This window comes from Desulfonatronum sp. SC1, from assembly GCF_003046795.1.
Lineage (GTDB): Bacteria > Desulfobacterota > Desulfovibrionia > Desulfovibrionales > Desulfonatronaceae > Desulfonatronum.
Window position 1 is genome coordinate 57672 of sequence record NZ_PZKN01000008.1, and the last position, 57671, is coordinate 115342.

Annotated in this window: 50 protein-coding genes and 1 riboswitch (2 of these 51 cut by a window edge); of the genes, 32 read left to right on the forward strand and 18 right to left on the reverse strand. The window is 57.9% G+C overall.

Going from position 1 to position 57671, the window contains the following annotated elements:
- The 4 genes from C6366_RS06120 to C6366_RS06135 all read left to right on the forward strand — a co-directional run.
- Positions 1-362, forward strand: partial view of a type II secretion system protein gene (locus C6366_RS06120; RefSeq protein ID WP_107736460.1) — the 3' portion only. Its footprint begins 190 nt before the window's first position; 362 of the gene's 552 nt are visible here — the last part of the coding sequence; the start codon falls outside the window, past its left edge; its stop codon occupies positions 360-362.
- Between the two features lie 26 nt (positions 363-388).
- Complete coding sequence (locus tag C6366_RS06125) at positions 389-2899, forward strand: hypothetical protein (protein ID WP_107736461.1); 2511 nt, start codon at positions 389-391, stop codon at positions 2897-2899.
- 41 nt (positions 2900-2940) lie between these two features.
- Positions 2941-3210, forward strand: a complete 270-nt coding sequence (locus tag C6366_RS06130) for a hypothetical protein (RefSeq protein WP_146164788.1) — start codon at positions 2941-2943, stop codon at positions 3208-3210.
- 120 nt (positions 3211-3330) lie between these two features.
- A complete protein-coding gene (locus C6366_RS06135; protein WP_107736463.1) occupies positions 3331-4485 on the forward strand; it encodes an AAA family ATPase in 1155 nt (384 codons plus the stop codon).
- Positions 4486-4746: 261 nt separating this feature from the next.
- On the opposite strand, the gene C6366_RS06140 is transcribed toward C6366_RS06135, so the two are convergent.
- The 3 genes from C6366_RS06140 to xerD form a co-directional block, all read right to left on the reverse strand.
- Entirely contained in the window at positions 4747-6042 is a 1296-nt protein-coding gene (locus C6366_RS06140; protein ID WP_107736464.1) for a type IV pilus twitching motility protein PilT, read from the reverse strand.
- A gap of 454 nt (positions 6043-6496) precedes the next feature.
- The gene (locus C6366_RS06145) at positions 6497-9142 is read right to left on the reverse strand and encodes a CBS domain-containing protein (protein WP_107736465.1); all 2646 of its coding nucleotides are present in this window, start codon (positions 9140-9142) and stop codon (positions 6497-6499) included.
- A 14-nt stretch (positions 9143-9156) separates the two neighbouring features.
- Positions 9157-10143 carry a site-specific tyrosine recombinase XerD gene (xerD, locus tag C6366_RS06150; RefSeq protein WP_233248409.1) on the reverse strand — a complete coding sequence of 329 codons (987 nt, stop codon included), beginning with the start codon at positions 10141-10143 and terminating at the stop codon, positions 9157-9159.
- Positions 10144-10309: 166 nt separating this feature from the next.
- Here xerD and C6366_RS06155 point away from each other — a divergent pair, with 166 nt between their 5' ends.
- Positions 10310-11527: an L-serine ammonia-lyase, iron-sulfur-dependent, subunit alpha gene (locus C6366_RS06155; RefSeq protein ID WP_107736467.1), complete on the forward strand. Its 1218-nt coding sequence runs from the start codon at positions 10310-10312 to the stop codon at positions 11525-11527.
- Between the two features lie 241 nt (positions 11528-11768).
- Here C6366_RS06155 and C6366_RS06160 read toward each other — a convergent pair whose 3' ends face one another.
- Positions 11769-13562, reverse strand: coding sequence for a GspE/PulE family protein (locus C6366_RS06160; protein WP_233248410.1), 1794 nt, complete (start codon positions 13560-13562; stop codon positions 11769-11771).
- Positions 13563-13853: 291 nt separating this feature from the next.
- On the opposite strand from C6366_RS06160, the gene C6366_RS06170 reads away from it, so the two are divergent.
- The 3 genes from C6366_RS06170 (at position 13854) to C6366_RS06180 (ending at position 16913) form a co-directional block, all read left to right on the forward strand.
- Positions 13854-14222 carry a hypothetical protein gene (locus C6366_RS06170; RefSeq protein WP_107736469.1) on the forward strand — a complete coding sequence of 123 codons (369 nt, stop codon included), beginning with the start codon at positions 13854-13856 and terminating at the stop codon, positions 14220-14222.
- A 284-nt stretch (positions 14223-14506) separates the two neighbouring features.
- Positions 14507-15649 carry an ATP-binding protein gene (locus C6366_RS06175; RefSeq protein WP_107736470.1) on the forward strand — a complete coding sequence of 381 codons (1143 nt, stop codon included), beginning with the start codon at positions 14507-14509 and terminating at the stop codon, positions 15647-15649.
- A 421-nt stretch (positions 15650-16070) separates the two neighbouring features.
- Positions 16071-16913, forward strand: a complete 843-nt coding sequence (locus tag C6366_RS06180; RefSeq protein WP_107736471.1) for an AraC family transcriptional regulator — start codon at positions 16071-16073, stop codon at positions 16911-16913.
- A 14-nt stretch (positions 16914-16927) separates the two neighbouring features.
- Here the strand turns inward: C6366_RS06180 and C6366_RS06185 are convergent, their stop codons facing one another.
- A complete protein-coding gene (locus C6366_RS06185; RefSeq protein WP_107736472.1) occupies positions 16928-17866 on the reverse strand; it encodes a DMT family transporter in 939 nt (312 codons plus the stop codon).
- A 490-nt stretch (positions 17867-18356) separates the two neighbouring features.
- Here C6366_RS06185 and C6366_RS06195 point away from each other — a divergent pair, with 490 nt between their 5' ends.
- From C6366_RS06195 to C6366_RS06205, 3 genes are all read left to right on the forward strand, one after another.
- A complete protein-coding gene (locus C6366_RS06195) occupies positions 18357-19490 on the forward strand; it encodes a restriction endonuclease subunit S (protein ID WP_107736473.1) in 1134 nt (377 codons plus the stop codon).
- Positions 19491-19644: 154 nt separating this feature from the next.
- Positions 19645-19929, forward strand: a complete 285-nt coding sequence (locus C6366_RS06200; protein WP_107736474.1) for a DUF1778 domain-containing protein — start codon at positions 19645-19647, stop codon at positions 19927-19929.
- Entirely contained in the window at positions 19926-20441 is a 516-nt protein-coding gene (locus tag C6366_RS06205) for a GNAT family N-acetyltransferase (protein ID WP_107736475.1), read from the forward strand. The genes C6366_RS06200 and C6366_RS06205 overlap by 4 nt, the downstream gene beginning before the upstream one ends.
- 239 nt (positions 20442-20680) lie before the next feature.
- Here C6366_RS06205 and C6366_RS06215 read toward each other — a convergent pair whose 3' ends face one another.
- Positions 20681-22441: a uracil-xanthine permease family protein gene (locus tag C6366_RS06215; protein WP_107736477.1), complete on the reverse strand. Its 1761-nt coding sequence runs from the start codon at positions 22439-22441 to the stop codon at positions 20681-20683.
- A gap of 184 nt (positions 22442-22625) precedes the next feature.
- Here C6366_RS06215 and C6366_RS06220 point away from each other — a divergent pair, with 184 nt between their 5' ends.
- From C6366_RS06220 to C6366_RS06260, 9 genes are all read left to right on the forward strand, one after another.
- Positions 22626-22913, forward strand: a complete 288-nt coding sequence (locus C6366_RS06220; RefSeq protein ID WP_107736478.1) for a DUF1778 domain-containing protein — start codon at positions 22626-22628, stop codon at positions 22911-22913.
- A 118-nt stretch (positions 22914-23031) separates the two neighbouring features.
- Positions 23032-23505, forward strand: a complete 474-nt coding sequence (locus C6366_RS06225; RefSeq protein ID WP_199221442.1) for a type I restriction-modification system subunit M N-terminal domain-containing protein — start codon at positions 23032-23034, stop codon at positions 23503-23505.
- Positions 23506-23600: 95 nt separating this feature from the next.
- Positions 23601-24020 carry a pentapeptide repeat-containing protein gene (locus tag C6366_RS06230; protein ID WP_107736518.1) on the forward strand — a complete coding sequence of 140 codons (420 nt, stop codon included), beginning with the start codon at positions 23601-23603 and terminating at the stop codon, positions 24018-24020.
- 57 nt (positions 24021-24077) lie between these two features.
- A complete protein-coding gene (locus C6366_RS06235) occupies positions 24078-25313 on the forward strand; it encodes a sorbosone dehydrogenase family protein (RefSeq protein WP_107736479.1) in 1236 nt (411 codons plus the stop codon).
- A 173-nt stretch (positions 25314-25486) separates the two neighbouring features.
- Entirely contained in the window at positions 25487-25705 is a 219-nt protein-coding gene (locus C6366_RS06240; RefSeq protein WP_107736480.1) for a hypothetical protein, read from the forward strand.
- A 168-nt stretch (positions 25706-25873) separates the two neighbouring features.
- Positions 25874-26626 carry a DUF4412 domain-containing protein gene (locus tag C6366_RS06245; protein WP_107736481.1) on the forward strand — a complete coding sequence of 251 codons (753 nt, stop codon included), beginning with the start codon at positions 25874-25876 and terminating at the stop codon, positions 26624-26626.
- 113 nt (positions 26627-26739) lie between these two features.
- Positions 26740-27072: an STAS domain-containing protein gene (locus C6366_RS06250; protein WP_107736482.1), complete on the forward strand. Its 333-nt coding sequence runs from the start codon at positions 26740-26742 to the stop codon at positions 27070-27072.
- Positions 27059-27493, forward strand: a complete 435-nt coding sequence (locus C6366_RS06255) for an ATP-binding protein (RefSeq protein ID WP_107736483.1) — start codon at positions 27059-27061, stop codon at positions 27491-27493. The genes C6366_RS06250 and C6366_RS06255 overlap by 14 nt, the downstream gene beginning before the upstream one ends.
- A gap of 71 nt (positions 27494-27564) precedes the next feature.
- Positions 27565-28755 (forward strand): DNA polymerase IV, encoded by a 1191-nt coding sequence (locus C6366_RS06260; RefSeq protein ID WP_199221443.1) that lies wholly within the window; start codon positions 27565-27567, stop codon positions 28753-28755.
- A gap of 77 nt (positions 28756-28832) precedes the next feature.
- On the opposite strand, the gene C6366_RS06265 is transcribed toward C6366_RS06260, so the two are convergent.
- The 8 genes from C6366_RS06265 to C6366_RS06300 all read right to left on the reverse strand — a co-directional run bounded on the left by C6366_RS06265 (position 28833) and on the right by C6366_RS06300 (position 37989).
- Positions 28833-30908 (reverse strand): ribonucleoside triphosphate reductase, encoded by a 2076-nt coding sequence (locus C6366_RS06265; RefSeq protein ID WP_107736484.1) that lies wholly within the window; start codon positions 30906-30908, stop codon positions 28833-28835.
- Positions 30902-31564, reverse strand: a complete 663-nt coding sequence (locus C6366_RS06270) for an anaerobic ribonucleoside-triphosphate reductase activating protein (RefSeq protein WP_107736520.1) — start codon at positions 31562-31564, stop codon at positions 30902-30904. The genes C6366_RS06265 and C6366_RS06270 overlap by 7 nt, the downstream gene beginning before the upstream one ends.
- Before the next feature lie 57 nt (positions 31565-31621).
- A riboswitch (cobalamin riboswitch) is annotated at positions 31622-31810 on the reverse strand.
- A gap of 237 nt (positions 31811-32047) precedes the next feature.
- Positions 32048-32575: a hypothetical protein gene (locus C6366_RS06275; protein ID WP_107736485.1), complete on the reverse strand. Its 528-nt coding sequence runs from the start codon at positions 32573-32575 to the stop codon at positions 32048-32050.
- Between the two features lie 189 nt (positions 32576-32764).
- Positions 32765-33118, reverse strand: coding sequence for a cupin domain-containing protein (locus C6366_RS06280; RefSeq protein ID WP_107736486.1), 354 nt, complete (start codon positions 33116-33118; stop codon positions 32765-32767).
- A gap of 14 nt (positions 33119-33132) precedes the next feature.
- A complete protein-coding gene (locus C6366_RS06285) occupies positions 33133-34476 on the reverse strand; it encodes a divergent polysaccharide deacetylase family protein (protein ID WP_233248413.1) in 1344 nt (447 codons plus the stop codon).
- Between the two features lie 181 nt (positions 34477-34657).
- Positions 34658-35932 (reverse strand): S41 family peptidase, encoded by a 1275-nt coding sequence (locus C6366_RS06290; RefSeq protein WP_107736521.1) that lies wholly within the window; start codon positions 35930-35932, stop codon positions 34658-34660.
- Between the two features lie 179 nt (positions 35933-36111).
- Positions 36112-37197 (reverse strand): murein hydrolase activator EnvC, encoded by a 1086-nt coding sequence (locus tag C6366_RS06295; RefSeq protein WP_158269672.1) that lies wholly within the window; start codon positions 37195-37197, stop codon positions 36112-36114.
- 108 nt (positions 37198-37305) lie between these two features.
- Positions 37306-37989, reverse strand: a complete 684-nt coding sequence (locus tag C6366_RS06300; RefSeq protein WP_107736489.1) for an endonuclease III domain-containing protein — start codon at positions 37987-37989, stop codon at positions 37306-37308.
- Between the two features lie 208 nt (positions 37990-38197).
- On the opposite strand from C6366_RS06300, the gene tpx reads away from it, so the two are divergent.
- On the forward strand, positions 38198-38713 hold the full coding sequence (gene tpx, locus C6366_RS06305) for a thiol peroxidase (protein WP_107736490.1): 516 nt from the start codon (positions 38198-38200) through the stop codon (positions 38711-38713).
- A 150-nt stretch (positions 38714-38863) separates the two neighbouring features.
- Here the strand turns inward: tpx and C6366_RS06310 are convergent, their stop codons facing one another.
- From C6366_RS06310 to C6366_RS06325, 4 genes are read right to left on the reverse strand one after another with little or no spacing between them, the layout of a single operon-like run.
- The gene (locus C6366_RS06310; protein WP_233248411.1) at positions 38864-39706 is read right to left on the reverse strand and encodes a glycosyltransferase family 2 protein; all 843 of its coding nucleotides are present in this window, start codon (positions 39704-39706) and stop codon (positions 38864-38866) included.
- A gap of 3 nt (positions 39707-39709) precedes the next feature.
- Positions 39710-41068 (reverse strand): glycosyltransferase family 1 protein, encoded by a 1359-nt coding sequence (locus tag C6366_RS06315; RefSeq protein WP_233248414.1) that lies wholly within the window; start codon positions 41066-41068, stop codon positions 39710-39712.
- Between the two features lie 45 nt (positions 41069-41113).
- Entirely contained in the window at positions 41114-42232 is a 1119-nt protein-coding gene (locus C6366_RS06320; RefSeq protein WP_158269673.1) for a glycosyltransferase family 1 protein, read from the reverse strand.
- Complete coding sequence (locus tag C6366_RS06325) at positions 42229-43566, reverse strand: glycosyltransferase family 1 protein (protein WP_107736493.1); 1338 nt, start codon at positions 43564-43566, stop codon at positions 42229-42231. The genes C6366_RS06320 and C6366_RS06325 overlap by 4 nt, the downstream gene beginning before the upstream one ends.
- 44 nt (positions 43567-43610) lie before the next feature.
- On the opposite strand from C6366_RS06325, the gene C6366_RS06330 reads away from it, so the two are divergent.
- From C6366_RS06330 to C6366_RS06380, 11 genes are all read left to right on the forward strand, one after another.
- Positions 43611-44579: a GDP-mannose 4,6-dehydratase gene (locus C6366_RS06330; RefSeq protein ID WP_107736494.1), complete on the forward strand. Its 969-nt coding sequence runs from the start codon at positions 43611-43613 to the stop codon at positions 44577-44579.
- Positions 44580-44705: 126 nt separating this feature from the next.
- Complete coding sequence (locus tag C6366_RS06335) at positions 44706-45194, forward strand: hypothetical protein (protein WP_107736495.1); 489 nt, start codon at positions 44706-44708, stop codon at positions 45192-45194.
- A gap of 107 nt (positions 45195-45301) precedes the next feature.
- Positions 45302-47665 (forward strand): glycosyltransferase, encoded by a 2364-nt coding sequence (locus C6366_RS06340; RefSeq protein ID WP_199221444.1) that lies wholly within the window; start codon positions 45302-45304, stop codon positions 47663-47665.
- 36 nt (positions 47666-47701) lie between these two features.
- Positions 47702-48631: a glycosyltransferase family 2 protein gene (locus C6366_RS06345; protein WP_107736496.1), complete on the forward strand. Its 930-nt coding sequence runs from the start codon at positions 47702-47704 to the stop codon at positions 48629-48631.
- A 21-nt stretch (positions 48632-48652) separates the two neighbouring features.
- The gene (locus tag C6366_RS06350) at positions 48653-49648 is read left to right on the forward strand and encodes a hypothetical protein (RefSeq protein WP_107736497.1); all 996 of its coding nucleotides are present in this window, start codon (positions 48653-48655) and stop codon (positions 49646-49648) included.
- Between the two features lie 122 nt (positions 49649-49770).
- Entirely contained in the window at positions 49771-50583 is an 813-nt protein-coding gene (locus tag C6366_RS06355; protein WP_107736498.1) for a thioredoxin domain-containing protein, read from the forward strand.
- 112 nt (positions 50584-50695) lie between these two features.
- Positions 50696-52402: a glutamine--tRNA ligase/YqeY domain fusion protein gene (locus C6366_RS06360; RefSeq protein ID WP_199221445.1), complete on the forward strand. Its 1707-nt coding sequence runs from the start codon at positions 50696-50698 to the stop codon at positions 52400-52402.
- A gap of 236 nt (positions 52403-52638) precedes the next feature.
- Complete coding sequence (locus tag C6366_RS06365; RefSeq protein ID WP_107736500.1) at positions 52639-53907, forward strand: branched-chain amino acid ABC transporter substrate-binding protein; 1269 nt, start codon at positions 52639-52641, stop codon at positions 53905-53907.
- A gap of 43 nt (positions 53908-53950) precedes the next feature.
- Entirely contained in the window at positions 53951-56704 is a 2754-nt protein-coding gene (locus C6366_RS06370) for a response regulator (protein WP_158269674.1), read from the forward strand.
- 3 nt (positions 56705-56707) lie between these two features.
- Positions 56708-57022, forward strand: coding sequence for a quaternary ammonium compound efflux SMR transporter SugE (gene sugE / locus C6366_RS06375; RefSeq protein WP_107736502.1), 315 nt, complete (start codon positions 56708-56710; stop codon positions 57020-57022).
- A gap of 30 nt (positions 57023-57052) precedes the next feature.
- Positions 57053-57671: the 5' portion of an ABC transporter permease gene (locus tag C6366_RS06380; protein WP_107736524.1), read on the forward strand. It continues 518 nt past the right edge of the window; 619 of the gene's 1137 nt are visible here — the first part of the coding sequence; its start codon is at positions 57053-57055; the stop codon falls past the right edge of the window.

Sequence of the window (57671 nt, forward strand, 5' to 3'; positions counted from 1 at the left end):
ACATGGACAGCATCGTTTCCGTTGCCCCTAATTCAATTGAGTACACGAACATAACCAGGGCGCCTGGAGTGCAGTACAGAATTGAAAGAAACGCGAACCAGCTTTTTATCTCCGTTGGTGGTAATAATTTTCTTCTTTTGGACAATCTTGGGACATATACATCCGATCCATTATTTAGATATAGAGACAACCAAGATGACCCTTGGTCTGCTGTTGACCCATTTTTTGAGCTAAATCACATTGAGGTTTTGATTATCTTGTCCAGAGTGGATCAAGAGCAAGATTTTGAATTCAGGACGTCAATCAATCCGAGAAACAATGGTGCGCGTAACGCTCCTAAACCAATCAGGCATGACCAATAATATTTTTTAGCCATGCATGGAGAGCCATGATGAAAAAAAACTTGGGAATAATGACTCTTTTTACGAAAAAAATATCGCGAATGTTTTTTTTAAGAAAAAAGAACGAATCGGACGGCGGAGTTATATTAGGGTTGATTTTTGGTTTTGTCGTTTTCGGTGGACTTATCGCCGCAGTTTACACGATGACATCGTCAAGCATGATGCAGACGGTCTCCACGAACAACAGTCTGAATGCATATTATATGGCCGAGTCAGGTTTCAGAATCGCCTCCGGCTATTATCTGAATACCGGCGATGTGTCGAACTCCGGAATGATTGACGACGATAAGGCCGAGATTCTCGAATCTTACCTCAATGGGATGACGTTTACCATCGGAGATAAAGGAAGTGTCACTCTAGATGTTTATCCGTACTGGCTCATGTCGACAGGTGGGAACAGTGCCAAGTTCCCGGGGAAGGTGCCTCCTGGCTTTACATTGCCTGCTGCTGGCAAGTTATTGTGTGTTGGAGGCGAGTTTGATGATCGCGTTTATATTGATTACACAGGTGGTAGTTTTTCCGGTGGAGTTTTTACGTACACATCCTCCGTTTCATGTGACGATAGATTTAGCATGTATGTAACACTAAATCCTTTAAGCTCACAGTCTTTTTCCCATGGCGAGAGTCTTACCATGGCATTGAACACTTTTCCTCCTGAAGCTGTAATGCGACACAATGGGATGATACAAGTTGGTGAAGACGAGAGTAATCTGTTTACATACGAACGAGCAGTCGAAGGGAACAGTATAACGCTTGAGGGAATTAGAAGGATCAGTGACCCTAAGAATGAGGACGGCTGGACTGAAACCGTTGATACCTCTCATAATATTATCTTCAAGAGGGCATTGATTCTTGAATCGCGAGGCCAATCAGGCGCGGAAGAGCGGATGTTGCGTTTTTTTACTCCAATTCAGGACAGCAAGCCAATACCAGGTTCTATTGAGTTTGTGCCGGAAACCACGGAACAGCTTGAAGAAATGTTTGAAGGAGACGGGATGTCGTTGTATAGTGTGAGAAGTCTGTTGTCTGCCGGTGGCGGCTCGGATTTATATGCTATTATTGAAAGAATCAGTGATGTAACTTCAGGGTCGTCATCCGGGCAGAATGATTTCAAGCATGCCACGTTCTGGTTCAAGGACCGGCATCTTGTTGATCATTACTGGAGGCTTGGAGGCGGCAGGCTTTCATATGACGTGCAGGCCAAACCGTCCACGGGAAACAGACTTCTGAATGGCGCGCTTGGCTTATCATTTAGAGCATATCATACAAATCCGGAAAGCAACTTTCCTGATCACTACTATGGTGTTTCCTTTATGCGTTATTCAATGGATACTCTTTACTTTCAACATGGAAATCTTGATATCGAACCTGGAGATACTATAGAGGCTTGGACATGCGCTAACCCAAGTTCCGGGGCTAATAACACTACATGTAACATATGGGGAGTGAAAAGAGGGAGTGCAATTGTCCAGGGGATGCCTTATTTGACATCCGGCTCGTTCAGTTCTGGAAATGCTCGCGGTTCGATTCGATTGACAAACATTACGCACCATACAGGTAGTTCAGCTTTTTGGGGTCATAGCTCAACACCCGCCTGGCTGCGCACGCCGGATGGCGACTTTATTGCACGAGCACTTAACAGGAGTGACGCGTTTGTTCCGGCTGTAGATAATGACTGGATTCCTGACAAGATTAAGCCGAAACCAACGGACTTTGCTTCTGGTCATCCATTTCACGATGATCGGTATAGTATTGGGGATCTTTTGATCGTCCTGTGGGAGAGAAGGGGCAACATCTGGCAGTGGCTGGCATTCAAGGACATCAGTTACGATGTATACACTCGTGGTATGCAGGACTGGAACCAGAGTGGTGCCCCTCCATATGGGAGCTGTACCAGTAATTGTCAAGGCTATGATGGCCCAATCGTCAACGACAAAGCCAGTTTGTTGTTGAAGGTTAGGGAAAAGAGAACGGTGATTGGTGGTACTCCGGAGAAGTATAATGAGGTGAATGTGTTTTATGGCGATGCGTCCTCTCGGTGGGTAACACGTACGCCAAACAACATACCTTACGATGTAATGGGAAATAGGCAGAGATATCTTCCTAAGTCGTATTCCGGTTCTCCTTACCCGTTTTGGCCACCTGAAAGAATGGCATTCTGGACAATGGCAACTGATTATCTGTCGCATATCCAGAGAGTACCTGGAGCGCCAAATGACGGCCCTCATCCTTATCAATGGGACTCGGAAAAGCCTGGCGTTTCCCAACTCGTATTTGATATATTAAATGATGGATCCGTCCAGACCTCTTCGATTTCATCCTTTGATCCTGCCTTAAGCCCTACATATCGTCAACACGAGGTTGGAATGCATGGTTTTGGGGATATCTGGAATACGTCTGGAGATTATCGTGTTGTAGGATTTGCGGATTTCGCGCTCAAGTTTGTTTTTGAAGACGCAAAACTGTATGGTGGATTTCTGGAGGCGTTTGTTCAGTAATTTTTTTTTGAATGTTAACTCAATCATACTGAAGGTGGTTTATGTTTTTTTCAAAAACTGTATTGCTTGTCGTATTCCTTTCTGTTTTTACATTTTCACGGCTTGAAGCCTTCGCACCTCCAGGTGACTATAATGAAGACCCTTTGTCTCATGAAGAAAAATCTTCTTCTCAATCCAGTGATGTTTACGATGTCGAACAAAATGGAGAGTCCAGGAGGCAGTCTCAGGGGAATCCTGTTTCGATCACAATTTATCAAGAAGGCGACAGTGAAGGCAAGCCAAGCAAGGGGCTCCAGCTTTTACTTGATTGACATTTGAGATGTTATTTTATTATCCGGAGAATTATTCTCTTCGCGTTTAGCAAGGAGCTTGGAGCAGAAAGACTTTTTGCACCAAGCTCCCAACCAGTAACTCGTTATCGGTGACAATTCATGCTTGCCAACAAAGATTTTTCTCGCTCTCCTGCCTCTCAAGCCAACGAAGGTGCCGTTGCCCCCAAGCCCAAAACCCGGACCATCGCCATTGCCAGCGGCAAGGGTGGGGCCGGTAAGACTTCCGTGGCGGCTTGTCTGGCTTGGATTCTCGCGGAGCGAGGGAAAAGGGTTTGTCTGGTGGACGTGGATCTCGGGCTTTCCAACGTGGATGTGCTCTTGGGGATTTCGCCCAGCCATAGCCTGGAAGACGTCATTGTCAACGACCTTCCCATTCAACAGGCCATAACCACTGTGCGGCCCGGTCTGGACGTCATTTCCGGAGGATCCGGCATCACCGCCCTTACAGCGTTGACCAAGGCAAAGAGGATAGAATTTTTAAAGAAAATTAGATCATTGGACAGTTATGACTTTCTACTTCTGGACAATGCGCCGGGTGTTCACAGACAGGTTGTCGCCTTTTGTCTGGCCGCCCGGGAACAGATTATCGTTCTCAATCCAGAGCCGACTTCCGTAACCGACGGTTACGCACTGCTTAAGGTTCTTCGGCAGAACGGACTTCGCCGACCGCCGTATATCCTGCTCAACAGGGTCAAGCAGGACTTTGATCAGGCAACGCTGGTCAAACGTTTCGCCGCTGTTTGCAAAAAGCACTTGGGAGCGCTGATTCTCCCGCTGGGCGGCATTCCCGAAGATCCCGTCTTTCATGCTGCCTCGACCCGCTCCGTTCTCCCCGTCGCCTTCCGGCCCCAGGCTCCGAGTTCGCTGGCCCTGGCGCGGGTCGCCAACCTGATCGTCAAGCGCATGGCCCCGGATACCTTGCATTCCCATGTTCACGGCTTCTGGGCCGAATCGCTGTTCACGATGTTTCAAGGCCTGCATCTGCCCGTGGAAAGCCCCGCGGCCAAGCCGATGCCTGCCACGCCCTCGGAACCTTCCGAGACGCAAACGCGACCTGCCGCACGGGAAGTGCTCCAGCGCCTGGAACAGGTGGTGACGGAACTGGCCGACACGATGGACAAGGGCACGGGCCAAGGACAAGCCGTTCCATCCGAGGATTTCTCCGAAATAGCCAAACGCCTGGCCTTTGTGGCCAACCGCTTGCAACACATCGCGGAAACCTGGAGCAGGGCAGGCGCCTCAACACCTAACTGAAACCCTTATCAGGCCCCACATCTCGGATCGTTCACAATCTGTTGGCGCGTCGGGGGCTCTCCGTAACAATTTGATATCCCTGCCTCGTAACTATTCAGCACATATGGTGCCTGATCATTCTCCAGTTCTGGATTCCGGCTTTCGCCGGAATAACGAATTGGAGCAAGCCTTTTCCACGTTAGTCATGTCGGCGAAGGCCGACGCGTTTACGCTATCCAGATATTTTTTCTGCCTCTTCTGAGTAGTTGCCCTGCCTCTTTTTTAAGTCCTTGAGCAGATTTTTTCTCCCAAGTTGCTCAGGGTCTCCAGGTACTCCTCTATTTCATCCAAGTTTTCAGGCATGACCAGGCCATTGGGGTTGGTTTGTTTCGCTTTCTGACGGGCCACGAAATCCGTTGCTGTGGATTTTTTCATCGCTCGAGGCTCGCCGGAGGGAGGCGGACTTCCTGTTATTTCGTCGTCCTTGGCTGCATATATGTTCACCAGTGGTGAAATGTGCTCATTTTGGGCGTTCTTAATCACTGAAGGTTTGAATGAGGCCGCGGGCGAGACGAGTTGGCGGTTATTGGCCAGAAACTCAGATCGGTAGCGATTGGACGTGAACATCATATCCTCGCTGCCCATTTCAATGGCCGACTCCAACTGCGTGGTGCGACCTTCGCGGATCAACCCACGAATTGCCGGGGTGGAACGCATGATGGAAAGTACTGGAACCTGGAATCCTTCGGACGGGAAGAATTCCAGGTGTTGGATGACGATTCCGACCAGGGATGTGGAAATCTGGTGGCGGACAAGATTCTGGGCGTCGGGAGGGAAGGCGTTGAATAAACGGAAAAGAGCTTCTTCAGCGTTACCGGCGTGCAAGGTGGCAATGACCAAATGGCCGGATTCCGAGGCGTTCAGGGTCAGGCGGATGGTCGGGGCCTCGCGAAGTTCTCCGACCATGATTACATCCGGAGCTTCACGCAGAACGTCCGTCAAGCCTTGTTCAAAGGTTTGAAAATGGACGCCCAACTCTCGCTGTTCCACAAAAGCCTGACAAGTGGAGAAGCGGTACTCCACGGGGTCTTCCAGAGTGACCACGTGAGCCGGACGTTCGTTATTGATGGCTTCCAGCATGGCAGCGATGGTCGTGGACTTGCCGCTGCCGGTTGAACCGCAAATCAGGACGAGACCGGACTTTGCCCGGCTGAAGTCCCTCAGGGATGGGTGCAGGTTTAGGCTTTCGAAATCCGGAATGCATCCGGGCAGAAAACGTATCGCCATGGACAGACCACGGGTGGTGGCGAAAATATTAATGCGCAGCCGAGCCCCGGCTAGGGATAACCCCATGTCTACGGACCAACGGTCACGGAGCATGGCCAAGTGTCCCCTGGTGGCAATGGCCTTGACCAGCTCGTCGACTTCGGTACCGGTGAATCCCGCCCCCTTCTGAATATGAATCTTTCCATCCTTGCGAAGCACCAGGGGATGTCCGCTCGCTATGTGCAGGTCCGAAATCCCGTTGCGCATGCACTGCTCAACGATTTGGGTGAACCGAGATTTTATCGACGACATCCTTGCTCCTTTCGATTTGTTTAGTGTTGACAAGATAGTTCACACCGGGACAAGTGCCAATAGTCGACAATATTCAGCTTGGCGTGGGGTAAAGAGCCTGGATACAGCCAAGCGCGAAACATGCTGGGTCGTTACAGAAGGAGTTCGTTTTCGAGTCGATGCCATTTGGTGGCAGTATCCAGTGGCCTCAAAGACTCCGGATTAAATTTTGTGATCAGTATTTCAAAATAGATACGGCCGCAACCCCTAGGGCAGGGGATCAATGCCACATCCCGCGTACTTGGAGTAAATAGCCGCTGAATATCCAGGCCGCCGAGCATCTTCGATACACAACTCCGCCCTGATGCATATCAGAGTCGGGAAAGCCTTGCCGCTAAAGGCCCAAACCGAGGCATCACGAGAGAGCCGTTCGCGGTTCCTCATATTTTCGGATTGAGACCAGTCATCGTGGTTCTCATTGTTTGAACCCATCCACCAGCTTCCCGGCCAGAACCAGTTGGCTGTTCCGGTCCGGAGCCTTGTCGTCGATCATGGCCGCCTGGACGGCCCGGAGGATTTCGGAATAGTGCGGCCCGGGTGGCAGGCCCATGGCTTTGAGGTCCTTGCCGGTCACCGCGACTTTCTGGGTCCTGAGCTGGGTCAGGAAGAGGGAGATGTTCCGGCGGATGGCCTCCTTTTGACCGCGAGCCATCAGGAACAGAATCGACTCCAGGGGCAGTTGGTTGAGGATGAAGAACAGCTCGCTGATGGCCCCGTTGCGGCTTTGCCACTGGCTCAGCAGGTGAATGGTTTCATCCAGGGAACGGCGCATGCCCCACAGGGATGTTTCGTCTTTGTCCGAAAAGTTCAGGCGACGCATCAGGATTTGAAACTGGGCGTCGTCCAGGGCCGAGGCCAGGCCGAGGAAATAGAGTTTCCAGGACTGGGCCTTGGGTTCCAGGTAGAGCAGGCGGTACCAGTTCAGAACCCGTTCCACCTCGCCCAGGGTGGTTTCCAGTTGGTCGGTGAGCCGGAGCAGGGGATGGAGCACCTGGAGCAGGGTGAAGCCGTCCATCCGCCGGAAGCAGGCCAGGACTTCGCGTTCCTCCATGATCAGACGCAGTTCCTGGAACAGCCGACGCCCGGAGAGCTTCTGAAACAGGTTCAGGTTCATGGCGTTCTTGATCAGTCGTTCAGTCTGACGGTCCATCCGGAAGTGAAAGCGCTGCTCGAAGCGGATGGCCCGCAGGATGCGGGTCGGGTCCTCCACGAAGCTCAGGGAGTGCAGCACGCGGATGGTCCGCTCCTTGATGTCCTTTTGAGCCGAGAAAAAGTCTACCAGATTGCCGAAATGGTCTGGCGTGAGGCGCACCGCCAGGGCGTTAATGGTGAAGTCCCGGCGGTAGAGGTCCATCTTGATGGAGGAGAGCTCCACCGTGGGCAGGGCCGTGGGGTACTGGTAATATTCCAGGCGGGCCGTGGCCACGTCCACCTTCTGGCCGTCCGGGAGGATGACCACGGCGGTCTGGAATTTCTTGTGCATCCGGATCCGTCCGTCCAGTTCGCGGCTGAAAAGCTGGGCAAAGCCGATCCCGTCGCCCTCCACCACCAGGTCGATGTCCAGGTTCGGCCGGTTCAGCAGGATGTCCCGGATGAAGCCGCCCACGGCGTAGACGTCCACGCCCATGTCACGGCCAAGGGCTCCGGCGTGCTCCAACAAGCCAAGGATGGGCTCCGGCAGCCGGGAGCGGAGCATGCTCTTGATGTTGCGCTCGGTTTTGCGCTCGGGCAACAAAAACTCCGGAATCCGCGCGGATTCCTGGATGAAGATGGTGATCAGGTCCGTACGGGTGATCACCGCGCTGACGTGGCCGTCCTCCATCACCGGTACGAGGCGCTGCCTCTGGCCCAGGATGATCTCCATCACCGCGTAGAGATCGTTCTCGGGCGTGAGCACGGCCACGTCCCGCTGCATGTACTCGTCCACGGTCAGTTCGCCCAGACCGTGGCCCACGGCCCGGTCCGAAAGCTGGTGCTCCAGGATGCCGACGCAGGCCCCATCCTTTTGGACCACGGGAATGGCCTTCAGGCCGTAGCGGGTCATGATTTCCGTGGCTTGGATCAGGGTCGTGCCCTCGGGCACGGTGACCGCGGGCTTGGACATGAAGTCTCGGACCAGGATCTGTGGGTTGATATGCGAGTAGAGCAGGGCGAACAGCTCGTCCTTGATTTCGGACAGAGTGCGGTCCTTGATGGTCGCGGAGGCGGCGTAGACGTGCCCCCCGCCGCCGAAAAAGCCGCAGATCCGCCCCACGTCCACCTCCGGGCGCCGACTGCGGGCAATGAGATGCACTCGGTCGTTCATCCGGGCCAGGGCGAAGAGCACCCGGATATTCTCCATGTCCACCAGCTTGTGCACCAGCACGGCGAAATCCCCCACGTACTCGTCCACGCTGACCTCGGTGATCACCACCTCGATCCCATTGATTTCGTGCACCGCGGCCGTGCCGAGCATGGCGTGCAGCAGATGGATCTGCTGCGCGCTCAGGTCCCGGGTGATCAGGTCCGAGATGGTGTCCAGGTCCATGCCCCGGGCCAGGAGCCAGGAAGCGGCGTCAAAGTCGTGGGTGGTGGTGGAGGAAAAGGTGAAAGCCCCAGTGTCCTCGTAAATGCCCAGTCCCATGATCGTGGCCTCGTCCGGGCTCACGGCCAGTCCTCGCTTGCGGATCTCCCGGACCAGAATGGCCGTGGTCGATCCCCAAGGCTGAACCACGCTTTTCTGGGCCGGCAGGTCCTCCTCCGAATCCGGATGGTGGTCGTAGACGTGGATGGTCAGGCCGGGCTGCTCCAACACGGAGCGGACATGCTCCACCCTGGAGCGCTGTCGGGTGTCCACCACCACCAGTTGTTCCACTGCCGATGCGTCGATCTCCTTCATGGACTGGAAATTGAAGAGATAGGTTGCGCTCTGAATGAAAAAATTACGCAGGTTTTTTTCCTGACTGCCCGGAAAAATCAGCGCCGCGTCCGGATACAGCTTGCCCGCGGCGACCATGGCCGCCAGGGCGTCGAAATCGGCGTTGTTGTGGGCGGTGATCAGGGTTTTGGGAGATGTGGGCATTTGGGGTTCACGGTTCAGGTTTTGGGGGTTGGGGGGGGCGTGGTTCGCGGAGGATGCTTGGGCTGGGGCTGAGAGGTTGTGGAGCGACTGCGCGGATGGTGTTTTTGGTGTTGGCTTTTCAGGCGCGAAGTCTGGACATGGGTGTAGATTTCCGTGGCCAGGATGTCGGCGTGGCCCAGGAGGATCTGCACGGTGCGCAGGTCGGCCCCGCCTTCCAGCAGGTGCGTGGCAAAGGAGTGGCGCAGGGTATGCGGGGAGATGGGTTGGCGGATGCCGGCCTTTTGGGCGTAGGCCTTGATCAGCTTCCAGACTCCCTGGCGGGTCAGCCCCTTGCCGGAGCGGTTTAGAAACAGGACATCCGTTTTCGGCCTGAAAGCCGGACGCCAGTTCTGGATGTAGATGTCCAGGTATTTCCCGGCCGAGGCGTGCATCGGCACGACCCGTTCCTTGCGGCCCTTGCCAAAGACCCGTAGCAATCCGGCCTGCAGGTCCACGTCCCCGGGACGCAGGCCGATCAGTTCCGAGACCCGCAGCCCCGCGGCGTAGAGCAGATCGAGCATGGTCCGGTCCCGAAACCCCAGCTTGTCGTTAAGATTCGGCTGGGCCAGCAGGGCCGTGACCTCCTCCCGCCCGAGTACGTCCGGAAGGTGGCGGGGCAGTTTGGGGTTTTCCAGTTTCTCCAACGGACTCTCGGCGATCAGCCGCTCTCGAACCAGAAACGCGAACAGGCCGCGCAACGTGGCCAGGTGCCGGGCCAGGGAGCGGTTTTGCAGTCCGGCTTGGCGCAGGTGCAGCAAGTACAGTAAAGCGTGTTGGCTGGAAAAGCGCTCCAACTCCAGCCCCTCTGGGCTTAGAAAGCGTTGCAGAGACTCCAGGTCCGTGGTGTAGGCGGCCACGCTGTTTTCCGCAAGCCCCTTTTCCACCAGGATGTATTCCAGAAAACGATCCATCCAGGGATGCAGGGCTGGGGAAGAGGGTGGAGGCGAGGGGAGGGAAGGCATGGGGTAACCGGATGGAGCACGAGGCGGCTGGGCAAGCGTTGCTGGATCGCAATTCTTTTTGACCGTTATATGAAATGCGGGGTCATATTTCTTGTGGAGGGCATGTTCTTGCTTTATCCTCCCACAAAAAGCGACAATCAATATTGACGAGAAAGGGGGAACGGATATGCAGTCATTGCGGGAATTGTACCGCTATGGGATGGGGCCGTCCAGCAGTCATACCATGGGGCCGCGCCGGGCCGCGGAGATGTTTCGGGCGCGTCATCCGCAAACCGCCAGGGTCCGGGTCACGCTGTACGGCAGCTTGAGCCTGACAGGGCGCGGCCACCTGACGGACCAGGCGGTTGCCCAGGGCTTGCTGCCTCTGCCCTGCGACGTGATCTGGAGCGAGGAGGCGTTGGCTGAGCATCCCAATGGCATGCAGTTCGAGGCCCTGGCCGCGGACGGCGGCTCCCTGGAATCATGGACCGTCTTCAGCATCGGCGGCGGGGAGTTGCGGGAGGCCGGGCAAAGCGGGGCCGAAACCCCGAAGCTCTATGCCCAGACGACCATGAAGGAAATCCTGGATTGGGCCGAGTCACGGGGCAAGCCTCTCTGGGCTCTGGCCGAGGCGGTGGAAGGGTCGGATCTCTGGGATCATCTGGGCTTTGTCTGGCTGAAAATGCAGGAGGCTATCGCCGCCGGGCTGGATGAGGAAGGGTCGCTTCCCGGAGGGTTGAACCTGCAACGCAAGGCCAGGGGGTTTTTAACCCGGGTCAAACAACTGCGCCGCTCCGCCGGACGGACCGGGCTTCTCTCGGCCCATGCCCTGGCCGTGTCCGAGCACAATGCCGCCGGGGGCTTCGTGGTCACCGCGCCCACCTGCGGTTCATGCGGCGTCCTGCCCGCTGTGCTGTCGTATCTGCAACGGGATTTGGGCCTGGAGGACGAATACCTGCTGCGGGCACTGGCCACGGCTGGGCTGGTGGGCAACGTGGTCAAGCACAATGCCTCCATTTCCGGGGCAGAGGTGGGGTGCCAGGGGGAAGTGGGCGTGGCCTGCGCCATGGCCGCGGCCGCGGCGGCGCAGCTCCTGGGCGGGTCGCCGCATCAGATCGAATACGCGGCGGAAATCGGCCTGGAGCACCACCTGGGGTTGACCTGCGATCCGATCCTGGGGCTGGTCCAGGTGCCCTGCATCGAGCGCAACGCCTTTGCGGCCATTCGCGCCCTGGCAGCGGCGGAATACGCCCTTCTCTCCGACGGTCGCCACCTGATCAGCTTCGACCAGGTGGTGGAAGCCATGCAGCAAACCGGCCACGACCTGCCCAGCCTGTACCGGGAAACGGCCCTGGGCGGATTGGCCAAGGTCTACCAGGGTGCGCGGGACCGGGAGCAGGCCTGATAAGCAGTCATTTTGCGAACCACCCGCTCCCGTGGTCGCTCAAGGCTCCAAGGACGCCAAGTAAAAACATTTTTTGAAAGCAGAGGGGAAAGCTGCTTTCAAAAAAGGATTTGGCTCCCAAATAGTGAGCCGATAGGCGTGAAGTCTTTTGTCTCCTGCATGCATTCCAGCATAAGACACCAATTTTTCTTCTTGGCGCTCTCCGTGTCCTGAGCGAAGCGGGCGGTTTTCTTATAGCGGATCACCCGTTCACCCCGCCTGTCACGCGCACGACCTCGTCCATGGTGGTCGTCCCGGCCAGCACCTTGACGATCCCGCTTTGAAACAGGCTGGCCACGCCCTTGGCGCGAACCAGGCGACGCAGGGCGGTGAGGTTCGTGTCTTGGCGCACGGCGTCCTGGACTTCCTCGTCAAAAGGCAAAATTTCGTGGATCCCGGTGCGGCCGAGGTAGCCGGTGTTGCGGCAGAACTCGCAGCCCGGTCCGGACCAGACCGTTTCCGGCGCGTCCAGGCCACTGCTTCGCCACAGTATGGCCTGATCCTCCGGGGTTTGAATCGGCACCTTGCAGTGCGGGCAGAGGGTGCGCACCAGACGTTGGGCCACGATTCCGGCCAAGGCCGCGTTTATCAGAAAGGCGTCCAGCCCTAGATCCAGCAGCCGGGTGATGGAAGAGGCCGCGTCGTTGGTGTGCAGGGTGGAGAGGACCAAGTGGCCGGTCAGGGCGGCCTGGACCGCTTCCTGGGCCGTGTTCAGGTCGCGCATTTCCCCTATCATCACGATGTCCGGGTCCTGGCGCAGGATGTGCCGGAGCACTTGGCCGAAATCCACTCCTATTTTGGGCTGAACCCCGATCTGGTTGAAATCGTCCACCACCATCTCGATGGGGTCCTCCAGGGTGAGCACGTTCACGCCCGAGTGGGCCAGGGTTTTCATGGCCGAATACAAGGTGGTGGACTTGCCGCTGCCCGTGGGGCCGGTGACTAACACCAGGCTGTTGGAGCGGGCCAGGAAGGAGCGGAACAGGGCGAGTTTGTCCGGCTCCATGCCCAACTCGTCCAGTTTTTTGAGCGTGGTGTCGCTGGAGAGCAGGCGCAGGACCATTTTTTCTCCGAAGGCCACGGGAATGGTGGAGATCCGGACATCAGTCCGGATGTCGTCCAGCACGAGCTGGACCCGTCCGTCCTGGGGCCGTCGCTTTTCAGAGATGTCCAGTCGGCTCAGGCCCTTGAGCCTGCTGATCATGGCCTGGTGCACGGTCAGCGGGAGGCGGTAAAGGGGATGGAGCACCCCGTCGATGCGAAACCGAACCAGGGAAGCGTCGCGCTTGGGTTCCAGATGGATATCACTGGCCCGTTCCCGTAGAGCCGTGTGCAGAAGATAATCCACGGCCTTGCTGACATGCTTCTGTGAACGGGGATCCGATCGATCCCCGACCCGAACCCGCTGTTCCTGGTTGGCCAGGGACTCCGAAGCGCTGAGAAACTCCTGTTCCGCGGCCTTCACGGCTTGGCGGAACTGGTAGAAATCGTCGATCAGCCGGGTGATTTCAGCCCGGGTGCCCAGAAACAAACGCAGCGGCAAGGTCGTGACCCGACACATGTCTTCCAAAAGTTCCGGGCGGAACGGGTTGTGGACCAGGATTTCCAGATGGCCGTCCACGATGCGCAGCGGAACCAGAAGATTGGTCCGGGCAAAGCCCTCGGAAATGGTCCGGGTGCTGACCTCCAGATCCAGTTCCAGCACGTCCAGCCGCTTGAACTCCAAGCCAAACCTGGCGGCCAGGGTCCGGAGAACGCTTTCCTCGGTCAGGCGCTCCCGAGGTGCCTTGGCCCGGGTCAGCTTCAGCCCCAAAAGCAGGTCCAACCCGGACAGCGGATCATCAAGAGCGATGTCCCGTTGCCGGGCCTGGTCCAGAACGATCCGTCGCCGTTCGGGGTCCAGTTCGCCGGCCTGTTCCAGAATGGGGAGCAGGTCGTTCAGGCTGTAGTCCAGGCGGGTGTGGGAATGGAAAGCGCAGTGGTCAATGGTGGTCATGGATGGTCCTGGGCAAAGAGTAATGAAGTGAACCGGGACGGGAAGTCTTCCGTGGCTCTGCTTTGGATGTGTCGGGCCAAGGAAACACATCGGAAAGAGCAAGGCAAGGACAAGGCGGAAACAGGATAGGGAATTTTCAGCGTTGCGTGATGGTGAACCATGGTTTGACAGGTCAAAGTGAACCTGACAAGGATCAAAAAAATGATCTTTTTGCTGGTTTCAGAGGTCCAGCCCACTTTCGTCGTCTTGCAATCATTTTCTTCTCACCTCAAACTTCAAGGAGACCCTGTCATGCGAACGAAATTGCTTGTCTGTACTTTCCTCATCCTTGCCTTTGCCTCCATGCCCTGCATCGCCTTGGCCGCGGAACAGTTCGGGGTGGCCGTATATCCTGGCGCCAAGGAACATCCGGGCGCCACGCAATTCTTGAATGAAGGACTCGGCGTGCAAGGCACGGCTTTTCACACCAGCGATTCCGTGGCCGCGGTGGTGGAGTTTTACAGGGCGCAGGACGGCATCCGGGAGGTGATTGTCAGCGATGAGTCCGCCATGTTCAAGAAGGGCAATGAGGTGGACGTCACTGTGCAAAGCCCGTGGATGGACATGCAGTCGGGAACATTGATGCAGGATTGCCTCATCTCCATCGTCAACAGGAAATAGTCCAGGCTCTTGCCGGCACGTGATTCAGGGAAAACCTGGGCTATGGGACGGAATCCCGTTGGGATGCCCGGAGGAGAAAACGGACCGAAATGCATCGAGCCTATCACTCCAGCGAAACGTTGCCGAAACTCATGATAATGCCGAGGGCAAGATGCCCTCCTTCCCAGGATTTTCCGTGCTTATCCGTGTCTTCCGTGGGCAACTCGCAAGGCCTCCTGCTGGTCAAAGCATGAAGTTTCGCTGTAGTGTTAACCTTTAAAAAGCACCCTTCAGAAGGAACGAACATGAATAATGGAGCAAAGGAATCAACGGACGAAATAGATGCTGTGAATTTCCAAAGCGAGGATGCCCCAGATGTCAGTTTTGTCTCTGATCAGGAGGATAGCGCAGCGCAAATTTTTGCCGCAACCGGCCTGAAGTTCGATCCTGAAACAGCCGCCTTGCTTTGGTCCAGGATTCTCCAGCACAAGTGGGTACTTTCTGAAAGATTGGGACGCGACGTAGGGCTCAAGTTGGCATGTATCGACTTCATTGAAAACATTGATCCGGTTACCAAGGACGCCAGGGACAGTAAACGTATCCAGTGTCTCCGGGAATTCGGCGCGCAGGTTATCGACCGGGCCGTCTGGGAGACCATTTCCGACTCCCAACCTCCGAAACAGGTGGTGAATAACAGGATTATCCGTACTCTCCAAAAAGCAGATCTCGCCCGCAAGCACGGTGTTACGCCGCCGAGGGCCATTATCTTTTTCGGTCCCCCGGGCACGGGAAAAACCCATTTCGTCAAGGCCATCGCCGGCATCCTTCAGTGGTGGTACATCGAAATCAGCCCGAGCGTTTTGATGGAGGACGGTCAAGACCGGTTGGGGGCCAACCTGAAGAAAATCATGGAAAAGGTATATGACTTGGATGAGACGGTGGTCTTTATTGATGAGTTCGAGGAAATTGCGGGCAGCCGCGATCATGCCTCCCGGGTCGACAAGTCCATCACCAATGAGTTCCTAAAGCAGGTACCTTTGCTGAAAGCGAGGAACCGAAAAAATCTTCTCATTTGCGCAACCAATTATATCCGGCAACTGGACGCGGCGCTACTCAGACCCGGCCGCTTCGACTGCATCATTCCAGTGGGCAGCCTGGACGAGCAGGGACGCAAAACCATATTCGAGCACTATATCGAGCGCACAAATTGCGGAACTGTCGACCTGGACAGATTGGTTTCCCTCACCCCGCTCTTCACTCCGGCGGATATCGAGTATCTTTTTCAGAAGGTACGGCAGTACGCCTTTGAACAGGAATTAAAACTGCAACATGATTATCTGGTCACCACTGAGACATTCTTGGAAATTCTGCCTTCGCTTCGACCGACCCTTACCGAGGAAATAATCACCGAGTTTCAGGAGGACTGTGCGGAATACACCAGGGTGTGAGTGGTTGTCCGCGTGGACGCAGACGATACATGTCGAGAAAAACATCTCCGATCTTCATGACAGGATGCACCGAGGAAGTTGCCAAGCCATCCTTGGCCATGGGTACGATTTGACCCCAAATACTCAAGGTAGGAGCCGTATGAGGTAATTCCTCACGTACGGATCTGTGCGGGGGCACCGGGCAACCGGCATTCCTGCCGAGACCCCCGCCCCAGTTGCAGGCATGACGATTGCCGCACATCGGGGGATTCACTAGGCCACCGTCGGCAGGATCATCAAAAAGGACGAGACAAGTCAAAAAACAAGACCTGACCCCGGTTCCTTCCCGTTTTGGGGATGGATGTGATTCAGACGTGGTTTTGGTATGATGACAGTGGGTTATCCAATAGCTATTAAATATCCTTGAGGTTGAGGATCAACGGTGAGCGTGTTGAAAGTAAGATATTTCAAGCATAAGGACGTTGATGGACTTGAAATTTTAAATTGCCAGGAGTCCAGTTTCAGCTTTCCTCCCCATTTGCATGAAAATTACTGCATCTGGCTCAACCTCTCATGTGGTGAAAAGATCATCCAGAAAGGAGAAACGAGACTTCTTAAACCTGGTTTTTTTGGTGTCATTTATCCAGGCGAAGTCCACTCCAACGAACCTTGCGAGTACCGCAACAGAAGCTTAAAAACATTCTACCTATCCCCGGCTAAATTGGAAAGTACGTGCCGTGAAAATTGGGGCTTCAAAGAAGCACCTGTTGAATTGAGAACAAATTTTTACGAATCCAAGATAATTATTCGTCTTCTTTTATCTCTTGAATCTTCTTTGCTTAATGATTGTTCAGGCAGCATGGAAAGGCAGACTTTCTTTCTAACCGCAGTGTTAAGCCTTATCCGATTTTGTGGCGCAGTCACTCCAGGTACACGGAAAGCTCGTTATGATGAAGATAAGAGGCTAAAAAAAGTCATAGATTTATTTTATGATCGGATTGAAGACAATATTTTTCTTGATGAAGTCGCCTCTTATCTAGATTGCAGTCCTTATTATTTCATTCGTTTTTTTAAAAAGGCAACGGGACTTACTCCACATGCATATCTCATTCAATTGCGCCTTGAAAAGGCAAAGGCATTGCTTTCCAAAGGACGTGCAATCGCAGATGCAGCATTGCGGGCTGGCTTTAACGATCAGAGCCACCTATACAAGTATTTCCAAAAGAGATATGGTGTAAGTCCAAAGGCCTATCAAAAACAAACGTGTATGGTTTCGGATCATTGAGCAGCGCCGAGGATTCATGATCCGGATGGCGCTGCCCGTTTTCCTGCTGTAGCAACTTCTTTGCTTAAGCACAAAGAGAGTACCGCAAGAATCATCAATGCTGCTCCAAAATAGCCGGATGATTTCAAATTTTCATCAAATAAAATCCATGCAAGAACACTTGCCGTCAATGGTTCGACCATAGTAAGTATGGACGCGGTGGATGCTGTAACGGTTTTCATTCCAATAAAGAAGATTGTATACCCCAAGGCTGAGGGGATGAGTCCAATATACAATAAGAGACGGATAATTTCTGCAGAGGGGCCGCTGACAACAACAGATGAAAATGAGGCGAAAGGGAGGAGGCAGATCGCTCCGACACCAAAGGCGATGACAGTGGTTTGCAGTGGGTGATAGTCCTTACTTAACGATCGGCCTAAAATGGTTACCGCTGCATATCCGAGTGCCGAGCCAAACGCGAGCGACATACCCAAAGGGCTATTGTCGTGGATAGATACATCAAAGTCAGGAATACCGACGATGAAGATGGTACCCGCCAATGCGAAAAAGAGCGCCAAGCATATATTGAGTGTCAAGGGTTCCTTCATGAAAAAAACAGAAACAATGGCGACAATGACGGGAGCTGTACAAAGAGTGACCACGGTAGCGACCGACACTCCCACATACCCTATGGACGCGAAATACAACACTTGATAGGCGGCAAGCAATACGCCGAGTAAAGAGATAATGCCGCGATCTCGATGAATTATTTGTTTGCGGTTGTTCTTCAAAAATACTAAGGAGAACAGATAGACAAATGGAAAGGCGATAGCTAATCTAAAAAAACCGATGGTCAGTGCATCAATGCCAGATATTCGGTATATGGATTGAGTTGCGATTCCAACTGTGCCCCAAAGAATGCCGGATACCAGCACAAGAGGAATGCCGCTGCTTATCAATTGCTTTTTCATCATGTCAGCAGAACCTTTTCAAGAGCATGGCATAAAAAGTCGATTTCATTGTCATTGATTGTCAATGGTGGCGACACTCTGATTGTATGCCCGTGACTATCGTTGATAAAATGGCCATATTTTAAGAGCTCTCGGCAATATGCCATTGCATTTTAATTCCTTGATATTATGTGTGTATGTAGATTAGCTTGAAGAATTCTTTCAAAAATTTTGAAAGACTTATTGTAAAAAATTGACTTAATCAGGAGTTTCAGCGGACAATCCATCCGCTCATGACGATTCTGTTGAATATCGTTGAGATAACTCGCGCTTGGTTGTTGCTGGTCTCAAAAAAAACGCCCCGTTGTATCGCAAAGACATTTGGAAAATGGACCTACAGCACGGCCAGCAGCATCCTGCTCCGGCTCCAGTCCGGGCTGAAGGAGGAAAAGGCGCTTCGGAGAAGGGGGTCAATTTTCGATGCCGATTACTGCGTTAGGTGGGTCATTATTCCATGCCGATTCACAATCTGGCGTGGTACCTTCAGGCGCAGAACTTCAGAATTCTTAAGGATTGTGCAAAGCACGGTACTACTGTTTCAAGCATAGACACAGATCTTCTGAAAAAGTTCACCGTTCCTCTCGCTCCTTTCAACGAACAACACCGCATCGTCGAAAAGATCGAAACGCTGTTTGCCCGGCTGGACAAGGGCGAAGTGACGTTGCGCGAGGTGCAGAAGCTGCTTGCGCGGTATCGTCAATCCGTCCTGAAGGCTGCGGTTACTGGCCAGCTCACCGCCGACTGGCGCACGGAAAACGCCCACCGCCTGGAACACGACCGCGACCTGCTCGCCCGCATCCTGCAAACTCGTCGCGAAACCTGGGAAGGCCGGGGCAAATACAAGGAACCCGTTACGCCTGATACTACTGGGTTGTCTGAACTGCCGGAGGGGTGGGTGTGGGTGACCCTCGAACACTTGGGCTTCGTGAAAAGTGGGCAGACCCCGAAGGGAGTTGATGCTCTTGTTGATCCAGTCGGGACCATCCCGTGGTTCAAGGTGAGCAGCATGAATGAATATGGAAACGAAGTCGTGCAAAATAGCTCGCAATGGATGTTCACGGAAGAAGGTGCAAAAGGCGCAGGTTTCAATCTGTTACCACCTGGAACGATAGTATTTCCAAAGCGAGGCGGGGCGATCTTGACCAACAAGAAACGGCGGCTTGGTTGTCTTGCTGCTCTTGATCTCAACACGATGGGTTTTGTCCCTGTTGACCTGGAAGAGTATGTTTGGGTTTTTTTTCAAGGGCTCGATCTCCGAAAAATCTATGACGGTTCAAATGGTCCACAGATCAACTATCACGACATCGCAGATGTGCCGATTGGTCTGCCCTCGAGTACCGAAGAAGCATCCGTTATAGCCGATTTGGTGAGCGCGAGTATTGAACAAATCTCGAGGCTTGAGGACTGGTGCCGAACCGAACTCACCCGCTCCGCCGCCCTGCGTCAATCCATCCTCAAAGACGCCTTCGCGGGTCGTCTGGTGCCGCAAGACCCCAGTGATGAACCGGCATCGAAGTTGCTGGCCCGTATCCGGGCCGAGCGGGCGGCGGGGCCAGCAAAGAGAACACGTAAGCGGGCCAAACCATAAGCACGACTCACCCTGAAGGCATAGGATGCAACCGCTAAGAATTTCTTAGTAGTTCGCCAGGAGGACTGCCGCCGAGTTAAACGCTCGTTGAAATAATATTGACAGTTTTGGGGATTGTACGGTAATTTCCCGTACAAAAAGGGGAGAGGACGGCATGGAAGTCAAAACCTTACGTAGCGAGCGGCTGGAAGCACGGGTCACGCCTGAGCAGAAAAGCATGTTCATCTTGTGCGCCAGGATCAGGGGATGTTCTGTCTCTGATTTCGTGGTGAGTTGCGCCCAAGAGGTTGCCTCCAGGACCATTCGCGAGCAGGAAGTCATGGCCTTGAGCCAGCGGGACCGGCAATTTTTTGTTGAGGCCTTGCTTGGCGAGGCTGAGCCCGGTGAAAGACTGAAGAGGGCCGCAAAACGCTATCTGGCGACCGATAGCCAAGCATGAAGCATCGCATCGAGATCCTGGGCAAGGGGCACGACCGATCTGCTTTTGATTGCGGCGTCCCCGAGCTGGATGCTTACCTGCGTACGCAGGCCGGGCAGGATGCCAGGCGCTTCGCGGCCGCGCCCTACGTGTTGTGCGAACAAGGCCAGACCAGGGTCATTGGCTATTACACCCTGTCGACAATGAGCATTGACCTTGTTGAGCTACCGCAAACCCTGGCCACGCGACTTCCTCGTTATCCGGTCATTCCGGCCATCCTTATCGGCAGACTGGCCCTGGATCGCCGTTTTCACGGACAAGGTCTGGGTGAGCATCTTTTACTGGATGCGCTGCACAGATGTGCGCGGCAAGCCCATGTCGTGGCCGCGGCCGCGGTGGTGGTCGAGGCGATGCATGACAAGGCGGCCCATTTTTATCGCCATTATGACTTCACGCCCTTCCCGGACTCTCCCCGGCGGCTGTTCATTCCGATGCAAACGATCATCAAGCTGTTTCCCAAACCAAATCAGTGAACCCCAAACAATATGAGCAACGAACAACTCGTCTCCAAAGTCTGGAACTACGCGCATGTCCTGCGCGATCAGGGCATTTCCTACGGAAACAAATCAAGCCATCCTGAAAGTGATTCGAACCCTTGGCGTGGAGCTGAGAACAGTGCCTTTGCACCAAAAGCCGGTTCCGACCGGTTGCGCCAGCGAACGCGCCGGCGCTGCCCATTGGGTTCCGTCTCAGGATGAAAAAAGGATCATTATCAGATGCTTGGCGGCAGGTCATAGGTGATGTAATTTATCCCGCCAATGGTTATGTGACGCAAGTTTCGGGCATACCTGCCTAAAATCAGAAGTCCCAATTCATCGGGATCAACAAGCCCCTCAACTCCTTGTAACTCCTCCACTTCAAAGTCGATATCCTTTGCCTGGGATGAGTCGATAAATTCAACATGAATGGTGTCGCCTTCACCATGCAGGTTTACGCGCAGACCTGGGGCCTTGAATTTTTCCACGGCGCATAAATGCGTAAACAACTCTTCCGAGGTCAACTGCAGCCTGTACAACTGATCAGGCGGAATCTTTCTTGATTGCGAGTACGTATTTATCAGATCATGCAGTTTGGATACCTGACTCAGATCCCGATCAAGGGTGAATCCTGCCCTTCCGGCGGGTTTGAGGTAAAATAAAGTGCTCAGGATGATCGCCGTCAACCCTCCTACAGCCATCCCATTGCTTAAAAATGGAGATACGAATTCAGGTATCAGATGAGGGAAGAAAAAATCATTGTGGAACGTGAACCCCACCCAGAACGACACCCCGATAATGATGCCGCTTTCATAGTTTAGTCCATGGGAAGCGGCCAGTTTTATGCCTGTGACGAACAGCATGGACAAAAGGACAAAAAGGAAAACTCCGATCACGGGAGCGGGAATGGAGGTTATTATGGCCGCTACCTTGGGAGAAAAGGCCAGCAGGCCAAGAAAGCCGGCAACATAATACCCGACTCTGCGCGCGGTGACCCCGGTCAGCTCAACCGCGGAAATGGCAATGGAATACGTTGTGTTGGGGATAGTTCCAAGGGCTCCGGCAATGGCGTTGGAGACGCCGTCGGCATAGATCGCGCCCTGTACCCGCTCGTAATCGATTTTGCGGAAATCCCGCTTGGATATTTGCTGAATAGCCATGCCGTCCCCGAGGGTTTCCACGGCGCCGACTATGGTCACCAAGACAAAGGTCAGGTACAGCGAGAGCAATTCCGGACTGAAATCAAGATAAAAACCCGGCCATGATCCCTGGGGAAGGCCTATCCAACTGCTGTCCGCCACTCGAGAAAAATCCGTCAGGCCAAAAAACGAGGCCAGGATGGTGCCGGCCAGCAGGCCAAGAACCAGGCTCCACAGTCGCAGGAACTTGTTTCCAAAAATGGCCAGACACAGAATTATCATCAAGGTGCCGACCGAGACCATCAGATAATGGGCATCCGTGCCGTTTTTCCCCGCGCCGGTCATCAGATCAAAGGTAATGCCCAGAACGGAAACCACAATGAGCATGATGACAACGCCACCCACAAGCGGCGTGATGATCTTACGCAACGGCCCCAGGAGCCATCCAAAAAGTATCTGCAAGGGGGCGGAAAGAACCGTCATCGTGGCTACAAGCGCCATGCCTCCAATCTGGGCCGCAGTCAGAGCGCAGGCCACGAATGCACTTGAACTGCCGATTATCAGGAGATAACCGGAGCCGACGGACCCGAATCTTCTGATCTGGATGAACGTGCATATGCTGCTCGCCATAAGCGAGGCAAAGATAATCCATGAATATTCCATCGGATCGATTCCGGCCATCCTGGCCACGACCAGCGGCGTTACGGTAATGGGGCCGACAATGAGCAGAAGAAGCTGCAAGCCCGTAAAGGCGCTTACCCACTCCGGAGGACGCTCATCCACGGCATATAAAATATTACCGGGCCTGGAAGTCTGATTTCTTAATTTCTCAGTTGTTTTACCTTTGGTTTTTATCACCTTGTCTGGCCTTTATCGTGAGTTGTGTAGATTCGGAGCAGGTAACGGCACTCCCTGTTTCAGTCAAGGGAACTTATTCCGTTTTGAGACAGTGGCCAAGGTTTGCGCTGCCCTTGGAGTGAAATTGGTGGTGCAGCCGATACACACCTTCAGCACTTGAAGGAACTTGTCGACGGGGGAAGCAATGAACGACAATGAAGAGAAACAGATATCGGAAGCCTACGACCGTGGTGAATTGAAGCTGGAGGAACCTTCCACGGATCTCCTGCGGAAGTTGGCCGGCACATCTGATTTCGTGGTGAGGTGCGCCCGGGAGGCTGCCTCCAGGAAGATTTGCGAGCAGAAAATCATGGCCTTGAGCCAACGGGACCGGCAAATTTTTGTTGAGGCCTTGCTTGGCGAGGCCGAGCCCGGCGAAGAAATGAAGAAATCCGTGGAAGAGTATTTGGATGGCAGTTCAACGGCTTTATAATGGCAATAGTGGTAGCATAGGTTTCCAGCATGTGAGTCAAATATTTTGATGAATGTACAGGCAAGATGCCTGTGCTACCAAGAACAGCCCACCCTTAATAAGTGAAAACACCCCCCCTATGAGCAACGAACAACTGGTATCCAAAGTCTGGAACTACGCCCATGTCCTGCGCGATCAGGGCATTTCCTACGGCGATTATATCGAACAGATCACCTATCTGTTGTTTTTGAAGATGGACCTGGAACGCGAGGAGCTTTTGGGCGAGGGGTCGGCCATTCCGCCGCAATGGAACTGGGCCCAACTGGCGAACAAGGACGGCGACGCGCTGGAATTGCAGTACCGCCGCACGCTGGAGGCCCTGGGCCGCGAGGACGGGCTGATCGGCACGATCTTTCGCAAGGCCCGAAACAAGCTGTCCGATCCGGCCAAGCTGAAGCGCGTGGTCAGCCTGATCGACAAGGAAGGGCCCTGGGTGGGCTTGCAGGTGGAGGTGATTCGCGGCATTTCGATCGCGCTCTCGATCGCGATTTTGATGAGATCAAAATTGCCCCGCATCAGTTGGAATTTTTCATGGACAGGCCCAGGAGCGTGATATATATTCTTCATTCTGGATCACTCTCTGGAGCCTCTTCGGGTTCTGAGCGTGCCGACAAGGAGCCACCCCGCACACATGAAAAGAACACACCAATGACCATGCACATTGCCGCGCCGATCATCGTCGTCTTCCTGCTTCTGAGCTCGATGGGAACTCTTGAGGCTTTTGATCAAGCCGACCTGGATCAATTGCGGGATAGCAACCAGTGCCCGAAATGCGACCTGAGCGGAGCGAACCTGAGCGGAGTAAGGCTGAACAGGGCCGACCTCAGCGGAGCGAATCTACGTAACGCCGACCTGAGTTGGGCCAACCTCAACGGCGCCGGGCTGGTGGGAGCCGACCTGAGCAATGCCGACCTGAGCAATGCCAACTTGAGCTGGTCCGATTTGAGAGGAGCGAACCTGACTGAAGCAACCCTGACCCGGGCCAACCTGACAGGGTCCAAGCTCAGCGGGGTCACTTGGATCGACGGACGTGAATGCGCCGAAGGCTCCATAGGGGTATGCGGTTGACCACGTTTCGTCCGCAAGGCAGGTTCTATTTCTATTCATGCATTCGGAGGTGAATCCATGAAACGGAAGACAAACGCACTGTCCCTGTTGTTCTTGGCCCTGCTCGTAGCCTTTTACGCCCACTGCGGCCACGATCAGGTCGCGGATGCCGGTGAGCCTCGCATACACCGCACGGTGGTCATGTCCGGCTTGAGCAATCCGTGGGATTTGGCCTTTGCGCCGGATGGGGCCATGCTGTTCACGGAAAAATGCCGAGGACTGTCCGTGCGCACACCTGGGGGAACGGTTCGGCATTTGGTCGGAACACGCGGCGCGGTCCTGGAGGCGGACGACCTTTTCTGCCAGGGCCAAAGCGGCATGCTGGGCGTGGCCCTGGATCCGGCGTTCGCCGAGAACCGCCACGTTTACGTGTACATGGCCTCGGACGCCGACGGGATGAAAACCAACCGCGTTGTGCGCCTCACCGTCGACGAAGCCTACACCGTTGTCGCGGACCGCGTGGATATTATCACCGATATTTCCTACAAACAGTCCTTCAACCGCTGGGGTCGGGCAGGCGCGCACAGCGGGGGCCGGATCCGGTTCAGCCCGTTTGACGGCTATCTGTACGTCGCCACCGGCGACAACCACGACGGCCCGTTGCCCCAGGATCTTTCCCGCCTGGGCGGCAAGGTGCTGCGCGTCGACCGCGACGGCAACGCCGCGCCGGACAACAATATCCCGGCCAACAATACTCCGGTCGGAAGCGATCCGCGCATCTTCACCTATGGGCACCGCAACGTGCAGGGCCTTGCGTTTCGTCCCGGCACGGGTCGGCCTTTCGCTTGCGAACACGGTCCCGGACATGACGACGAAGTGACGCCTCTTGCTCCGGGCGGCAACGGCGGCTGGGACCCTGCTCCCATGCCGGGGGTGTCCTGCATGAGCGACTACTGCGGATACACCTCCAACAATCCCGAGGGCAGGCCCACGCCCATGACGGATCTGGCCAGGTTTCCCGACGCCCTCGAACCGTCCTGGAACAACCGCGGTGCCTCCGAGGGAATGGGACCGTGCGTTTTTCTGGAAGGGCCGCGCTGGGAGGCCTGGGAAGGGCGGCTGGCCGTGGGGTTCCTGCGCGGGGCGCGCATCGAGCTGTTGCGGTTGGACGAGGACGGCATGACCATGGAGGCGAGCGTCATCCCCGGTCTGCCGTCGCAGCGCATGCGCTCCCTGGTCCTGGGGCCGGACGGCGCGCTTTATGTCGCCGTTGACGGGGGCGAAATCTGGCGGCTGGAAGCCGCCGGGCCGTAGCAGTGCGTTGGAAAATCGAACCGCCCGCTCCCGTTGGTCGTTCAAAGCGCCAGGTACGCCAAGGAATAAGCGGCGAGCCTTGAGCGAAGCGGGCGGTTCAATTCTTCAAAAGTCAATAAATTCTGAACTATTCCGAAGTAATGTCTTGTGTTCAAATATCTGAAGGATAGAACATGCCAAAGATGAACTCCGCTCAACTTACGGATGTTTCCGGTTCGCTGAGTACTCAGCCTGAAGAGAAGGACGCCGATGGCCTGGAAGGCCGGGACGAGTCGGGGGCGGCGAGTGGTGTCCGCGGGGAGAGCAAATCCGAGGATGTGCTGGAGGGAATCGTGGCTATTCTGGACAGCTTGGAGCACTGGCAGCAGAGCCGAAAGGTCAAAGATTTTTGATTTTTTTTATTTTCTGTCGGATGCTGCCGGATTGCTTTACCCGCTCGTGACCATCAACCATATGGACTTTTTTCGCTTGGCTTCGTAGAGATGTGGCGACGTTTTTTGTGGATGACCGTAATCGTTCCGGCCTGAGGCCGGTTTAAACTTCACAAATGGAGAGCACCGATGAAAAGAACGACAATCTGTTTGACCGCCTTCCTGCTCGTGTTGCTTCTGGGAGGCTGGGGCTGGGCGGACAACTTCCTGAAGTATCATCATGTCAGCGAACCATATGAGATCATGGGGCAAAAGCAGGCGGGCAGCGAGGAAATCGTTGAGACGTGGCTGAGTGGCAACAAGGCCCGAATGAACACTTCCAACAAGACGTCGGTAATTTTTGATGGCGACAAGCAGGTGATGTACATGTTGGACCACGGTGATCGGACATACACCGAAGTGCCGATGAACCTGTCCGAGGCCATGGCCGGCATGCTGGGCGAACAGGAAGGTGGGCAGGAAATGGCCCAAATGATGGCCCAGATGATGGGGGCGATGATGCAGGTCAAGGCTTCGGTCGTGGAAACCGGAGTCGAGAAGAACGTCAACGACTGGACCTGCCGTATTTATGAGCTGACCATGAACATGCCCATGGGGCAAACAGCCTCGGAAATATGCGCCACGGACCAGATCGACGTGGACGTGAGCATGTACAACAAGATTGGTCATGCCATGATGGCCGGGCAGCAAGGTTTCGATGAGCTGCTCCGGGAAATGGAGAAGATCCGGGGAGTCGCCGTGCTGACCGTGAGCAGGGCCAATGTCATGGGCGCGACGGTGGTGACTCGGGAAGAGCTTTTGGAGCACAAGAAAATGGCCGCCCCCGCCGGGAGTTTCGATATACCCGAGGGTTATACGCGACAACAATTCATGGGCATGTAGCCGGACGGAAGAATGAATCCCGCTCATATGCCGGGTTTCGGTGCATGGGCGGGCATACGACGACTTTAGAACTGTCATAAGAATCGCTGAGTAACAACAACAGGAGTGACGGCATGGAATTTACGAGTACCAAGGTGGAGCAGGGCGTGACGATCAAGGCGACGGGCCGCATGGACGCGGTAACGGCTCCGTCTTTTGAGCAGGAATGCCTGCGCTGGATGGAGCAGGGCGATTCCAAGCTGATCGTGGACTTCACCGGCCTGGAATACATCAGCAGCGCAGGATTGCGGGTCATTCTGGGCGTGGGCAAGAAGTTAAAAAGTCAGGGAGGGTCTTTGGCTTTCGGCGGGATGAGTTCCATGGTCAAGGAGGTTTTCGACATCTCCGGCTTCGCGTCCATTTTCCCGGTGTACGATTCCACGGAGGCGGCCCTTGCGGCCAAGTAACCATGCGAACCTGGCCGGCCTTTCCATGCCGGCGGACATATCCTCTCTGGAGCCCTTACGGAGCTTCGTCCTGGAGCGGTTCGAATCCACAGGCTTGTCTCCGGCCTTGGCGCTCAAGATCGATTTGGTCTTGGAAGAGGTGCTCCTGAACATTTTTCATTACGCCTACGGTCCGGATCAGGCTGGAATGGTCTCCGTGGAGTGCGGACCGCGGGCTGATGAGGGGCGGTTTCTGGTTCGGTTCTTAGACCAGGGGCCGCCCTTTGACCCGCTTTCCCAGCCTCCTCCGGACGTGACTCTGAGCATGGACGAACGAGTTCAGGGCGGGCTGGGCATTCTGTTGACCAAAAAAATGAGCGCTTCCCAGCAATATCGCCGGGAGGGCGACAGCAACGTCCTGGAGATCGTCTTCGCCGAGTAGCGGCGCCTTGTTGCCGTGCTCGGCCAAGACGAATATCGTCCTTTCAATTCATTCTCCGACCATCGCGGGCCATGAGCACCGCCCCTTCTTCCTCTTCCTCCTTTACTCCACTGATCCTGCATGTGGACATGGATGCGTTTTTTGCCTCCGTGGAGCAACTGGACCATCCCGAGCTGCGCGGCAGGGCCGTGATCGTCGGCGGGTCCGAACGCGGGGTGGTCTCCGCTTGCAGTTACGAAGCCCGGAAGTTCGGCGTGCATTCGGCCATGCCCATTGTCCAAGCCAGAAGCTTGTGTCCGAACGGAGTGTTCGTGCCCGTGCGCATGGCTCGCTATGCCCAAGTCTCTCGGTTGGTCATGGCCGTCCTGGAACGCTTTTCACCGCTGGTGGAGCAGGCCTCGGTGGACGAGGCCTATCTTGACGTCGGCGGGTTGGAACGCGTCTTCGGACCGCCGGAGCGGTTGGGGGCGGCGTTGAAGCAAGCCGTGGCCGCGGAAACCGGTTTGACCTGTTCCGTGGGCATGGCTCCAGTCAAGTTTTTGGCCAAGATCGCCTCGGACCAGAATAAGCCGGACGGTCTGTTCATTCTCGCTCCGGACGACGTAGCGGCTTTTCTCAACGTCCTGCCCGTCTCCAAGATTCCAGGCGTCGGGCGGCAAACTCTGAAGAAGCTCACGCTGCTCGGAGTGCGTCGGGTCGGCGATGTCACGGGGTATCCGGAACGATTCTGGCGTGAGCGGTTCGGAAAGTGGGGAGAGGTCCTCTATGCCAGGGCCAGGGGGATTGATCCCAGGCCGGTGATCCCGGACTGCGAGGCCAAAAGCGAAGGGGCGGAAAACACCTTTGCCGAGGACTGCGAAGACCGGGAAGAATTCAAGCGCTGGCTTCTGGATCAGGCCGAGCGGGTAGGACGGCGGTTGCGCCGGGACGGGCATGCCGGACGTACCGTGACGCTGAAGATCAAGTTCAGCGACTTCATGGCGATCTCGCGGGGAAAAACCCTGCGGGAGCCCACCGCGTCCACGCGGATGATCTTCCAAACCGCCGCCGAACTGCTGGACGCGGAGCCGCTTCCCCGAAAAGTCCGGCTGATCGGGCTGAGCGTGTCCAATTTTTCCAACGCAAGGCGACAGCTTTCTCTTTTTCCCGAAAACGAGACCGACCAGGACAAAACCCTTGACGCGACCCTGGACGCGATCCGGGAGAAGTTCGGTCCGGGGTCTTTGGTCCGGGGACGCATCTTTGGTTTTCGGAAGTCGTAGTAGCGACCGTCCCCGGAGAGAAACGGTCGCTTTTGGATCGAGTTGGCGGCAACCATATCATGCCTTCACCGTGAATCTCAGCTCGCGGCGCATTCACCTCCCAGTCCGGCGAAAACCCGACGCTGGGCGTATTCGGACTGTTTGCCCTGGTTCCAGCGTTGGACCGGGCGATAGTAGCCCACGACCCGGGTGTAGACTTCCGCCGGATTGCCGCATTCCGGGCACTCCGGATGCTCGCCCCGCAGGTATCCGTGGTCCTTGCACACGGAAAACGTCGGGGTGATGGAGATGTAGGGCAGCTTGGTCCGGCTCATGGCCTTGACCAGAAAGGCCCGCAAGGATTGGGGGTCGGCCACTGCCTCGCCCAGGAAGGTATGGAAGACCGTTCCGCCGGTGTATAGGGTCTGCAACTGGTCCTGATGCTCCAGGGCCGCGAAGACGTCCAGCCCCAGGTCCACGGGCAGGGCCGTGGAATTGGTGTAGTACGGCACGCCGTTGCCCGAGGCCTTGATCCCGGCGTAGAGCGTCTTGTCCAGCTTGGCCAGTCGATAGCTCACGCCTTCGGCCGGGGTGGCCTCCAGGTTGTAGAGGTTGCCGGTTTCCTCCTGGAAGCGTCGGGTCAGGTCCTGGAGGTGGAGCAGGGTGGTTCGCATCAGCCGGATCCCGGCCGGGGTTTCGATGCCTTTGCCCAGCAGATTCTGGCAGGCCTCGTGACCGCCCACCACGCCGATGGTGGAGAAATGGCCCCGGTAGGCGTTCTTCAGGTAGCGCCGGGTGAAGGGAAACATGCCCCGTTCCAGGTTGTCGTTGATCAGCTTGCGCTTGAATTCCAGGCTGTCCCGGGCCAGTTCGGCGTATTCCGTGACCAAATCCAGATAGTCGGTCTCGTCGTGGGCCAGAAAGGCCAGCTTGGGCAGGTTCAGGGTGGCCACTCCTATGGAGCCGGTCAGGTCCCCGGCGCCGAACAACCCCCCGACCTTCTTGCGCAGCTCGCGCAGGTCCATCTGCAGTCGGCAGCACATGGAGCGGACATCCTCGGGCTTGAAGTCCGAATTGATGAAGTTCTGAAAGTACGGAACTCCATATTTGGCCGTAAGCTGGAGCAGCAGCTCGCCCACCTCGGTCTCCCAGGGAAAGTCTTCGGTCACGTTGTAGGTCGGAATGGGAAAGGAAAAAATACGGCCGTGGTAGTCGCCTTGAAGCATGACTTCCAGAAAGGCCCGGTTGATCATCTCCATCTCCGGGCCGAAGTCCGCGTAGGTCTGGCTGTCGTGGAGCCTGCCGCCGATGATCACTGCTTCGGTTTCCAGGTGTTTGGGTGGAACCAGGTCGAAGCTCAAATTGGTGAACGGGCTCTGCCCGCCCCAGCGGGATGTGGTGTTCAGGTTGAAGACGAACTTCTGAATGGCTTGGCGGACCTGGCGGTAGTCCAGTTCGTCGTGACGGATGAAGGGCGCGAGATAGGTGTCCACGTTGTTGAAGGCCTGGGCCCCGGCCCATTCGTTTTGCAGGGTACCCAGGAAGTTGACCATCTGCCCCAGCGCGGAGTCGAAGTGTTTGGGAGGACCGGAGGAGGAGCGGCCTTCCAGGTTGAAACCTTCCAGGAGCAGATCCCGCAGACTCCATCCAGCGCAGTATCCGGCCAGGCCGAAGGACAGGTCGTGGATGTGCAGGTAGCCGTGCTCATGGGCCTGCCGCACTTCCAAGGGATATTTTTCCAGGGCGTATCGGGCCTGGACCGTGCCGGAGAGGTGCAGCATCAAGCCCTGGAAGGAATGGGACATATTGGCGTTTTCAGCCACACGCCAGTCGGACTTGTTCACGTAGGCGTCAATGGTTTCCATGATGTCCAGGAACGCGGCCTTTTGCTCGCGGATCTGGCGGCGTTTCTCCCGGTACAGGATGTAGCGCTTGGCCACGTCGAACAGGCGGGACTGCATCAGAACTGCCTCGACCTGATCCTGCACCTGCTCCTGGTCCGGAACTGTCAGGCCGGCTTCGGTCAGGCGTTCCTCTACCTTGCGAGCCAAGCGGTCGGCCAAGAGCGCGTCTTGAATTCCGCAGGACTTCAATGCCTTGAGAACGGCTGCGGCGATTCGGTCCACGGCCCAGGTTTCGGTTCGTCCGTCACGTTTGCAGATGTGGGTCAGCATGATTTCTCCTTACGATGATGGCCCTGGAAAGGGCGCGGTGGCTGGCGAAAAGGTTGGGTTTGCAAGGGAAACCCGGAGGGAGGGAGAGACCGGGTTTCAAGGAGGTCTTCGGGCGTCAACAGAGGGACCAGGGTGGTTCGGAACAGAAAACGTTCTGGATGGCGCTCAGCCAACTTAAAAATTCGGCCCAGGGTGGCCTTGGCTTCGCGGGCAGTGATTTTGTTGCCGGTCAACGTGGGATACTTGGACCATGGCCCTTTGACGTCCACGGCCACCAGGTCCGCGGCTTGGATGTCCAAAATCCGCTCCACGACGTCGGGATGCATGCCGTTGGTATCCAGCTTGACGGGTAAGTCGAGCCGACCCCGCAACTCGGCGAGCCATTCCGGAAGATCCGCGGACAAAGCCGGCTCTCCGCCGGTGACCACGAGGCCGTCCAGCCAGGGGGCTCGCTGGTCGAGAAAGCCGAGCGCGTGGTCGCGAGAGAGGCAGGGATCGTCTTCGGAATTCCAGGCCAGATGGAAGTTGTGGCACGTGGGGCAGCGCAGGTCGCAGCCGCCAAGAAACAGCACGGCGCAGACGCGACCCGGCCAGTCGCACAAACTCATCGGCTCCAGGCCGCGCAGCCTGGACCAGGGGGTAGGGTGGTTCCGCATAGTCCGCGATGAGGCTGAAAAGCCCCGGGGAACGGCCACAAGGACATCCGCGTATCCCGCGACAAATGCGCTTCAGGCAGGTCTTCTGACTCGTCCCCCCGGTTTTGGCGGGCCTTCCCGGAACACGGTTCCAGTGGCCATGCGGAGCCAGTCGGGTTGAATGGGACTTACAGCGGCGGGACCGTCCCGGAATCGAACCGGGTTCCCTCTTGGCGCCATGTGGCGACCTGAAGCAAGGAGACGTGGCATGGTCGTTCGCTGGGAACGCGTTCAACCATGCGTGCGATGTACTTAAAAAGAATCCGTGACGATGTCCAGTTCGGATGCTCATTGCCGCGGTCTGGACCACTGATTTGCGGAATTGTCCCGGATGGGCGGGTTTGGAGAGGAGAGGGCGCGAGGAGGTGGAGGGTTGCCGCGCGGTCTCCCGCTTATCCGTGAAATCGGCCAAATTCCAGCAATCAGTCGTAGGCAGCCGATGGCTCAGATTCTGGTCAAGGCTCCCTCATGGGCGAAGAACACCGCGCTGCGCTCCCCGGAGTGCCTTTTTTCCGGGGCTTCCTGAACCATGTAGTGCTCATGCGGAGCAAGGGTCATATTGTAACCGAAGGTGATCTGGAGGGAGGCCGTGCGGTTGAGTCGGTCCGGACGCAGGGTGAAGGTAAAGGACACGCCTTGCTCGGGGTCCAGTGGGAGGCTGGAGTAAACTCGTAAATCCTGGGCCAACACCCGCCCTTGATCATCGCTCAGGTAGGCGGCCAGCCACAAGTCCTCGATCCACCCCAGATCGGCGGGGAGGCTCTCTGTCTTGGGCATCGCCCGCCCCTTGACTCTGTACTGCCCGCCAAAGGATTCCGCTACGTAGGAAAATCGCCAGAAACGCATCTCCAATTGTTGTTCCGCGTTCAATATCCAAGGCTGGCGCTGCAAGTGGCCGACACTGGAATAGGAACAGCCGACGGCCAGGAGCGCGAACAGGACAAGAGCCAGGGAAAAGCGTTTTCGGCGCATGATCGGATCTCCTTTGGTCTTCGAGACGGCGTATACCTAAACTGAGTTTTGAAAAAGTCCTAATTCGACAGTCCGTTCAAAAACCCAAGTAGGAGCAAAAAAAAGCTCAAGGTCGAAGCGTATGGAATGATACGTGAGATTTTGAGCTTTTTGCAACGACGCATCAATTGGGGGATTTCCAACGGACTGCTAATCGTTCAACGTGGCGTAGGCCTCTGGCCCGTCCTTCATCCGTCCATGCACGGCCAGCCAGATGCAGGGCGGATCTTCGCTGGTACGGTCCACACGGTGTCGCAAGCCGGCAGGGAGAAAAAGGCAGTCTCCGGCTTTGAGGGCTTTGGTCCTCCCGTCAGTGAAGCGGATTTCCGCCTCGCCCTGCACGAGGACGACCCATTCGTCCAGTTCCTGGTCATACCAGGAATCCGGAGGCGAAACATGGCCCAGCGAGATGATTCGCTCGATGCGCAGACCGTCCCCACGCGCCAGCAGATCGACCCGCTCCTCGGGCATGGCGCCCTTTGGGATGGAAAACAGGTTGAACATGATGAATCGGTTTGTCAGCGCTCGGCCAAGGACTGGCGGGAGAGCAGGGAGCCGAGGGAGACGACGTTGATTCGCTGATCTCGTTCCCGCTCCCAAAGCTTCAAGGCTTCCAGGGTTTCCGGGTACGGGTGTCCAATGGCGATTACCTGGCCCTGGCTGTGGGCCAGTTGCTCGGCCTTGCGCAGTTGAAACAGAATCGCCTGGACATTGGGAATGTTGTCCAGAAAAATGTGTCGGCGCAGGTGCTCCAGGCCGATTATGCGGGCCTGTTCGTCCGCGACGGAGTCACCGGTGGTCAGGCTGTCCAGAAAAAAGAGGTCGCGCCGCTTCAACTCCTGGAGCACCGTGGACATGCCCGACTCGTCGGCGGTGAACCGGGAGCCCATGTGGTTGTTGATCCCGATGGCTTGGGGAACCTGAGCCAGATTGTTCCGCAGGATTTTCAGGATTTCCTCGTCCTCCATGCCCACGAACAGGGCTCCGGGGCCAGGGTCGGCCCGGTGGGGGTAGTCCAGGGGTTCCATGGGCTGGTGCAGGAGCACGTCGCGGCCAGCCGCAGCACCGATCCGGGCCACTTCCCGACTTTTGGAAATATTTGGCAGAACGGCGAAGGTCACCGGGAAGGAGAGGGCTGCCAGTTCCTGTGCTTGATGCACGTTTTCGCCCAGGTCGTCGATCACCACCACCAATCGCGGACCGGTTCCAGGCTGGACCGGGGAGGGTGGCGGAAACGGTTTGCGTGCGTGTTCTTCCAGAAACAGGGTATGCGTGGGCAAATTGAGCAGGGATATCCGCCACTCTTGTTTGCCGGGCCCACCGTTAATCTTACGCAGCTCCGCGTTATGCACCCAGAGTTTCAGATTGCGGCGCAGGGCCTGCTCGAAGCTCCGGGCATCCTGGTCCAAGCCGATGGCCAGGGACTGGGTGTGGTATTTCTGCCCGTTCCTGGTTTTCATCTGAATATCCAGATGGCGCACCGAACGAGGGTCCAGGTTCAACTCCATGATGGACTGGACCAGGGCCAAGTCGACTTCCTTGACCTGCTGTTCCAGTAATTCCGCGTCGAATATTTCGTAAACCAGGCCTTTGCGGCTTGAGGGAGCCGGGGGCGCGGCATCAGGCGCGATCCGGGCGCGGACATGATTCGTGGGGGCGGGAGCCGTCAAGCCGGCGACCCTGTCCGGTTGCGCGGGCCGGGTCGCGGACCGGGAAACGGGCGGCGCGGCGGAGGTTGAGGCTGGAGCGGAGACAGGCTTATCGAGAGTCGCGATGTCCGTGGACAAGGGATCTGCCGGAGCGAGGCTCAAGGCCCAGACAAGGGTGATGGCGGTCAACCCGGTGGCCACAGCTATGAGCATCACCCAAAGTTTGGAAAAAACTTTGGGTGATGGTCGTTTACGACTGGTTTTGGCGGCGGTTTTCCTGGGTTTGGCCCCACTCTTTCCGCCGCTTTTGGTAGTGGTTGCGGAAGAACGGGAGGGCTTGCCGCTCTTTTTCGCTGTTTTTCCGGTCATCGCCGACCCGTGTCGGTTGGGGTGGTTAACGGAGCGCCTTGAGTCTGGGCATGGCCTTGACCATTTCCAAAGCCAGACGCAACTGGTTGTCCCGTTCGAGCATTTCCAGGACCTGAGGCCTGGGGTGATCGAGCTGGTCCGGAGGAATCGGGCCGGTTTCCAGGTGCCGGATCAGATCGCCTTCGCGGACCAACGGCATGCGTCCTTCGCGCTGGTCGTCGTTTAAGGCGACGAAGGGAATCGAAATGTCCGGGTCGATGCCTTTGGCCTGGATGGAGCGGCCGCTGGGTGTATAGTAGATCGCCGTGGTCAGCTTGATCCCGGAACCGTCGGCCAGGGGGATGATCGTCTGCACGGATCCCTTGCCGAAGGTCTGCTCTCCGAGAATCAACGCCCGGTCATGGTCCTGTAGGGCCCCGGCGACGATTTCCGAGGCGGAAGCGGAGCCGGCGTTGATCAGCACCACCATGGGCGTTTCCTTGTCCAGCACGTTGCTGGATGCGTCGAAGTTCATTTCCGCCTGAGGTGATCGGCCTTTGGTATAGACGATTTTTCCCTCGTGCAAAAAGGCATCGGACACTGCCACGGCTTGGTTCAGCAGGCCTCCGGGATTGTTGCGCAGGTCGAGGATCAGGCCGACACGCTGTTCGGAATCGAATCGACCCAGGGCTTCCCGTAGGTCGTCCATGGTGGTTTCCTTGAAGCTGGTCAGTCGAACCAGGATGACTCCAGGCTCCAATTCGAACAACTTGACCGTGTGCACCGGGATGACGTCACGGGTGATGGTCACGGTGCGGGGAACGGTCTCGCCCCGAGAGACTATGGTCAGGTCAACGGTGGTGCCGCGTGGACCGCGGATCAGCTTAACGGCGTCCATGATCGTGATGTCCTGGGTGGACTGGCCGTCGATCGCCAAGATGTGATCACCGGATTTGAGTCCTTCACGGAAGGCCGGGGTGTCTTCGATGGGGGACACGACCGTCAGCCTGCCTTCCACGAGGCTGATTTCAATACCGATTCCCGTGAACTCCCCGGAAGTGTCGATCTGCATTTCCTGGAAGGCGTCCTGGGTCATGAAGCTGGAATGGGGGTCCAGTTCCTGAAGCATGCCTTGGATGGCACCTTGGATCATCTCGTTGCGATCCACGTCCTGAACGTAATAGCGCTCCACCAAATCCAAGACTTGGCTGAAGCGCTTGAGCGGCGAGTAGCGTTCCTCGTCCGTGGCCATGCTCTGGCCGAAGGTGACGGCCAGCAAGAAAAGCAGTGTGACGGTGCCGACCCAGTGGACAACCCGCATGATGACCTCCGAATGCATTTTAAAGCATGTGCTGGTATGGTGAACGGCGTCAGCGAACGCCGCGCAGGGAAATAATCTCCAGATACGGTTGGGCAACAGTTGGTAATCGAGGGCTCGACGCGATTCCCGCCTGAAATCCATTTCTTGATGAGTATGCCGATCCGTGCTGGTTGACGCCGTTATTCGTTTGCGACAAGCCAGCTAACAGGATTAACGGGATTTTGATGAAAACGCAATTCAAAGTAGAGCCCCGGACCATCCACTTTGGGGTAAATCCCCGCCACTCCGATCTGCTCGTCCTTTTCCACTTCCTGGCCCACCGTGACCAGCGCGTTGTGCAGGAAAGCGTACAGGCTGTAATAATCTTCCCCATGGTAGAGGATGACCACATGGCCGTATCCCCGGAGCGTGTCGCTGTGAACCACCTTTCCCCAGGAAATCGCGCGTACCGGGTCGTTTTCAGACATTGCGAAGCTTATGCCGCGGTGTGGCGGATTGGCTTGGGGCTGAAACCGCTCCACGACCCGGGCCTGCGTCGGCCAGGATAAATAACCGCGCAAATCCGTAAAGCTTTTGGAGGTCAGGGATTGGAGCTGGTAGTTCAGTTCGGCGATGCTTCGCAGGATTTCCTCGATTTGTTCCTCGGTCGAGATTTGTTGCGCACGCACCTCCTGGACGCGGTGCAGGAATTCCAGTTTCTGCTTCAGAAGTTGATCCTTGCCGGCATCGATCCGGAGCATCTGCGCGGCGATTTCCTCTCTTGCCTGTTCCAGACGGGCCTGTCCCAGAGCTAATTCCCGCCCTTGTCGACGAAGCTGGTCGATTCGATCCTGAACCAGACCGTAGATTCGGGACAGCCAGTGGTATTGTCGGTCAGCCTCGTCCCAGGAGGTCAAGGTCTGGAGATTATGTTCTACGCCCTGCAAATGCACCGGCCAAAGCAGGGCCAGCAGGCGTCCCAATTCCTCGCTGGTTTGGGTCCGGGCCAGGTCCAGTTCCTGATAATCTTGCAACCGAAGGCGCTCTTCCTGACGTAGGCGGTTCAACTGCGCTTCCAGTTCAGAGATTTCATCCGTGAGAGTCCGTAACCTGGCTTCCACTTTCTGCAGGTCGGCGAATAAAGACCGTTCCTGGGCTGAGAGGCTCTCCATGATTTTTTCGTGCGCCCGAACGTTGCGCTCACGCTCTTCCAGGGTGCGTTGAATGGTTCCCGCGGTCGTGGGAGAGGCCAGGCTCGGTCCGCACATCGGAAGAAGCAGGGTCATGGCCGCCCCAAGCAGGATCATTGTCCAAGGGAAGCTGAGAGGAAGGCGGAATATGGGAGAAGGTGATACTTCTTGCATGGGCTACATGGGGGCACGGAAGATGGAGCGTCAGGGGGTACGCGCGGGAGGCGAGTGGCGAGGTAGAAACGGTTGCAGAGGGCACCCGGCGCAGCGCGGTTCCCGTTTCCGGCACCATTCCTTGCCGACCCGCACCAGTAAGGCGTGGTATTCGTTGTATTGTTCGACTCGTTCTGGCAGATGGGACACGAACAGGTCTTGCAGTTCGTCGTAAGCAACGTCCTCGGGAACCAAGCCATGGCGGTTGCAGATTCTGGCTGTATAGGCATCCACAACGAACACCGGGCGGTCCAGGGCATAGAGGAGGATGCTGTCCGCGGTTTCCGGGCCGATACCCTTGATCTCCAATAGACGCTCGCGCAGTTCAGCGGTGCCCAGATGGGCGAGATCCATCATCCCCGTGGCATGCTCCTGGTGCAGAAATGCCAAAAAATTTTGAATTTTTTTTGCTTTTTGCCGAAAGAATCCCGAAGGTCTAATACACGCCTCCACGATTTCTGGTCGGGCCTGGCGGAGTCGCTCCGGGTCCAGCAGGTCGTGACGGCGCAGGTTTGCAATGGCTTTTTCCACATTGGACCAGTTGGTGTTCTGGGTTAAAATCGCGCCCACGATCACTTCAAACGGACTATTGGCAGGCCACCACCCACTTGGCCCGAGTTGGACCAGCATGGCGTCGAACATATCAGAAAGCAGTCGGGTGGTTGCAGTGGGCATGAGGGTGTGTGGTTGATTGCGATTTTGAGCCGGTTGTTCATAAGAATTACTCGAGATTCTTGCAACTCCGAATCGTGAAGGTTACTCTTCCGGAACCAGAATGCCAAGAGATATCCGCCGAGTACTCGTTGGCGAGAACCCGTTTCGACGTATCGCACGCCCTGATGGACGTGCTTTTGGGAATCATAACCACAACAAGGAGCCGATCATGAAGGAACGCTTTGGATTGATCACGTTGAAAGGCCAGCCTATTACGCTGACGGGCAACACGGTTCAGGAAGGCGACGCCGCACCGGATTTTCAGGTCGTGGACAACGATTTCAAGCCGTTCAGTTTTTCATCCCTCAAGGACAAGGTGGCGATAATCACCTCGGTTCCGTCCCTGGACACCCCGGTCTGCGACCTTGAAGCCCGTCGATTCAACCAGGAAGCGGTCAAATTGGGAGACGACGTCCAGATCCTGGTCATCAGCATGGACCTGCCCTTTGCCCAGAAACGCTGGTGCGCCGCCGCGGGGGTGAACAACGTCCTGACCCTGTCCGACCATAAGGACGCCTCCTTCGGCACTCAATACGGCATGTTGATCAAGGAACTGCGCCTCCTGGCCCGGGCCGTGTTCGTCGTGGACCGTCAGAAAAGCATTCGGTACATGGAATTGGTCAAGGAGGTGGGACAGGAGCCGAATTACGAACTGGCTTTGGATGCGGCCAAAAAACTGTTGTAGTCCGCGCCTCTCGCCGGTCGAACAAACCGCGTTTCAAAAGTGCCGCGCGGCTTCCTTTGTCTTTGAAGGCGGCCGCGCGGCATTGTTTTTCGAGGGCCGGAAATGATCGGGAGAGAAGGAAAAACAAAGACGGCGTTCTTTCCCGCGACGTCAGCCCCTGGGCCTGCGAACATATTCCAGGAGTTTGCGTGGATATTTGCAGAGCAGGCGCGGCATGGAGGTGTGGATGTCGTTTTCCTTGCAGGCGCGGACGATTTCGCGGTTCAGCAACCAGTTGCTCTTGAGGTTCCGGGAGCTGATCCCGCCGGACCGCATGTGGACGAGAACCTTGGGGATGCGGGCGTAGGCAAGGCCATGGCGGGCCAGGAAGCGGGTCAGGAGTTCGTAGTCCGCGGCGATGTGGTAGTCCGTGCTGTAAAGGCCGAAGCGCCGGTAGTGTTCCCGCAGGGTGAAAAAGGTGGGGTGGGGCGGCATCCAGCCCTGGCAAAAGCGTCCGGGATGAAAGTCGGAGGAGTCGTAATAGCGGATGACTTTACTCGGATCAGTTCGATCCACCACCAGGAGATCGGCGAAGACCGCGTCGGCCCTGGTTCGCGTGAAGGACTGGACCACGTCGTCGATGACGTCCGGGCGAGGATAGAAGTCGTCGGCGTTGAGTGTGCCGACGATGGTTCCGGTGGCCATACTGATGCCCTTATTCATGGCGTCGTAAATGCCCTGGTCCGGTTCGGAAATCCATTTGGCGATCCCGTCAGCGTGGGCCTGGATTATGGCAACGGTCCCGTCCCGGGAGCCTCCGTCCACGATGATGTGCTCGATGTGGGGATAGGTCTGGTCGCGGACGCTTTGGATGGCCTCGGCCAGGTGCGCTTCACCGTTGAGCACCGCGGTGACTATACTGACTCGAAAGCATTCAGGAAGGTGTTTCAGGGTGCGTTCCTGCTCCAGTTGCGAAACACCGTCCTCGGGAGACATGGCGGAAGGAGCGGTCATGGGTCAGGGGTGCTCCGGTTTGATCCTGGCGCGGGGAGGCGGGAGCGATTGATCGTCGAGCGAGAAGTCTCCTTCGGCGATTTCCGACGACGCACCCGGTGGGTTGTCGAGGGAACGCATTAAAGCACCGTGCGCAGGGACGGCCGAAGAGTAAGCCGGAGAGCCGACGTATCTGTTCCGGCCGCGCCAGGCGGCCCGGGCGTAGATATTCAAGGTCTGGCGGGCAGCCTCGGTCCAGGAAAAGCGTTCCAGGTTCAGTCGTCCCAGAGCAATGAGGTTGGCGCGCAGATCCTCGTCCGTAAGCGCGTGGGCCAGTGTCGCGGCCATATCCAGGGCGTTTTCCGGATCGAAGAACACCGCGCCCTCTCCAGCCACCTCGGGCAAGGCGCCGCGATTCGCGCACGCAACCGGCACCTCAGCGGCCTGGGCTTCCAGCACGGGCAGGCCGAACCCCTCGTACAGGGACGGAAAGGCGAACAGCGCGGCCTCGGACAGCAGGCGGTCCACCTCGGGCCGGGGCAGGTAGCCGGTCAGCCGGACCCGGTGGGCAATGTCCCAGCGACCGATGGCTCGGTCCACGGCCCCGTCTCCGGGCAGGTGCCCGGCCAGGACCAGATGGTGCGGCACGGAGGTCGCGATCCGGGCAAAGGCTTCGATCAGCCGGGGGATGTTCTTGTGCGGGGACTGGCTGGCAAAGGCCAGGATGTACGGCGTGTCCGACTTGAGGGAAGGCTGAAAGGTGGACGCCCAGGAAACGGGTTGCGATGATTCTTCCTGGCGGGCCGATTCCGATGAGCGTCCCCATTCCGGGGGCAACGGGGCTTCGTGGACCACGTGGATGCGTTCCAGGGGCAGGCCGAGATGACGGTGGATCTCCTGACGGGAAAACTCGGAAACCGTGATCACCTGGCGGGCCGCCCGGGCGCTGAGACGGACCAGAAAGGCCAGCGTCAGGCGCTTGAACAGCGGCATGCTCCGGCCATGGCCCTTGGTGTTCATGTCGTGAATGGTGACCACGCCGGGACAGCGCCCCAGCACCGGGGCCACGTAGCCCAGGGAATGCAGCACGTCCACGCCGTGGCGGCGGGCCAGAGCGGGCAGCCGGAATTGTTCGTACAGCAGCCGCCGGACCCGGCTCGAAGCCCGCACCGGACAGACCACCCGCTGAAAGGCCGGAATATCGGGCAAAGGCCAGTCCGCGCTCTCCCGGTTCAGGAAAACCACGTACTCCAACCCGTCGTCCACCTCGGCCAATCCCCGCACCAACCCCGCGGCGTACGTCTCCGTACCGCCCACGATGCCGGGCAGGAGGTAAAGAAGGTTCAGGCCGACGCGGAGAGGATGGCGATCAGTTGTTGGCACGGTCAAGATGGATTGGCTCAGTATGGATTTTGGACAGGTGGCCCGTTACATGATGTCCAGCATGGTCCGGCGAATAATCGCGGCGGTGCGGTCCCAGCTAAACGTTTCCCGGACGGCTTGCTTGTGCTTCTCGGATATTCTGGTTTTCGAAGCAAGTATTTCCTGGATCCCTCGAACCCAGGCTCCTGGCTCGAAGTCGTCCAGGACCGTGGCCCCAAAGGCTCCGAACTGGGTCAGGGAACTGTTGGCCTGGACCAGGGCAGGCGTGCCTTGGGACAGGGCTTCGATCACCGGCAGGCCGAAGCCTTCCAGCAGGGAGGGGAAGACCAGGGCCGAGGCCTGGCGGTACAGCGCGGGCAGGTCTTCCGGGGCCACCCGTCCCAGGATCTGGATGTCCTCGGCGTAGGGGTGTTCGGCGATGGCCTGGCGGAGAGGGGCGTCGTGCCAGGACTCGCCGCCCGTGAGGACGAGTTTGCAAGGGGGCCGGGCGTCGCCTTGCGGCGTTGGGGGGGCATCCTGCCGACGAAGCTGGGCATGGACCTGGAGCAGGAAGGGGATGTTCTTCTTGGGCTCCAGGCTGCCCACGTGGAGCAGATAGCGCGGGGGCAGAGGGACGGTGTTGATCGTTGCCAGGGGAGCGGGCGGATCCAGGAAAGCCTCGGAAAGCCCGCAGGGGGCCAGGGTGATCCGGTGACGGGGAATGGCGAACGCTCGGGCCACGTCCTGGGCCGTGTATTCCGAGATGGCGAAGATATGGGCCGCGTGGGCCAGAACCGCGGGCAGGGTGCGGGTGCCCAGGCGGCCGCGCCAGGAGAGCAGGGCGCGGTCGTGCCATGCGCCCAGATCCAGGATGACCACGCCGAATTTTCGACGCCAGAATTTGCGGGGCACAAAGGTGTTGGTGAAGAGGAAACAGTCGTCCGGACGGGCTTCCAGACCGGCCAGCACGGGCCGCCAGAGCAGATCCCGGAGCAGGCCGTTCAGCTTGCGCCGGATGCCGGTTCGGCCCAGGACGCGGAAGGGGCTGGTCAGGGGCAGAACCTGCATGGGCATGGCCTGACGCATCAGGCGGTGACAGATTTCCCAGGCGTACACCGCGGAACCGGCCTCGGTCTGGCCCGTCAGGCTGAGGTCGACCAAAAGGCGTTTCGTGGTACGTTTCATGGTGCCACTCGTAAATCTCCCGGAGACGCCGGGGAGGGTTGTTGGGAGAAAGAGGGGGAAGCCTGTTGACCGGCGACTTGCTGGTAGACCCGCACGGTTTGGTCCACGCATGCGGACCAGGTGAACCGCGCGGCCTGTCGCAACCCGCGTACCCTGGCCGCAAGGCGAAATGGTTCATCCGTCAGCAATCGATCCAGGCCTTCGCGAATGGCCTGCTCATCCTCGGGGTTCACCAGAATGGCCGCGTCACCGGCTACTTCGGGCAGGCTGGCTCGGTCGGCGGTGAGCACCGGCACCCCGCAGGCCATGGCTTCCAGCACGGGCAGGCCGAATCCTTCGTAAAACGACGGCATGGCCAACCCCCCGGCTCCGGCAACCAAGGCGGGCAGGCTGGGTTCGGGTACATAGCCCAGCCGACGGACCAGCCCGGAGTGCTCCAGGGGCTGAATCAGCCGTTCCAGGTCTTCGGTCAGCCATCCGCCGGTTCCGGCCAGAACCAAAGGAAAGGCGGACTTGAGCCTGGCCGGGAGTCCGGAAAAGGCGGTGAGCAAGCGGGCCAGGTTCTTGCGCGGTTCCCGTGTGGCCACGCAGAGCAGGTAGCGTCCGTGTTCCAGACCCAATTCTTTCAGAGTCGGTCGGGTACGCTCCTCGGGCATGGGGTGAAACGCCGGTGCCACGCCCATGGTGCTGACGCTGATCCGGGATGGAGAGACGCCGAGAATCTGGATGATTTCCCGGCGGACGAATTCCGAGATCGTCAGGATATGATCCGCCCGGCGCAGGGTTTTGGGCAGTTCCCGGTCCAGCAGGGCAAGCCGCTCCCTGGGATGGTATTCAGGGTAGTGAATAAAGGACAGGTCGTGAATCGTGACCACGCTCGGACCGGAATAGGGCAGCAGGAGAAAGTTGGGGCCGTGCTGCACCGGGGTTGCGGCCCGGCGGTTTTTTGTCCAAAAGGAAACTTTTTTCAGGCCGAAACTGACCCGATCCTGCAGGCAACGCCAGGGCAAAGCCTTGCGCAGTGATTGCAGGGGGCCGACTTTTCCCATGCATGCCTCCGTTTTTTCGGCAAAGGGCCGACACGGATCAGCCACCCAGCCTCGACCGGCGAAGAAACGCACGGAGTTGAGCCCGGGATGAGACCGCAACCCGCGAGCCAACTCCAGGACATACCGCCCGATCCCGGTCAAGGGCGTGTCGCGCAAGGCGTCCGTGAGCAGCAGGACGTCCGGTTTGGTGGATGAAGAAGGGTGGGTGTGGTGCATGGGGTTCCAGGTGGACAAGGTGAAAATTTGACCATAAAGAACAGCTTCACGCAAGACCGCCGCGTTCATGAACCGTTTTTCCCGCAATACAACCCTGAGACAGGCCTGAAGACATGCCGAACAAACAAAAAAAAGCCCTGATCATGGGCATCTCCGGGCAGGACGGGGCTTATTTGACCAAGCTGCTGTTGGACAAGGGCTACCAGGTTTTTGGTACGTCCCGGGACGTGCAGATGTCCTCGTTCGCGAACTTGCGGCGGCTGGAGGTGCTGGACCGGGTTACGCTGTATTCCGTGGCCGTGAATGATTTTCGCAGCGTGTTGCAGGCCATTATCCGCTCCGATCCGGACGAAATCTACAATCTGGCCGGACAGAGTTCCGTGGGGCTGTCCTTTGAACAGCCCATGGAAACCTTCGAAAGCATCAGCGTCGGGGTGATCAATCTACTGGAGGCGATTCGCTTTTTTGAACGACCGGTGCGGTTGTACAACGCCGGGTCCAGCGAATGCTTCGGGAACACCCAGGGGGTGCCCGCCAACGAAGAGACCTCCTTCCGGCCGCGCAGCCCCTACGCCGTGGCCAAGTCAGCGGCGTTCTGGGAAGTGGCCAATTATCGAGAAGCCTACGGCCTGTACGCCTGCTCCGGAATCCTCTTCAACCACGAGTCCCCCCTGCGTCCGGAACGTTTCGTGACCCAGAAGATCGTGGCCGCCGCCTGCCGGATCGCCGGGGAGGGCGGCGGCGAATTGTCGTTGGGCAACATCGACGTCCAGCGGGACTGGGGCTGGGCCCCGGAGTACGTGGAAGCCATGTGGCTGATGCTCCAGCAGGACGCCCCGGACGACTACGTGATCGCCACCGGCCAGACCTTCAGTCTGGAAGACTTCACGCGCTTGGTTTTCGAGCGCCTGAACCTGGACTGGACCCGGCACGTGCGCACCAACCCCGAGTTCATCCGCCCCACGGACATCATGATAAGCCGCGCTGACCCGACCAAGGCCGCGCGAGAGTTAGGATGGCGCGCCAGGTTCGCCATGCCGGACGTGGCTCGGATGATGGTCGAGGCGAGGGTGAAGGGGTAGGAATCAGAAGTCGGAAGTCGGAAGTCAGGAGGTAGTATGTTGGCGAGTTGGTCGGTAGTCGGACATCTTGCTTCCGGCTTCAGAACCCATGAACCGTTGAACCCATGAACCGTGAACCTATCAAAAATGCCTGAAACCACCGATATTACCGCGGCGGGGATCTCCGTCGATGAGCTGAATGCCAAGATTGACGCCATGTTGGCGGAAATGGACGCGGATCAGGGTGATCCGATGATCAAGGCCCTGCAGGACGACATCGCCCTGCGCAGCTATCACGTTGAAGGCCTGGTCAACGAGGCGGCCCAATGCTTTCCGGCCAGGACCGCGCTGCCGGCCAGGATGAACCGGTTTCCCTTGAAGTACCTGGGCTTTTTGCATCGTTTCATCCTGCGATTCTACGAAGCGCTGTTCCGGGAGCAGCGCGGGGTGAACCTGGCCCTGATCAAGGCTCTGCGGGAATCCATGGCCGTCAATCGTCAGCTCAACGAACAGGTCCGCCGCGGACAGCACAAGCTGGCCGAGGTGCTTCGCGACATCCAGGCCCGGGCCGCGGCCCAGCAGGCCGTGGTGGACCGCCTGGAAAGCGAGCTACGGGATTTGCGGGAACGGGGCTGACCCTGCCGCAATCCCAACCGCGTCGTTTCGGCCATGCCCCCGCGGCCTGTTCTTCGTGATCCGATCCAGACCGCATACCCTCATTACTTCATCGATCCCATTCCACCGTGCAGACTACTCCCATAAAACGAACCATCGCCATCGTCATTCCCTGGTTCGGCAAGGACCTCAAGGGCGGGGCCGAACAGCAGGCCTGGCAAATGGCCACCCGGCTGGCGGCCCGAGGCCACGGCGTCGAGGTGCTGACCACCTGCGGGCGCTCCTTTCAGGACCATTGGGCCGAGAACCATTACCCCGAAGGCATAATCCGGGAGGATGGCCTGGTGATCCGCCGGTTCGCCCTGCGCCGGAGTTCCTTCCACGACTTCAACGCCCTGAACGGGCATTTGCTGCGTCTGGACCGGGACATGCTCAAGCCCGGAGTCAGTCCGGTACCGGGCAACGCGGCCGAGGTCTTTGCCACGGACAGCGTCAACGCGCAGGGCTTGCTGGATCATCTGCGCGGCCCTGGCCAAAACTACGCCGCCGTGGTCTTTCTACCCTATCTTTACGGGCCGATTTTGAACGGCCTGCCGCTGGTGGCGGAGCGGGCCTTTCTGATGCCCTGCCTGCACGACGAGGCCTACGCCTATCTGCCCCAGGTGGAGCGGATATTCCGCAAAGCCCGGGGCATTTTGTACCTGTCCGCCGGGGAGAAAGCCCTGGCCGAGCGGCTGTACGGTCCAGGGATCGTTTCCAAGGGCGTGCTGGTGGGCGCGGGGGTGGAGCTGGACGCTCCGCATGCCGGGAAAGACACGAATCGCGTTCTGGATCAGACCGGCGAGGCCTTTGTGCTCTGCCTGGGCCGAAGGGATGTGCACAAGAACACGGACTTTCTGGTTCAGGCGCATCAGGCGTTTCGCGCCCGGCACCCGGAGTCCCGGTTGCGATTGGTCCTGGCCGGACCGGGGGACCATTCCTACGACGACCGGGAGCACGGCGTGGTGGATCTGGGGCTGGTTGGGGAGGAGGACAAAGCCTTGCTCCTGGCCAAATGCCGGGCCTTGTTTCATCCCAGCGAGAACGAAAGTTATTCACGGGTGATCATGGAAGCCTGGTTCAGTGAGCGCCCGGTGGCGGCCCATGGACGCTGTCTGGCCACGGCCACGGTGGTCCGCCAGAGCGGCGGCGGATGGCTGGCACAGGCTCCGGATCAGTGGGCTGATCTGTTCGCCGCGGTGGAGAAGGCTACTGAAGCGGAACTGAGCGCCCTGGGACGGTTGGGGCAAGCCCATGCCCGGGAACACGCCTCCTGGGAGCGCGTGGTGGACCGTTATGAACAGGCCCTGGGGCTGACTTCAGCCACGTCCGAGTCTTTGGCCGGGATTCAGCCAAGCCGTGGCGAAGCGCGAACCACGGGGCGGGCCGTGCACCAGATCGTGGCCGGTTTTCGCCTGGGCGACGCCATTTCCAACTACGCCCGGGCCATCCGGGACCAGCTTCTGGCCCGCGGTTTCGCTTCGGAAATTTTTCTGCCGGGCCAGCACCTGGACCCCGCGGCCCGGCATCTGGCCCATCCCTTTCAGGACGGCTGCATCAAGCCTGGGGACGGACTGATCTACCACCATTCCATCGGCTCGGACCTGACGCCCTTTGCCGCGGATCACAACGGACCCAAGTGCCTGATCTACCACAACATCACCCCGGCGCACTTTTACGAGCCCTACAGCGACGCCCGGGTCAGCCTGTTGGAAGGCGGCCGGGCCGAGCTTGGAGACCTGGCTGCCCGGTTTCCACTCAGCCTGGGCGTGTCGGCCTATAACGCCCAGGAACTGGCCCAGGCCGGTTTCCAAAACCCGGACGTGCTGCCGCTGATCGTGGACCCCGCCCAGTGGAACACCCCGCCGGACCCGATCCTGATGGCTAGGTTCCAGGACGGGCGGACCAATATCCTGTTCGTGGGCCGGGTGGCCCCGAACAAGCGCCAGGATCGGCTGATCCGGGCCTTTGCCGCGTATCGGACCCTGGACCCGTTCGCTCGGCTGATCTTCGTGGGCGGCTTTGACCCGGCGGACCCGTATTACGTCAGCCTGACCTGGATGGCGGACAAGTTCGGCCTGGGGGACAACGTGCTTTTTCTGGGCAGCATCCCGGACCCGGGCTTGCAGTCCTGCTACCGCACGGCCCATCTGTTCTGGTCCATGAGCGAGCACGAGGGCTTCGGGGTGCCGCTGATCGAAGCCATGTGGTTCAACGTCCCGGTCCTGGCGTTCGCCTCGTCCGCTGTCCCGGAAACCATGGGCGAGGCCGGCGCCGCGTTCCATCGGGTGGACGACTATCCCCGGTTGGCCGCCCTGGCCCGAGTGCTGATCCAGGATGCAGACGTCCGCCACCGGGTGATTCAGTCCCAAAAGGCCCGGCGTGAAGCCTTCGTGGCCCATCGGTTTCATGATCGGTTCCAGGTGGTTTTGGATCGATTGGGATTGGAGTGAGCCGGTTTTCTCAAGAAACAAAAGAAGGTTGTCATCATGACGGAATTATCGGTCGTCGTCCCTTTGTACAACGAAGAGGGCAACGTGGTGGAGCTGCATCGGGAAATCAAGGATGTCTGCGAAGCCAACGGCTATACGTATGAAATCATCCTGGTGGACGACGGCTCCGAGGATGAGACGCTGAAGCGGGCCAAGGAGTGTTCTCCGGCGAAAATCATCCGGTTTCGCCGCAACTTCGGACAGACCGCCGCGTTCGACGCCGGGATCAAGCAGTCCCGATACCGGTACATCGTAACCATGGACGGCGACCGCCAAAACGACCCACGGGACATCCCCCGGATGATCGCCTTTTTGGAAGAGCACGATTACGATGTGGTTTCGGGGTGGCGCAAAAACCGGAAAGATAATTTTTCCAAGCGGTTCTTTTCCAATGGGGCCAAGATGCTCCGGGACGTGCTGGTCAAGGACAGGATTCACGACAGCGGCTGCGCCCTGAAGGTCTATCGACGGGAGTGCTTCGAGAACATCAACCTGTTCGGCGAGATGCACCGCTTCATTCCGGCCCTGCTGAAGATCAAGGGCTTCACCGTGGGCGAGGTGGAGGTCAATCATCGACCCCGTGTCGCCGGGGTCTCCAAGTACAACTGGAAACGGGCCATGAAGGGCTTCGTGGACATGGTTTCCGTGTGGTTTTGGAACAAATACGCGGTCCGGCCCCTGCACCTGCTGGGCGGAGCCGGAATGGTCATGCTGGGTATCGGACTGATCTTCTCGTTGTATACGGTGATCTTGTTCCTGAAGGGGCAGAACCTGTCCAACACGGTTTGGCCGCTTTTGTCCGCCTTTTCAGTGATCACCGGATTGCAACTCTTTGTCAGCGGCCTCCTCGCGGACATGATGTCCAAGCTGTACTATGAGAAATCCAAGGACAAATCTTACATTATTCGTGAAGTTATTGAAAGATAAGACTTTCAGGAGTCAAAGATCATGCGGATGGAAGACATAGCGGCCCTGGTCGCGCCGGACGTGCTGCTTCCGGCCTTGGGCCTGGCGGGATTGCTCCTGCCCGGACTGATCGCCATGGGCGCGGTGTTCGTGGCCGTGCTTACGGCGGCAACGTACAGAAAATCGTCCAAGGTGTTCGCGGACAAGCTGGCTAAGCAGATGTCCGAATTCGGGATGCTCGTGCTGGGTGTGTGGCTGTTGCTCGTTTCAGCGAGGTGGGGGCTCTGGATCGGCGATATTTGGCCGGTGTCCGAACCGTTGCAACGATTTTACCACCTCTTTTTTGACATTCCCGGGCACGTGGGCATGCTGGCCGTCCTGACGTCCATCATCGTCGCCCGGGCCTGGAGGCGACACAAGAACGGCACCGCCGTGCACTTCGTGCTCGGCGGCATTTCCTGCCTGGCCTGGATGGCCGCTCTGGTGCTTTTCGTGGCCGGCTGGCTGGAAATCGGTCGCTTTGAGGGTTTGGCCCCTAAAATGGATCCCTTGGCTTTGCCGGAACTACTCCAGAATCCCACTGCTTGGCTGATCTGGGCCCAGGGGCTGTTTTTGGCCCTGGCCCTGGCCGGCGGGGCGGGCCTGCTGTTTCTGGTGGCGCGGCGCAACAAGGAAGATTACGGACGGGACTATTACGCCTGGGCCGCGCGGACCTGCGCCGCCAGGGCCTTGAGTTCCGGCGTGGTCCAGACGCTTTGGGGCGTGGCGGCGTTTGCCGCTCTGAGTCTGCCTTGGGCCGATATGGTGCTCCAGGACCAGTCCTTCTGGCTTCCGACGGCCCTTTCGGCGTTATCTGAATCTTCGGCCCTTGTGGCCATGCTGGCGTTTCTGTTTTTATCCCCGCTGGCCTGGCTGAGCCTGGTTCCGCTGATTAAGAGCCAGCATCCCATGCGCTTGAAAGGGCTGATGCTGGGGCACGTTGTCATCGTGTTCCTTAGCTTGACAGTGTTGGTCATGACGTTCCATTCACTTTTTTGATGGTCGAGGCATACTGTTTTAAAGAAGTCTTGTCAGTCCCGATGGACTTGGTTGGCTTCGCCAAATAATCCTAAACAAACCGGTAACTAACATTACATATTCGGATTGGAGCACATTGACCCATGATAAAAACCTTGCGACTTTCTTTTTTCGTTCCGGCCTTGGCGTTTGTTTCCTGCTGGCTTGCCCCCCAGGCGGTTGATGCCCGGGACACGGCCGGAAGTATCGCCCCGTCCGAGGTTCGGGAGCTGCTTGCGGCCCATCCTGAACTGGTGTTGGACGTACTGCGTGACAATCCCGTCGAACTGGTGGAAATTTTGGAACAGGCCGTTATGGCCAAGCGGGAGGCGGATCAGCGTCGTCAGGAACAGGCCGACCTGGCAATGGAGCGTAATCCGGAGGTTTCTTCCGACCGTCCCATCCGGGGTAACCCGGATGCCGCGGTGACCATTGTCGAGTATTCGGATTTTCTTTGCCCGTATTGCAGTCAGGCCACTGAAACCGTCAAACGCCTGATGGCCCTGGATCAGGCCGGTGAATTGCGTCTGATGTTCAAACACCTGCCCCTGAATCCGGTTTCTCATGAATTGGCCCTGGCCTATGAGGCCGCGGCCCTGCAAAGCCATGAAGCGGCCTGGGAGCTGCATGATCGGCTTTTCGAACAACAAGGTCGGTTACGGGGCGGGGCTGAGGCCTTGCTTCAGGAGATCGTCGCCGAATTGGGTATCGATCCTGAGCGGTTCACCGAAGATCGCAAGCGTCCGGAACTGGTCGAATTGATCCAGGCTGATATGGATGAGGCCCGCAAATTCGGCTTTAGCGGCACCCCCATGTTTTTGGTCAACGGCATTCCCCTGCGCGGGGCCGTGCCGTTGTCCGAGTTTCAGCGCGTCATCGAACTGGCCAAGACGCGGGATTCGTCCGTGTCGGACTAAGGCGATTTTTGGAAATAATCGCCCCTCACCCCAGCCTTCTCCCAGATGGAGAGGGAAACAAATGGTATGTTCTTTTCGGAAATCATCTAAGGACCGACAAGGAGTTGCCGCGATGACGAGCGCCACCACAGCCATAGCTCCCAATTTCATCAAGACCATCGTCGAGGAAGACCTTCGGGCCGGAAAGAACGACGGCCGTGTGACGACTCGATTTCCCCCGGAGCCCAACGGATATCTGCATATCGGTCACGCCAAGTCCATCTGCCTGAACTTCGGTCTGGCCCGTGAGTTCGGCGGAGCCTGCCACCTGCGCTTCGATGACACCAATCCGATCAAGGAAGACGTGGAGTACGTGGAGTCCATCAAGCGCGACGTACGCTGGCTGGGCTTCGACTGGGGCGACAACCTGTTCTACGCTTCGGACTATTTCGATCGGCTTTACGACTACGCCCAGGAACTGATCCGTCGGGGCAAGGCCTACGTGTGCAGCCTGAGCGCCGAGGATATCCGGGCCTACCGCGGCACCCTGACCGAGCCGGGCCGGAACAGCCCGTATCGCGACCGAACCGTTGCGGAGAATCTGGATCTCTTCGCCCGGATGCGGGCCGGGGAATTCGAGGACGGCAAGCATGTGCTCCGGGCAAAAATCGACATGGCTTCGCCCAACGTCAGTCTGCGCGATCCGGTGATCTACCGGATCAAGAAGGCCGTCCATCACCGGACCGGGGACGCCTGGTGCATCTATCCCATGTATGACTTCGCCCACTGCCTGTCCGACTCCATCGAGGGCATTACCCACTCCATCTGCACCCTTGAGTTCGAAAACAACCGCCCTTTGTACCACTGGTTCCTGGACGCCCTGGAAACCCCGTGTCATCCTGAGCAGATTGAATTCGCCCGACTGAATCTGAGCTACACCGTGCTCAGCAAACGCAAGCTGATCCAACTCGTCCAGGACAAGGCCGTGTCCGGCTGGGACGACCCGCGAATGCCCACAATCACCGGCCTGCGACGGCGGGGCGTACCTCCGGAGGCGCTGCGGATCTTCTGCGACCGGATCGGCGTGGCCCGGGCCGACTCTCTGGTGGACATCTCCATGCTGGAGCATTGCATCAGGGAGGTGCTCAACGCCCGTGCTCCGCGGGTGATGGCCGTGCTTCGCCCCCTGAAGGTGGTGATCACAAATTACCCGGAGGACCAGATAGACGAGCTGGAAGCCCCTTTGCATCCGGAGAGTCCGGAGATGGGAACGCGCATGCTGCCCTTTGGCCGGGAGCTGTACATTGAGCAAGACGACTTCATGGAGGAGCCGCCCAAGAAATTTTATCGGCTGGCTCCGGGCCGGGAAGTCCGGCTGCGCTACGGGTATTACATCACCTGCCGGGAAGTGATTAAAAACAGCCTGGGCGAGGTGATGGAACTGCACTGCACCTACGACCCGGCCTCCCGAGGCGGAGGCACGCCGGACGCGCGCAAGGTCAAGGCCACCCTGCATTGGGTCTGCGCCAAGACAGCCAAACGGGCCAAGGTTCGGATCTACGACCATCTCTTCACCACTCCCAATCCCAACGAAGCCCCGGAAGGCAAGGACTTCCGCCACAATCTCAACCCCAATTCCCTGGAGGTTCTGGAGAGCTGCCTGGTGGAACCGCATCTGGCCGCGGCGGAGACGGGCAGCCGCTGGCAGTTCGAGCGGCTGGGGTATTTCAGCGTGGATCCGGTGGACAGCACTCCGGAGGAATTGATCTTCAACCGGATCATCTCCCTGCGTGACACCTGGGCCAAAGTTCAGGCCGCGGAGGGCAAAAGAATCTGGTAACTACTCACCTGCGTTCCGGCTTGTCTCGATTTTTCAGCCTCGCAACTTCTTCATCGGCTTCGTAACATCGAGCCATTGCCCGAATAATCAACAGTTGGCACTTCAGGCGTCCGGCAATGGTTCGATGAACGAATCCTGGCTCAGTCAGACAATCGAGGCCGAAAAATCGAGACAAGCCGGAACACTCCATATCTTGTCGTGAAAATGTACAGAGGAGTTACCTTGCCGGAGCCCCCATGACGACAAATCCCTTCCATTTCCGGATGACGCGTCTTGTCCTGGGGCTGCTGCTCGGGATCATGGCCGCGGCCACCTCGGGCTGCGCTCCGGAGACCGCGACGCGGTCGGCATGCCGGGACGCCTTGGGTTGCGTTTGGGTCGAGCCGGGCGAAGCGGTGAAAATCGTCAGTTTGCAGACCTTCAGCGGCCCACTGGCGATGGTCAGCGAAGAGCATGTACGGACCTTGAAAATGCGTGTCGCCGAACGCGGGGGGCCGTACGGTTGGCCTGTGACCGTCCTGCGCGAGGACGAGCAGTGTTCCGCTGCCGGCGGACTGGTGGCGGCCCAAAAGATTGCAACGGATCCGAACGTGGTCGCGGTTCACGGTCCGAACTGCTCCAGCGCGGCGATCCCAGCGGCCCGGGTTCTCTCCGAAGCGGGTCTGGTCATGGTCTCCGGGACCGCCACGGCCCCTTCCCTGACCTCCCGGAACGGCAAACGAGGTGAGCATAATCACCCGGGGTTTTTTCGAACCGCGGCCAACGACCAGTTTCAAGGGGTGGCCGCGGCCTCCTTTGCTTTTGACTTTCTGGGACTGCGTAGAGTTGCCGCTGTTCATGACCAGAGCCCGTACGCTGAGGGCTTGGCCGAGACGTTCCTTGCCGCCTTTCTAGCAAAAGGCGGCAAGGCGGTCTTCGCCGACGCCGTAGCTCGTGGAGACCGCAATATGCGGCCCGTGGCCCAGGCCATGGCCGGATCTCATCCGGAACTACTTTTTCTGCCGATTTTTTCCCCGGAGGCTGAATATCTGATTCGCTCCGTCCAGGCCGAGCCGGAACTATCCAATCTGATTCTGCTCAGCGCGGATTCCATCTTCAACCAACCATTCATTCAGGGCTGTGGCGACGTCTGTCGGAACATGCTCTTCATCGCCCCGGACCAGGTCCGGAGTCCGGCCTACACCGCGTTTCTGGATCATTATGTTGAAATTCACAGTAGGGGCCCGGTGGGCTACTTTCATGCCCACGGCTACGACGCCGCGTCCATCCTTCTCCGCGCCCTGGAACAGTCATCTTTTCCGGAGCCGGACGGCTCCCTGCGCATCGAACGGCAGCGTATTCGAGACTCTTTGTACGAACTGCGCCGCTTTCCAGGGCTGACCGGGGCGCTGAGCTGCGACGCCTTCGGCGACTGCGGTGTTCCGCGTTTCAAACTGGTTCGTCTCGAAGCGTCCATGGATTTCGAACAAGCGCTGCGCAACACCCTGGCAGTTTATGCCCCCTGATTCCCAGATTCCCTCCCTCCAATCCAGGCAAGGCATTGGAGCCTTGATCCGACAAAAATGGCGCGGCTCGTCCATTGGCTTCAAGTTCGCGTCCATCATGGCCTTCATGCTGCTGTTGATCATGCTCACGGCCCTGACCGGGGCCCTCGCCTTGCGTACGACCCTGAATCATGTAGAGTCTGTGATCATCGTCAGTACGGACATCCGCGAGCTGACCCTGGAAATCGACCGGGAGTTGCAATACGCCCGCCAGCTTGAGCGGGCTTTTTTTCAGCAGGTACCCCAAGTCGGTTTTTCCAAAGCCATGGAGTCTTTCGGGGAACCGCTGCAATCTCGGATCAAGGGCGTGATCGCCCTGACCAACAGCTTGCGCGGCAAGCTTGACGATCCGGCCATCAGTCAGGACTTGCGGGACACGGTTCTGCACCTGGACTTTTATCTTTCCGCGGCCGAAAGCTACGCCCTGACTTTTGCTGAAGCCGTGTTGATGGTTTCGGAATTGGCCAGGGAGGACACCGGACGCCAAACCACGCTGTTCGTGATCAGCGACGTGCTGGTGGAGCGGATGGAAATGCTTCAGCGCTGGGATCTGCTTCTGCTGTTCCGTACAGCCCAGACTTGGCAGAACCGCTATCTGGCCACCCGCCAACGTTCGGACATGCAGTCCGTTCTGAACGTGCTGCAAGCCTTTGAAGATCGTTTGCGGAGCGACGATTATCTGCCGAACGTCAGTCGTTCGGACCTGTTGAACATGCTCCGCTATCACGCGCATGTTATTGAACTGATTCTGGAACTGGATCGACAGCTGGAGGAAAAGTCCCGTGAGTTCGAACTCCGTATTCAGGCCTTGACGCCAATTTCCGAACAACTGATTTTCTTGGCCCGACAAGAGGTGGATCGGGCCTGGCAAAGTATCGACAAGACCCGCTGGAACGCCACCATGCTTTTGCTCGCGGCCGTGGTCTGCGCCGTTCTCTTGGGACTGACATCGGCCCTGATCATGCACCGTTCCATCACCCGCAAGTTCGCGACTCTGACCGCGGCGGCGGACAAAATCCGGGACGGCAATCTTCGGGCCCGGGTCGAGGTGCGCTCCAGCGACGAGATTGGCAGATTGGCCGAGACCTTCAACACCATGGCCGAGAGAATCGCGAATCTGATGCACGACCTGGAGCAGCGCGCTGAAATGAGCCGAAACCGGCTGTTCCAGGGCATCGAGTCCATTGAGGAAGGGTTTGGCCTGTTCGATAAGCATGGTCGTCTGGTAACCGCGAACCGGAATGTGCTTCGGGTGTTTCCGGCCTTGGAGAACACTCTGCGCCCCGGGGTGACGTTTGAGGAATGTTTGTCCGTCATCCAGTCAAGTGAGAGGGTTTTTTTGTATCAATCCGACGAGACGGATCAGTCCGAGCTTCCCGTGGACTGGATCGACCGGCACCATGAACTATTCCGGCTCGGGGTGGGTACGGATGAAATCCGCGTGGCCGGGGAGCGAATCCTGCGGGTCCGCTATTCCCGTGCGGAGAACGGGGAAACCGTGGTTTTGCTGGAAGATGTCACCGAGCGTGCCCGGATGCAGGAGCAACGCCTGGAGATGGAACGGCGGCTGCTTCATGCCCAGAAGCTGGAGAGCCTGGGAGTCATGGCCGGTGGTATCGCCCATGATTTTAATAACCTTCTCGCGGCCATGATGGGCAACATGGAACTGGCTCTGTCCATGGCCGGATTGGAGGAACCGAGCCGCAAGCGCGTGGAACAGGCACTCTTGGCCGCCCGGCGGGCCGCGGACCTGACCCGTCAGATGCTGGCCTATTCCGGCAAGGGCGGGTTCGATGTCCGTTCCGTGGTGCTTAACGACCTGGTTCGGGACAACGCCCATATTTTTCAAACCGCCCTGGGCAAGAATATTAACTTCGTCCAGGACCTGGCTCCGTCCCTGCCTCCGATCCGGGGCGATGCCGGGCAGATCCAGCAGGTGATCATGAACCTGATTACCAACGCCTCGGAAGCCATTGGCGACCATCCCGGAACCATGACCCTCTCTACCCGGCTGGCGTATTGCGGCGCGACGCTTCTGGGCCGTTCCCGGCTCGAGGAAAAGCCCGTGCCTGGCTGGTTCGTCCAGCTGAAGGTTCAGGATACGGGTGTGGGGATGAGCGAGGATGTCCAGTCCAAACTGTTCGATCCGTTCTTCAGTACCAAATTCACCGGGCGCGGGTTGGGGCTCTCCGCGGTCCTGGGCATCGTGCGCGGTCATCGTGGGGCGATCATTGTGGACAGCACTCCGGATTCGGGGACCACGTTTCTGGTGCTTTTTCCGGTGGACAACGCAATAATAAAGAACATCTCGGTTCCGGAACCGTCGCCTACTCCGAGTTCGTCCGTCGAGCCTCGGACGGCCGTTTCCTCGGATCTGGAAATGATCCTGGTCGTGGACGACGAGGAAATGGTCCGGGATCTCTCGGTTGAAGCCTTGGGGCATCTTGGCTATGCGGTGATCACGGCCAATGACGGCGTCGAGGCAATCCGGGTTTTTCAGGAGCACCATCAACGGATCGCCTGCGTGCTCCTGGATATGATGATGCCGAATATGGACGGGGTCACGGCGTTCACGGAATTGCGCAAGATCGCGCCGGACGTTCCAGTGGTCCTGTGCAGTGGATACAGCTCTCAGGAAGTGGAGCAGCGCTTCGCCGCCGACCGTCCGGGGGCTTTTTTGCAAAAACCGTTCAGCATCGAGGCGTTACGGCGGGCGATTCTCGACGTGCTGGAAAACCGTAACCAATCACGAGGATGAACAATGGCTTGGTTTTTTTTGGCCGTTGCCGGTGTTTTCGAGATAATTTGGGCCATCGGCTTGAAGTACTCCAACGGCTTTACCCGACTCTGGCCCACGGCGCTGACGCTGACGGCCATGCTCTTCAGCTTCGGATTTCTGGCCCAGGCCCTGCGAACCATTCCCGTGGGCACCGGTTACGCGGTCTGGACCGGCATCGGCGCCGTGGGTACGGCCATCCTGGGCATTATCCTCTTCGCCGAACCGGCGACTTGGGCCCGGATCGGCTGTATCCTGCTGATCGTATCCGGAATTTTAGGGTTGAAACTGGTTTCCTGAGACCCACGAACCCGAATCACGGTGGTCGACGTGCACCCCGAACTCCTCTCTCAAGTAAAACTTGAAGAACATCCCTCCACTGCTTCTGGTACCCTTACCGCGACACTGACCGGTCGGTTAGACGTCCGAAGCACGGGTGCAGTCTGGCGGCAATTGCATGTTCTCGTGGGCAAGGCTCGGTCGGTGGTTTTGCGCCTGGATGTATCCGGGATGGGGTACGTGGATGCATCGGGACTGGCCTTGTTTGCGGAACTCGACGAGGATCTGCGGGCCAGGGGAGGTGGCCTGGAGCTGGTCGGAGCGCGTGAAGAACTGGCCGGGAGCCTGGAGCGGTTTCAAGCTCTGAGCCAAGGCGCCGCGGTTCCGGCGCGGCGCGGCGGGGTGCTGGAGCGAATCGGACGCGCCGCCCAGGCTTTCGGGCGGGACGTGCGGGATCTAGTGGGCTTCGTGGGCCTGTTCGTCTCCGGTTTCGCCTTGGCGCTGCGACGTCCCGGGAGCATCAGGTGGCGGGACTTCTGGCTGAGCTGCGAAACCGTGGGGGCCAACGCCGTGCTGATCATCATGCTTATCGGCTTTCTGATGGGCCTGATCATCTCCTTCCAATCCGCCATGCCCCTGCGGATGTTCGGCGCGGAAATCTATGTGGCCA

Coding starts and splice junctions, on each gene's coding strand:
- C6366_RS06200 (WP_107736474.1), top strand. CDS start 19,645: ATGGAAGTCAAAACCTTACGTAGCGAGCGGCTGGAAGCACGGGTCACG.
- C6366_RS06365 (WP_107736500.1), top strand. CDS start 52,639: ATGACGACAAATCCCTTCCATTTCCGGATGACGCGTCTTGTCCTGGGG.
- C6366_RS06195 (WP_107736473.1), top strand. CDS start 18,357: ATGCCGATTCACAATCTGGCGTGGTACCTTCAGGCGCAGAACTTCAGA.
- C6366_RS06330 (WP_107736494.1), top strand. CDS start 43,611: ATGCCGAACAAACAAAAAAAAGCCCTGATCATGGGCATCTCCGGGCAG.
- C6366_RS06205 (WP_107736475.1), top strand. CDS start 19,926: ATGAAGCATCGCATCGAGATCCTGGGCAAGGGGCACGACCGATCTGCT.
- C6366_RS06295 (WP_158269672.1), bottom strand. CDS start 37,197: ATGACCCTGCTTCTTCCGATGTGCGGACCGAGCCTGGCCTCTCCCACG.
- C6366_RS06350 (WP_107736497.1), top strand. CDS start 48,653: ATGCGGATGGAAGACATAGCGGCCCTGGTCGCGCCGGACGTGCTGCTT.
- C6366_RS06325 (WP_107736493.1), bottom strand. CDS start 43,566: ATGAACGCGGCGGTCTTGCGTGAAGCTGTTCTTTATGGTCAAATTTTC.
- C6366_RS06320 (WP_158269673.1), bottom strand. CDS start 42,232: ATGAAACGTACCACGAAACGCCTTTTGGTCGACCTCAGCCTGACGGGC.
- C6366_RS06175 (WP_107736470.1), top strand. CDS start 14,507: ATGAATAATGGAGCAAAGGAATCAACGGACGAAATAGATGCTGTGAAT.
- sugE (WP_107736502.1), top strand. CDS start 56,708: ATGGCTTGGTTTTTTTTGGCCGTTGCCGGTGTTTTCGAGATAATTTGG.
- C6366_RS06240 (WP_107736480.1), top strand. CDS start 25,487: ATGCCAAAGATGAACTCCGCTCAACTTACGGATGTTTCCGGTTCGCTG.
- C6366_RS06290 (WP_107736521.1), bottom strand. CDS start 35,932: ATGCGGGTTGTCCACTGGGTCGGCACCGTCACACTGCTTTTCTTGCTG.
- C6366_RS06285 (WP_233248413.1), bottom strand. CDS start 34,476: ATGCTCATAGCTGTGGCCACCGGGTTGACCGCCATCACCCTTGTCTGG.
- C6366_RS06230 (WP_107736518.1), top strand. CDS start 23,601: ATGACCATGCACATTGCCGCGCCGATCATCGTCGTCTTCCTGCTTCTG.
- C6366_RS06265 (WP_107736484.1), bottom strand. CDS start 30,908: ATGCTGACCCACATCTGCAAACGTGACGGACGAACCGAAACCTGGGCC.
- C6366_RS06345 (WP_107736496.1), top strand. CDS start 47,702: ATGACGGAATTATCGGTCGTCGTCCCTTTGTACAACGAAGAGGGCAAC.
- C6366_RS06170 (WP_107736469.1), top strand. CDS start 13,854: ATGCGAACGAAATTGCTTGTCTGTACTTTCCTCATCCTTGCCTTTGCC.
- C6366_RS06360 (WP_199221445.1), top strand. CDS start 50,696: ATGACGAGCGCCACCACAGCCATAGCTCCCAATTTCATCAAGACCATC.
- C6366_RS06235 (WP_107736479.1), top strand. CDS start 24,078: ATGAAACGGAAGACAAACGCACTGTCCCTGTTGTTCTTGGCCCTGCTC.
- C6366_RS06185 (WP_107736472.1), bottom strand. CDS start 17,866: ATGATGAAAAAGCAATTGATAAGCAGCGGCATTCCTCTTGTGCTGGTA.
- C6366_RS06275 (WP_107736485.1), bottom strand. CDS start 32,575: ATGCGCCGAAAACGCTTTTCCCTGGCTCTTGTCCTGTTCGCGCTCCTG.
- C6366_RS06140 (WP_107736464.1), bottom strand. CDS start 6,042: ATGTCGTCGATAAAATCTCGGTTCACCCAAATCGTTGAGCAGTGCATG.
- C6366_RS06270 (WP_107736520.1), bottom strand. CDS start 31,564: ATGCGGAACCACCCTACCCCCTGGTCCAGGCTGCGCGGCCTGGAGCCG.
- C6366_RS06335 (WP_107736495.1), top strand. CDS start 44,706: ATGCCTGAAACCACCGATATTACCGCGGCGGGGATCTCCGTCGATGAG.
- C6366_RS06135 (WP_107736463.1), top strand. CDS start 3,331: ATGCTTGCCAACAAAGATTTTTCTCGCTCTCCTGCCTCTCAAGCCAAC.
- C6366_RS06310 (WP_233248411.1), bottom strand. CDS start 39,706: ATGACCGCTCCTTCCGCCATGTCTCCCGAGGACGGTGTTTCGCAACTG.
- C6366_RS06300 (WP_107736489.1), bottom strand. CDS start 37,989: ATGCCCACTGCAACCACCCGACTGCTTTCTGATATGTTCGACGCCATG.
- C6366_RS06145 (WP_107736465.1), bottom strand. CDS start 9,142: ATGCCCACATCTCCCAAAACCCTGATCACCGCCCACAACAACGCCGAT.
- C6366_RS06250 (WP_107736482.1), top strand. CDS start 26,740: ATGGAATTTACGAGTACCAAGGTGGAGCAGGGCGTGACGATCAAGGCG.
- C6366_RS06160 (WP_233248410.1), bottom strand. CDS start 13,562: ATGACCACCATTGACCACTGCGCTTTCCATTCCCACACCCGCCTGGAC.
- C6366_RS06125 (WP_107736461.1), top strand. CDS start 389: ATGATGAAAAAAAACTTGGGAATAATGACTCTTTTTACGAAAAAAATA.
- C6366_RS06355 (WP_107736498.1), top strand. CDS start 49,771: ATGATAAAAACCTTGCGACTTTCTTTTTTCGTTCCGGCCTTGGCGTTT.
- C6366_RS06280 (WP_107736486.1), bottom strand. CDS start 33,118: ATGTTCAACCTGTTTTCCATCCCAAAGGGCGCCATGCCCGAGGAGCGG.
- C6366_RS06245 (WP_107736481.1), top strand. CDS start 25,874: ATGAAAAGAACGACAATCTGTTTGACCGCCTTCCTGCTCGTGTTGCTT.
- C6366_RS06155 (WP_107736467.1), top strand. CDS start 10,310: ATGCAGTCATTGCGGGAATTGTACCGCTATGGGATGGGGCCGTCCAGC.
- xerD (WP_233248409.1), bottom strand. CDS start 10,143: ATGCCTTCCCTCCCCTCGCCTCCACCCTCTTCCCCAGCCCTGCATCCC.
- tpx (WP_107736490.1), top strand. CDS start 38,198: ATGAAGGAACGCTTTGGATTGATCACGTTGAAAGGCCAGCCTATTACG.
- C6366_RS06130 (WP_146164788.1), top strand. CDS start 2,941: ATGTTTTTTTCAAAAACTGTATTGCTTGTCGTATTCCTTTCTGTTTTT.
- C6366_RS06220 (WP_107736478.1), top strand. CDS start 22,626: ATGAACGACAATGAAGAGAAACAGATATCGGAAGCCTACGACCGTGGT.
- C6366_RS06225 (WP_199221442.1), top strand. CDS start 23,032: ATGAGCAACGAACAACTGGTATCCAAAGTCTGGAACTACGCCCATGTC.
- C6366_RS06260 (WP_199221443.1), top strand. CDS start 27,565: ATGAGCACCGCCCCTTCTTCCTCTTCCTCCTTTACTCCACTGATCCTG.